Annotated in this window: 56 protein-coding genes and 1 tRNA gene (1 of these 57 cut by a window edge); 17 read left to right on the top strand and 40 right to left on the bottom strand. The window is 37.1% G+C overall.

Going from position 1 to position 57,671, the window contains the following annotated elements; all coding sequences use genetic code 11:
• Positions 1-40: 40 nt before the first annotated feature.
• The 7 genes from BM207_RS09385 to BM207_RS09355 all read right to left on the bottom strand — a co-directional run bounded on the left by BM207_RS09385 (position 41) and on the right by BM207_RS09355 (position 4,343).
• Positions 41-529, bottom strand: coding sequence for a cyclophilin-like fold protein (locus BM207_RS09385; RefSeq protein ID WP_090993353.1), 489 nt, complete (start codon positions 527-529; stop codon positions 41-43).
• 10 nt (positions 530-539) lie between these two features.
• Positions 540-800, bottom strand: coding sequence for a hypothetical protein (locus BM207_RS09380; RefSeq protein ID WP_143095942.1), 261 nt, complete (start codon positions 798-800; stop codon positions 540-542).
• 11 nt (positions 801-811) lie between these two features.
• A complete protein-coding gene (locus BM207_RS09375; RefSeq protein ID WP_090993302.1) occupies positions 812-1,372 on the bottom strand; it encodes a sugar O-acetyltransferase in 561 nt (186 codons plus the stop codon).
• 106 nt (positions 1,373-1,478) lie between these two features.
• On the bottom strand, positions 1,479-1,991 hold the full coding sequence (locus tag BM207_RS09370; protein WP_245768067.1) for a GNAT family N-acetyltransferase: 513 nt from the start codon (positions 1,989-1,991) through the stop codon (positions 1,479-1,481).
• Between the two features lie 10 nt (positions 1,992-2,001).
• Positions 2,002-2,832 carry a helix-turn-helix domain-containing protein gene (locus BM207_RS09365; RefSeq protein WP_090993300.1) on the bottom strand — a complete coding sequence of 277 codons (831 nt, stop codon included), beginning with the start codon at positions 2,830-2,832 and terminating at the stop codon, positions 2,002-2,004.
• A gap of 117 nt (positions 2,833-2,949) precedes the next feature.
• On the bottom strand, positions 2,950-3,432 hold the full coding sequence (locus BM207_RS09360; protein ID WP_177217091.1) for a flavodoxin: 483 nt from the start codon (positions 3,430-3,432) through the stop codon (positions 2,950-2,952).
• A 62-nt stretch (positions 3,433-3,494) separates the two neighbouring features.
• Entirely contained in the window at positions 3,495-4,343 is an 849-nt protein-coding gene (locus BM207_RS09355; RefSeq protein ID WP_090993298.1) for an AraC family transcriptional regulator, read from the bottom strand.
• 193 nt (positions 4,344-4,536) lie between these two features.
• Here BM207_RS09355 and BM207_RS09350 point away from each other — a divergent pair, with 193 nt between their 5' ends.
• The 4 genes from BM207_RS09350 to BM207_RS19105 all read left to right on the top strand — a co-directional run bounded on the left by BM207_RS09350 (position 4,537) and on the right by BM207_RS19105 (position 6,609).
• Positions 4,537-5,055, top strand: a complete 519-nt coding sequence (locus BM207_RS09350) for a HEAT repeat domain-containing protein (RefSeq protein ID WP_090993297.1) — start codon at positions 4,537-4,539, stop codon at positions 5,053-5,055.
• A 69-nt stretch (positions 5,056-5,124) separates the two neighbouring features.
• On the top strand, positions 5,125-5,604 hold the full coding sequence (locus BM207_RS09345) for an META domain-containing protein (protein WP_090993296.1): 480 nt from the start codon (positions 5,125-5,127) through the stop codon (positions 5,602-5,604).
• Positions 5,605-5,620: 16 nt separating this feature from the next.
• Positions 5,621-6,052, top strand: coding sequence for a GNAT family N-acetyltransferase (locus BM207_RS09340; protein ID WP_090993295.1), 432 nt, complete (start codon positions 5,621-5,623; stop codon positions 6,050-6,052).
• 380 nt (positions 6,053-6,432) lie between these two features.
• Entirely contained in the window at positions 6,433-6,609 is a 177-nt protein-coding gene (locus BM207_RS19105) for a hypothetical protein (protein ID WP_177217090.1), read from the top strand.
• 181 nt (positions 6,610-6,790) lie between these two features.
• On the opposite strand, the gene BM207_RS09330 is transcribed toward BM207_RS19105, so the two are convergent.
• Together BM207_RS09330 and BM207_RS09325 are read right to left on the bottom strand one after the other, a co-directional pair.
• Entirely contained in the window at positions 6,791-7,408 is a 618-nt protein-coding gene (locus BM207_RS09330; RefSeq protein ID WP_090993294.1) for a response regulator, read from the bottom strand.
• The gene (locus BM207_RS09325) at positions 7,405-9,255 is read right to left on the bottom strand and encodes an ATP-binding protein (protein WP_090993293.1); all 1,851 of its coding nucleotides are present in this window, start codon (positions 9,253-9,255) and stop codon (positions 7,405-7,407) included. The genes BM207_RS09330 and BM207_RS09325 overlap by 4 nt, the downstream gene beginning before the upstream one ends.
• A 184-nt stretch (positions 9,256-9,439) precedes the next feature.
• Here BM207_RS09325 and BM207_RS09320 point away from each other — a divergent pair, with 184 nt between their 5' ends.
• From BM207_RS09320 to BM207_RS09300, 5 genes are all read left to right on the top strand, one after another.
• Positions 9,440-10,411 (top strand): hypothetical protein, encoded by a 972-nt coding sequence (locus BM207_RS09320; protein WP_143095941.1) that lies wholly within the window; start codon positions 9,440-9,442, stop codon positions 10,409-10,411.
• A 13-nt stretch (positions 10,412-10,424) separates the two neighbouring features.
• Positions 10,425-11,495, top strand: coding sequence for a toxin-antitoxin system YwqK family antitoxin (locus BM207_RS09315; protein ID WP_090993291.1), 1,071 nt, complete (start codon positions 10,425-10,427; stop codon positions 11,493-11,495).
• Between the two features lie 96 nt (positions 11,496-11,591).
• On the top strand, positions 11,592-11,906 hold the full coding sequence (locus BM207_RS09310; RefSeq protein WP_090993290.1) for a hypothetical protein: 315 nt from the start codon (positions 11,592-11,594) through the stop codon (positions 11,904-11,906).
• A gap of 64 nt (positions 11,907-11,970) precedes the next feature.
• A complete protein-coding gene (locus BM207_RS09305; RefSeq protein ID WP_090993289.1) occupies positions 11,971-12,567 on the top strand; it encodes a hypothetical protein in 597 nt (198 codons plus the stop codon).
• Positions 12,568-12,657: 90 nt separating this feature from the next.
• The gene (locus BM207_RS09300) at positions 12,658-13,854 is read left to right on the top strand and encodes an ATP-binding protein (protein WP_090993288.1); all 1,197 of its coding nucleotides are present in this window, start codon (positions 12,658-12,660) and stop codon (positions 13,852-13,854) included.
• A gap of 50 nt (positions 13,855-13,904) precedes the next feature.
• Here BM207_RS09300 and BM207_RS09295 read toward each other — a convergent pair whose 3' ends face one another.
• From BM207_RS09295 to BM207_RS09280, 4 genes are all read right to left on the bottom strand, one after another.
• Positions 13,905-14,120 carry a helix-turn-helix domain-containing protein gene (locus BM207_RS09295; protein ID WP_090993287.1) on the bottom strand — a complete coding sequence of 72 codons (216 nt, stop codon included), beginning with the start codon at positions 14,118-14,120 and terminating at the stop codon, positions 13,905-13,907.
• 3 nt (positions 14,121-14,123) lie between these two features.
• Positions 14,124-14,660: a DUF2975 domain-containing protein gene (locus tag BM207_RS09290; protein WP_090993286.1), complete on the bottom strand. Its 537-nt coding sequence runs from the start codon at positions 14,658-14,660 to the stop codon at positions 14,124-14,126.
• Between the two features lie 137 nt (positions 14,661-14,797).
• On the bottom strand, positions 14,798-15,607 hold the full coding sequence (locus BM207_RS09285) for a DUF3108 domain-containing protein (RefSeq protein ID WP_143095940.1): 810 nt from the start codon (positions 15,605-15,607) through the stop codon (positions 14,798-14,800).
• 95 nt (positions 15,608-15,702) lie between these two features.
• Positions 15,703-16,071, bottom strand: a complete 369-nt coding sequence (locus BM207_RS09280; protein ID WP_090993352.1) for a VOC family protein — start codon at positions 16,069-16,071, stop codon at positions 15,703-15,705.
• Between the two features lie 216 nt (positions 16,072-16,287).
• On the opposite strand from BM207_RS09280, the gene BM207_RS09275 reads away from it, so the two are divergent.
• Positions 16,288-16,839 (top strand): Crp/Fnr family transcriptional regulator, encoded by a 552-nt coding sequence (locus tag BM207_RS09275; protein ID WP_090993284.1) that lies wholly within the window; start codon positions 16,288-16,290, stop codon positions 16,837-16,839.
• Positions 16,840-16,906: 67 nt separating this feature from the next.
• Positions 16,907-17,569, top strand: a complete 663-nt coding sequence (locus BM207_RS09270) for a hypothetical protein (protein ID WP_090993283.1) — start codon at positions 16,907-16,909, stop codon at positions 17,567-17,569.
• Between the two features lie 32 nt (positions 17,570-17,601).
• Here the strand turns inward: BM207_RS09270 and BM207_RS09265 are convergent, their stop codons facing one another.
• From BM207_RS09265 to BM207_RS09255, 3 genes are all read right to left on the bottom strand, one after another.
• A complete protein-coding gene (locus BM207_RS09265) occupies positions 17,602-17,973 on the bottom strand; it encodes a DUF6567 family protein (protein WP_090993282.1) in 372 nt (123 codons plus the stop codon).
• 149 nt (positions 17,974-18,122) lie between these two features.
• Positions 18,123-18,797 carry a hypothetical protein gene (locus BM207_RS09260; RefSeq protein WP_090993281.1) on the bottom strand — a complete coding sequence of 225 codons (675 nt, stop codon included), beginning with the start codon at positions 18,795-18,797 and terminating at the stop codon, positions 18,123-18,125.
• A 5-nt stretch (positions 18,798-18,802) separates the two neighbouring features.
• Positions 18,803-19,801: an alpha/beta fold hydrolase gene (locus tag BM207_RS09255; RefSeq protein ID WP_090993280.1), complete on the bottom strand. Its 999-nt coding sequence runs from the start codon at positions 19,799-19,801 to the stop codon at positions 18,803-18,805.
• 170 nt (positions 19,802-19,971) lie between these two features.
• Here BM207_RS09255 and BM207_RS09250 point away from each other — a divergent pair, with 170 nt between their 5' ends.
• The 3 genes from BM207_RS09250 to BM207_RS09240 all read left to right on the top strand — a co-directional run bounded on the left by BM207_RS09250 (position 19,972) and on the right by BM207_RS09240 (position 24,379).
• The gene (locus BM207_RS09250; RefSeq protein ID WP_090993279.1) at positions 19,972-20,967 is read left to right on the top strand and encodes an alpha/beta fold hydrolase; all 996 of its coding nucleotides are present in this window, start codon (positions 19,972-19,974) and stop codon (positions 20,965-20,967) included.
• Positions 20,968-21,021: 54 nt separating this feature from the next.
• Complete coding sequence (locus BM207_RS09245) at positions 21,022-21,834, top strand: DUF3108 domain-containing protein (RefSeq protein ID WP_090993278.1); 813 nt, start codon at positions 21,022-21,024, stop codon at positions 21,832-21,834.
• Positions 21,835-22,003: 169 nt separating this feature from the next.
• Positions 22,004-24,379: an FtsX-like permease family protein gene (locus BM207_RS09240; RefSeq protein WP_090993277.1), complete on the top strand. Its 2,376-nt coding sequence runs from the start codon at positions 22,004-22,006 to the stop codon at positions 24,377-24,379.
• Here BM207_RS09240 and BM207_RS09235 read toward each other — a convergent pair.
• The 10 genes from BM207_RS09235 to BM207_RS09190 form a co-directional block, all read right to left on the bottom strand.
• Positions 24,376-25,002 (bottom strand): Crp/Fnr family transcriptional regulator, encoded by a 627-nt coding sequence (locus BM207_RS09235; RefSeq protein WP_090993276.1) that lies wholly within the window; start codon positions 25,000-25,002, stop codon positions 24,376-24,378. The genes BM207_RS09240 and BM207_RS09235 overlap by 4 nt on opposite strands.
• A 48-nt stretch (positions 25,003-25,050) precedes the next feature.
• Positions 25,051-26,016 carry an NAD(P)-dependent alcohol dehydrogenase gene (locus tag BM207_RS09230; protein WP_218155038.1) on the bottom strand — a complete coding sequence of 322 codons (966 nt, stop codon included), beginning with the start codon at positions 26,014-26,016 and terminating at the stop codon, positions 25,051-25,053.
• A 13-nt stretch (positions 26,017-26,029) separates the two neighbouring features.
• Complete coding sequence (locus BM207_RS09225; RefSeq protein WP_090993275.1) at positions 26,030-28,435, bottom strand: TonB-dependent receptor; 2,406 nt, start codon at positions 28,433-28,435, stop codon at positions 26,030-26,032.
• Positions 28,436-28,525: 90 nt separating this feature from the next.
• The gene (locus BM207_RS09220) at positions 28,526-29,824 is read right to left on the bottom strand and encodes a serine/threonine protein kinase (RefSeq protein WP_090993274.1); all 1,299 of its coding nucleotides are present in this window, start codon (positions 29,822-29,824) and stop codon (positions 28,526-28,528) included.
• Entirely contained in the window at positions 29,817-30,605 is a 789-nt protein-coding gene (locus BM207_RS09215) for an FHA domain-containing protein (protein WP_245768066.1), read from the bottom strand. The genes BM207_RS09220 and BM207_RS09215 overlap by 8 nt, the downstream gene beginning before the upstream one ends.
• Positions 30,606-30,613: 8 nt before the next feature.
• Positions 30,614-34,711 (bottom strand): FtsW/RodA/SpoVE family cell cycle protein, encoded by a 4,098-nt coding sequence (locus tag BM207_RS09210; RefSeq protein WP_090993273.1) that lies wholly within the window; start codon positions 34,709-34,711, stop codon positions 30,614-30,616.
• Complete coding sequence (locus BM207_RS09205) at positions 34,711-36,120, bottom strand: PP2C family protein-serine/threonine phosphatase (protein ID WP_090993272.1); 1,410 nt, start codon at positions 36,118-36,120, stop codon at positions 34,711-34,713. Before BM207_RS09205 ends, BM207_RS09210 begins: the two co-directional genes overlap by 1 nt.
• A gap of 94 nt (positions 36,121-36,214) precedes the next feature.
• Positions 36,215-37,165 (bottom strand): hypothetical protein, encoded by a 951-nt coding sequence (locus BM207_RS09200; RefSeq protein WP_090993271.1) that lies wholly within the window; start codon positions 37,163-37,165, stop codon positions 36,215-36,217.
• A 48-nt stretch (positions 37,166-37,213) separates the two neighbouring features.
• The gene (locus BM207_RS09195) at positions 37,214-38,485 is read right to left on the bottom strand and encodes a serine/threonine protein kinase (protein ID WP_090993270.1); all 1,272 of its coding nucleotides are present in this window, start codon (positions 38,483-38,485) and stop codon (positions 37,214-37,216) included.
• A 105-nt stretch (positions 38,486-38,590) separates the two neighbouring features.
• Positions 38,591-39,115 carry an OmpA family protein gene (locus tag BM207_RS09190; RefSeq protein ID WP_090993269.1) on the bottom strand — a complete coding sequence of 175 codons (525 nt, stop codon included), beginning with the start codon at positions 39,113-39,115 and terminating at the stop codon, positions 38,591-38,593.
• 152 nt (positions 39,116-39,267) lie between these two features.
• Here BM207_RS09190 and BM207_RS09185 point away from each other — a divergent pair, with 152 nt between their 5' ends.
• A complete protein-coding gene (locus tag BM207_RS09185; protein ID WP_245768065.1) occupies positions 39,268-40,275 on the top strand; it encodes a Gfo/Idh/MocA family protein in 1,008 nt (335 codons plus the stop codon).
• Here BM207_RS09185 and BM207_RS09180 read toward each other — a convergent pair.
• The 4 genes from BM207_RS09180 to BM207_RS09170 all read right to left on the bottom strand — a co-directional run bounded on the left by BM207_RS09180 (position 40,258) and on the right by BM207_RS09170 (position 47,518).
• A complete protein-coding gene (locus tag BM207_RS09180; protein WP_090993267.1) occupies positions 40,258-43,083 on the bottom strand; it encodes an FAD-binding and (Fe-S)-binding domain-containing protein in 2,826 nt (941 codons plus the stop codon). The genes BM207_RS09185 and BM207_RS09180 overlap by 18 nt on opposite strands.
• A gap of 55 nt (positions 43,084-43,138) precedes the next feature.
• The gene (locus BM207_RS09175) at positions 43,139-44,005 is read right to left on the bottom strand and encodes an OmpA family protein (RefSeq protein ID WP_090993266.1); all 867 of its coding nucleotides are present in this window, start codon (positions 44,003-44,005) and stop codon (positions 43,139-43,141) included.
• A 106-nt stretch (positions 44,006-44,111) separates the two neighbouring features.
• Positions 44,112-44,288 carry a hypothetical protein gene (locus BM207_RS19100; protein ID WP_177217089.1) on the bottom strand — a complete coding sequence of 59 codons (177 nt, stop codon included), beginning with the start codon at positions 44,286-44,288 and terminating at the stop codon, positions 44,112-44,114.
• 68 nt (positions 44,289-44,356) lie between these two features.
• Positions 44,357-47,518, bottom strand: coding sequence for a beta-galactosidase, LacZ type (locus tag BM207_RS09170; protein ID WP_218155037.1), 3,162 nt, complete (start codon positions 47,516-47,518; stop codon positions 44,357-44,359).
• A gap of 209 nt (positions 47,519-47,727) precedes the next feature.
• Here BM207_RS09170 and BM207_RS09165 point away from each other — a divergent pair.
• Both BM207_RS09165 and BM207_RS09160 read left to right on the top strand, forming a co-directional pair.
• Positions 47,728-47,800: transfer RNA gene (locus tag BM207_RS09165), tRNA-Lys, on the top strand.
• Between the two features lie 228 nt (positions 47,801-48,028).
• Entirely contained in the window at positions 48,029-49,318 is a 1,290-nt protein-coding gene (locus BM207_RS09160) for a site-specific integrase (RefSeq protein ID WP_090993265.1), read from the top strand.
• A 208-nt stretch (positions 49,319-49,526) separates the two neighbouring features.
• Here BM207_RS09160 and BM207_RS09155 read toward each other — a convergent pair whose 3' ends face one another.
• From BM207_RS09155 to traK, 10 genes are all read right to left on the bottom strand, one after another.
• Positions 49,527-50,117 (bottom strand): P63C domain-containing protein, encoded by a 591-nt coding sequence (locus tag BM207_RS09155; RefSeq protein ID WP_090993264.1) that lies wholly within the window; start codon positions 50,115-50,117, stop codon positions 49,527-49,529.
• A gap of 2 nt (positions 50,118-50,119) precedes the next feature.
• Complete coding sequence (locus tag BM207_RS09150; RefSeq protein ID WP_090993263.1) at positions 50,120-51,334, bottom strand: ImmA/IrrE family metallo-endopeptidase; 1,215 nt, start codon at positions 51,332-51,334, stop codon at positions 50,120-50,122.
• Positions 51,335-51,934: 600 nt separating this feature from the next.
• Positions 51,935-52,990: a DUF932 domain-containing protein gene (locus BM207_RS09145; protein WP_090993262.1), complete on the bottom strand. Its 1,056-nt coding sequence runs from the start codon at positions 52,988-52,990 to the stop codon at positions 51,935-51,937.
• Entirely contained in the window at positions 52,968-53,174 is a 207-nt protein-coding gene (locus BM207_RS09140; protein ID WP_143095939.1) for a hypothetical protein, read from the bottom strand. The genes BM207_RS09145 and BM207_RS09140 overlap by 23 nt, the downstream gene beginning before the upstream one ends.
• A 113-nt stretch (positions 53,175-53,287) precedes the next feature.
• A complete protein-coding gene (locus BM207_RS09135; protein ID WP_143095938.1) occupies positions 53,288-53,965 on the bottom strand; it encodes a hypothetical protein in 678 nt (225 codons plus the stop codon).
• Positions 53,966-54,434: 469 nt separating this feature from the next.
• Positions 54,435-54,611 carry a histone H1 gene (locus tag BM207_RS09130; protein ID WP_090993259.1) on the bottom strand — a complete coding sequence of 59 codons (177 nt, stop codon included), beginning with the start codon at positions 54,609-54,611 and terminating at the stop codon, positions 54,435-54,437.
• Positions 54,612-54,703: 92 nt separating this feature from the next.
• Positions 54,704-56,353 carry a hypothetical protein gene (locus BM207_RS09125; protein ID WP_090993258.1) on the bottom strand — a complete coding sequence of 550 codons (1,650 nt, stop codon included), beginning with the start codon at positions 56,351-56,353 and terminating at the stop codon, positions 54,704-54,706.
• 4 nt (positions 56,354-56,357) lie between these two features.
• Positions 56,358-57,410 (bottom strand): conjugative transposon protein TraM, encoded by a 1,053-nt coding sequence (traM, locus tag BM207_RS09120; RefSeq protein ID WP_245768064.1) that lies wholly within the window; start codon positions 57,408-57,410, stop codon positions 56,358-56,360.
• Between the two features lie 38 nt (positions 57,411-57,448).
• On the bottom strand, positions 57,449-57,664 hold the full coding sequence (locus BM207_RS09115) for a hypothetical protein (protein ID WP_090993257.1): 216 nt from the start codon (positions 57,662-57,664) through the stop codon (positions 57,449-57,451).
• 4 nt (positions 57,665-57,668) lie between these two features.
• On the bottom strand, positions 57,669-57,671 hold the 3' portion of the coding sequence (gene traK / locus BM207_RS09110; protein ID WP_090993256.1) for a conjugative transposon protein TraK. It continues 612 nt past the right edge of the window; the window shows 3 of its 615 coding nt (coding positions 613-615); its start codon lies beyond the right edge, outside the window — the gene reads right to left on this strand; its stop codon occupies positions 57,669-57,671.

The raw sequence follows: 57,671 nt of genomic DNA, 5'->3' as shown, positions 1-57,671 counted from the left end.
AGGTTGCTGATGTATATAACACAAGTGATTTACTAATATTTTAAATCCTGTCACTTATTTTTTCAAAAGCAACAGTTACATTCCCCGTACCTAATGCCGATGCCAATCCCGTTACATCGTCAATCGAACCTAATTTTGTATAGCTATAAGAAGTAGAAAAGGTTTTGTAGAAGAGCACCAATGTTTTTGAACCATACAACATTAAATCTCCGTTTTTTATTGTTCCGGGATTGGACGAATTGGTCGGAAGGCTGTTCGGTAAATCATAATATTTTTCGTTGCCGTTCAGTTCTGTCATATCAATTTTCATAGGCAACATTTCCTTAAATGTCTTTGACGAGTTATTATCCAAAAGTGTAGCTGTAAAGGTCTGTGAACCCACTTTTATCTTGATTTTACCGTTAGTCATAGGGATAGTATTTTCAGGAGTATTATTTATGCTACTATCATCATCATTCTTATCGCAGGACGAAGCACTGCAAACAATCATTATCATAAAAGCCACAACCATTAAAAAGGAATGTTTCATAACTGCCATTTTACTTTAAATTGTCTTTAAAGAATGTTGCCAACTTATTGAAAGGAATAACATCAATTTTGTCATACAAATCAACGTGAACGGCATAGCGATTTTTAAAGGTCACTTTTTTGCGGGTTACTTTATCGCTCAACTCAAATGTATAGTGTTCTATTTTTGCTGTATCGCTCATTTTCTCTGAATTTTTATTGTTTGTGTTTTGCGTGCAGGATTGTCCTAAAAATAGCAGGCTTAATACTGCTAAAACTGATAATATTTTCATATCTCTCTATTTTAAATTGACTTAATGATTTTTGCAGGAATACCGCCTACAATCGTGTTATCGGGAATGTCTTTTGAAACGACCGCACCTGCCGCGACTATGGCATTTTCGCCTATAGTTACTCCTGGAAGAATGGTTGCATTAGCTCCAATCCAAGCGTTCTTTTTAATGTGGATGTGACCGACCATTAAGGCTTGCCTGTTTTCGGGATCTAAAGGGTGTCCCTCTGATAACAAGCTAACTTTTGGTGCTATAAGCACACCATCTTCTATAGTAATTCCTCCCAAATCTAAGAAAGTGCAATCGAAATTGATAAATACGTTTTTACCGATTTTAGTATGCTTTCCGTAGTTGATGTACAAAGGCGTGAAAATAGCAAGGCTTTCGTCTATTTCTGCACCTGTGATTTGGCTCAATAATTTCCTTATATCGGCAGGGTCTGTTGCGTTGTTCATCTGTACCAATAATTCTTTCGTCTTATAAGACGCCTCGCGCATTTTATAGGCTTCGGGGTCGGTTGGTAAAATGGTTTCGCCTCTTCTCAACCGTTCAAAAATATCTATTGTTTGCATTATACTACTTTTTACAATACAAAGTTAAAGACAAAGCCTTACAATAGTTTTGTTGTAAGGCTCAATTTACTTTTCTGAAAAGCTCAATTTTAAATTACTATATCTTTTATTTCAATTTTAATTTCATCATTATATCCGTTTGTTCATCATCGCCTAATTTGAAAATATGCTTATCAAATTCAACAAACCCATTTTTTTTGTAAAAGCTGATTGCCCTTAGATTTTCTTCCCAAACGCCTAACCAAACATAGTTGCAGCTTTTCTGTTTGGCTATTTCTATAGCTTTTTCATAAAGTATTTGTCCGACTTTTTTGCCGTGAAATTCTTTTAAAACATAAATTCGTTCAATTTCAAGTGCTCTGTCGTCTTGCAGTTCTGTTTGCGATTTTCCGAAATTGACTTTCAGATAACCAACCGTATCGTTTTCCGATAAGGCAAAATAAAACGCTGAATCTTCATTATTTAGTTCACCAGATAATTTTTCAGTAGAAAATCCCTCTTCTAAATATGTCCTCATATTCTCTTCGGTATTGCTCGAAGAAAATGTTTCTGAGAATGACTGCCTGCCTATTTGTTGCAGTTGTAAAATGTCATTTAATGTTACTTTTCTGATGTTCATAATATCCATTTTAAAATACTTCCGTCGGTGGTATACCGTATTGCTTTTTAAATGCAGTAGAAAAGTGAGAAAGGTTTTTAAATCCAACTTCCGTACAAACATCCTGAACTTTTTTGTTTTCCTCTTTTAATTTTATGTAAGCCATTTCCAAACGCTTATTGATTAACCACTTTTGCGGCGTAAGGCTGCTTATCTTTTTAAAATCCCTTTTGAATGTTGCCAAACTCCGTCCTGTAAATGATGCGATTTGCTCCATTGAAAGGTCGTCCATATAATTATCATTAAGGAAATCCAAAAGGTCGATTTTCCACGGTTCGGCAAAGTCGAACAGTATCGGGTAAAGCATTTCGTTATTGTTCAGCAAGGCATAAATCCCCTCTAATAATTTCAGATGAATAACGCCCTCTGTTGGTTTTAAGTTGCTGTCAAAATACGGAGTGAGCGACTGAAACAAACTTTCTATATCAGGTGTTTTGTTGAGTCTGAAAACGCTTTTGTCGGAAATTTTTATGTCTTTCGGAATTTCCGATTTGTTCATTTTACTGTAAAAATCACGAAGCACATTACGCTGAAACACCAATGAAATACCTTTGTACAGTTCCTTGCCCTTGCTGTTCTTGTACATTGTCAATCTGTGGTCACGTCTGATAAAGGCACATTCGCCTGCTTTTATGGTTATCCGTTTATTTCTGTCCTCGATTACCTGTTCGCCCGAATACAGATATAACAAAACGTGTTCTGGTTTTGAGTGGACACAATGCGTACCACTTTCGGAAAAACACGAAAGGAATATATCTGAATAGCTTAACGTTTCGAAATTGTCTGCTTCCTGTACATTCATAATCTGATGGTATATTAACGTACAAATTTAGAAAATTTGCGCCTGTTTCACTTTGCTGAAAGGCTCATTTATTTTATTGGAAGGTTCATCGATTTATAGATCTCGTGATAGACAAAATTATTCAAACATTTGATTTATCCATCTCTCCACTTCTTTCTTCGCATCTTTGACATTGCTGTCCTTGATCGAAAAAGCATCTGCTACCTTTGCTTTGGGAGCGAACTCCTTAATTTCGCTAACACTTTTCCCTGTACCGTAACCTGCGTGGCTATTGAACGGCAGTATCGTCTTTCCACTGAAATCATTGTCCCGTAAGAATGTCCTTACCACTGGCGGAAGCCGCATGTCCCAAACAGGATAACCAAAGAATATCGTATCGTAATCCTGAATGTTCACATCTACTTTTTTAAATGATGGTAATATTTTCCCTTTGTTCTGTCTTGACATTTCGTCAATGGTTTGCTGATAACCTGATGGATAAGGTATTTCCGGTTCGATAAGGACGATACCTGTATTGATTTTCCCCTGTACCCACTCCGCTATCTGTTTGGTATTGCCAGAATGGGAAAAGTAAATGATAAGCGTTTTATTGTTGTTCATGGTCTGGGCGTTGGTACTGAATAGTTGAAATATAAAAAGGCAAACTAAACTAAGGGACTTCATCATTGGTTCCTGAAGTCTTTGGGCGATATTCCTGTTTGCTGACGGAAAAACCTTGCAAAATAGGTAGGATAACCAAAACCCAGACTGTAGCCAATCTCACTTACGGATAGCGAGGTTTGTCGCAGCTTATTTTTTGCCAGCTGTATAATTCCCAGATGTATATGGTCTATGGGAGGAGTACCTGTAAAATGTTTGATCAGATCACCGAAATAATTGGTAGAGAGGTTTGCCTTTTCAGCAAAAAAGGTTACCGACGGAAGCTCTGACAATCCTTCCGGATTATTGAGATAGGTGTCCAACTGTTGATAAAATTTGGCAACGACTTTATTGTAAACCTTACTGCGGGCTTCAAATTGGCGTTCGTAGTAGATCTGTGTATAAGAAAGAATAAGCGAAGCATAGGAAAGTAGCACTTCTTTTGAAAAGTTTTCTTTCTGATACTCCTTGTAGGATTTTGAAAAAAGATCATATAGGGTATCTTTTTCTTCCGGTGTTAAAAATAAAGCTTCGTGTCGATCATAATTGGCAAAGGAAATATCTTTGACCGCTTTGTCCAATAACTTTTTATTGATAAATATCGCATAACCGGAAAAAGGATTTTTCAAATCCCACTCGATTACGTTTCCCGGTTTATCAAGGTATAGGTAACTGTCCGACATACTATCAATGGGTGACTGTACTTCAATTTTATCTTTTAGTGCCAATAAATAAAAGTCAATTTCTATAGGGAGTGACTTCAATAAAATATCAGGATGTTCATCGTAATAAACAACCTGTATCATATCACTGTTATTGCCCTTTACGTTGATATATTTCAGAAGAGACGGTATGTTGTATATTTTACTCATTTAATAAATGCTATCTATCTTTTACAAGATACAAAATTAGAATATACCTGATTTAACTCCCGAAACATTTAACGGTAATACTGAAACATTTTACTGATTGGGGCTAATGCAAAATGGGGACTATAGCAGTTTTTAAAATCCATATTAGGGTGCTTAAAATCTTTTTGTAATTTTATCCATAATAATTTGTAGTATGACATTAGACGCAATATTTCAGGATAAAACAATAAAAGCAAAAGGCAAAGTTGCTGCTATTGGAGAATGCCTATTAAATAGCGAACTCCCTGTCGACGAGTTACTGGCTTATACCGAAAAACAAAAAGCAACTGACAAAGCTACCTGCATAGAAGCCGTAGAATATGCAACCAAAAAAAATCCAACACTTGCGGATGACAATTTGCTTAACTATGTAACGAAAGCACTAAAAGATGAAGAGCCAAGAGTGAAATGGGAAAGTGCTAAAGTAATAGGAAATGTTGCCAAACTTTTTCCCACACAATTAGAAAAGGCTATTGATAATCTTTTGCCGAACGCAGAAAATACAGGGACGGTTGTTCGCTGGGCAACAGCTTACGCATTGGCAGAAATACTAAAACTAAAGACCGATAGCAATGAAAAATTGCTACCTAAAATAGAAAGCCTTTGCGAAAAGGAAGAGGATAACGGCGTGAAGAAAAAGTATCTTGACGCTTTAAAAAAGGTAAAAAAATAAAGAGCAACCAAAAAGGCATAAGGTTTTCAAATATCAATGTTCTAAAAATAACTTTTAAATAGATACCAAATGAGAAAAATCCTTTTTATCGTTACGTTGGCTGTATTTACAGCAGCTTGTAATACCAACAAAAGCAAAACTTCTTCTGACGCATCGGCAACAGATACGGTTGAACAAAAAACAGAGACTACACCGGAAGTAGCAGATCTTTACGGAAAAGAGTGGAAATTGATCGAACTCAACGGAAAACCAGTAGTACTGGACAGCACTTTTTCCAAAAAACCACTCCTTATTTTTGACAAGGAAAACCGTGTTTCCGGAAATATGGGATGTAACAGTTTTGGTGGCAATGTGGAGCTAAAGGGTACCGATGGCATAACGTTTTCGCATATTACAGCTACGCAGATGGCTTGCCCTAACCTGAAGGTGGAACAAGGTTTTCTTGATGTGATGAACAACGCAAAAAGTTTTACCACAGAAAGTAATACACTCTCGCTTAAAAATGAAAAGGGAGAAATCACGGCAAAGCTTACAACTGCCGAAAAATAGTAACATTATAACTTATATGAATATACGAGAAGCTAAAAGCAGCGATATACCACAGATACAGGTAGTAAGAAATGCGGTGAGAGAAAATATGCTATCTGATCCAAACTTGGTTACAGATGCCGATTGTGAAGAGTTTATTAATCAGCGTGGTAAAGGATGGGTTTATGAAATAGATAATAAGATTGTCGGTTTTTCGATAGTTGATCTAAAAGAAAACAACATCTGGGCTCTTTTTGTAGACCCAAACTATGACAAACGAGGTATAGGACGACAGTTGCATGATGTAATGTTGAACTGGTATTTTGAACAGACCAATCAAACCGTTTGGTTGGGTACTGCCCCAGGAACAAGAGCAGAAGAGTTTTACAGAAAAACTGGTTGGACTGAAGTTGGAACACATGGTAAAGAAGTTAAATTTGAAATGTCTCCTTTAAACTGGAAGGGATAGATAGCTATTCTTAAGAAACTTATTAAATTAAAAATCAGCTTCCCTCCTATGAAGCAGATTTTTTAGTATAATTTGCTACAGGCAACCATTATCAAATCGCTTTTAAAGTTATAAAGTCCAAACCATGAATGTGTCACATGAGTTAACAGACGAAAAAGTAATAATCTGCTCGTTACAAAGAAAGTGAAGTATCTGTTAACCAAACAGGAATGACAGGAGGTTATCACAATCTGTGATAACCCCAACAAACAGCCGAATATAGCCCAGCAACCCCATTTGCATTTACGGAGCAGGGTGTAGCAATGTTATCGAGTGTATTAAATAGCGAAAGAGCTATTCATGTGAACAATCAGATCATACGCATCTTTACCAAATTAAGAATGATGCTTACAGACCATACTGAAATCCGTCTAGAGATTGAAAAGATAAAGAAAAAGAGCGATAATCAGAATAAGAACATGGAGATTGTATTTAAGTATCTTGACGAACTACTGGAAAAACAAGAACGTCCCAATCCTCCAAGAAAACGAATAGGATATAAACCCGATGATCTTTAAAAAGAACAGATCAAATCTTAAGGTGCCGATCTAGCGCCTTAAGATCTGTTTATTTAAGCAGGAACAAATTATATTTTAATTGGCTCAAAAGACAAAATGAATTGCACAATTAAAAAAAGTATACACACTAAACAAGTAATGGCTAACCCAACAACTGTATGAGGTTTAGCCAAAATAGCAGCTATAGATTATTACTAACTGAAAATGCAATCAGATCCTTAATAGAGTTTAGCTCTAGTTTTTTCAATATGTTTTTTCTGTGTGTGTCAACCGTAAATACACTTATATTCAAAAGGCAGGAAATCTCTTTGGCACTTTTACCTTGTTTTATTAAGGCTATAATTTCTCTTTCCCGAGGGGTTATCAGTTTTTCAAGGGGAGTTTCCTTTACATTTTTGCTACCTAGATCCAAAAAAACATTTTCTCCGGCCAGTATCTTACAAATTGTAGCCTTTACTACCTGAGCATTGGTACTTTTAGGGATATAACCATTAGCATTACATTTTTTAATTTCAACAGCAAGGCTATCAGGGTCGAACATGGAAATCAGAATAATCTTAACGTCAGGATAAAGTTCTTTTACAAGAAAGCAAATATCAATCCCATTTTCGTCTCTTAATTTTATGTCCAATAGGATCAAATCGATGTGATATTGTGAAAACATCCCGGCAACACCGTTATAGGAATTAACGATCTTCAGCAAGTGCAGATGTGGGATGTCATGCAGTATAAGGCTAAGTCCTTCTGCAAAAAGCAAATGGTCGTCGACTATAATGGTATTTATAACGGCATTATTCATTTTTTTAATGGAATATCAATAATATAAGTTGTGTTACCCTTGTTTGATGAAATGTGCAGTTTTCCCTTCATTAGGGCCACTCTTTCTTTGACGTTCTTTATCCCCATTCCTTTTACATCTTGCACTTTTTCAGCAGAAAAACCAGTTCCGTTGTCTTCTGCAATCAATTGGGCAGTAGTAGGGTCTATCAAAAATTGTATGGTCGCATCTGTTGCCTGAGCATGTTTGAGGGTATTGTTACAAATTTCACTTACTATTTTGTAAATATTCTCCTTGTGAATATCTGACAATAAGGCTTCGTCTCCTGAGAAAATACAACTAAATTTCACTCTTTTATAACTGTTGTGAAGCATTACGAGTTTTTCAATACTTGCCCTAAGCGAAGCATCGGTAGTTTTATGGGAAAGCTTGTTGTAAAAAACCCGAATATCATTGCTGGCAATGGTTACGGTTTCAATTAGCCGCTTATCTTCAGGGTAGGAATTGGTAGCCAATAATTTTATGGTATTGATGGTAGCTCCGAGGTCATCGTGCAAATCCCTTGCTATCTGTTTTCTTTCATCACTCAGAATAGAGAGTTCCATCTGATTAAATTTAATTTCGAGTTTATGCCTGTACTCAAGGTCTTTTTTATATCTCCAACCAATTAAAAACACTATAAATATAAATTCGCCACTTACAAACCAGAAGAAGTAATTAGGGTATGTAATTTCATAGAAGGAAAAAATTCCCGAATAGTTCAGGTTGTATGTCGCAGGATTAACAATGATGATGAGCAGTAAAAAAGGGATACCAAAATAAAGTTTCTTATACTCAATTGAAAGAATGATTATTTTTAATGCCGTTACAACGATACTGATAAAAATACATGCCAATATGCCATACCATCCAAAAAGGAATAAGGTCTGACCCGAATGCAGACTATTGGTGAAAAGCATATATCCTACAAGGGCTATACTTCCTAGAGCTAGGCACGTTGTATTGAGTATGTTTAAAGTATGAAGTGGTTTAGTATTTTTCACTTTTCCAAAGATAAAATCTACCATATAAAAATTGAGGCACGTAGCAATTAAAGAAAGTGGTAAAGGGTGTGTGTGATTAAGTAGGGAGAAAAGAGATTTATTCTTTATGATGGGGATCATCAGTTCATTATAAAGTGTAAGTGCCGAAACCGTGAGCATATAAACAAAAAACAGCATAAATGTTCGTTCCCTTGTTACCAAACCCATAATGAGGCTTACTGCCCCGGTTAATAGAAATATACCGATAAAACTCCCGATAGTCCAATAAAATCCATTCTCCCATAACAGATGGTATGTGGGTGTGGTAAGACTAATGAATGAATTCTGGGTGTGGCGTGAGTTGATTATCTTTATCAGATAATTTCGTTCCTCGCCCGTCCCTAAGGAAAGTGGATGTGTCAATGCCCTGTGTTTTGCCTTACGTTCCTTTAGCACCTTATTACGCAGCAAGGTATCGATTGCTCTCCACTTAGATCGTTGTTGTTCATAGACAATTATCGAATCAGCATGAGAGTAAAAAGTCCACCAATAAAAGTGATGATTATCCGAAATATTCTTTACACTGATATTAAACCAAATAGGTTCAGGAAAAAGCCCCAGATTTCTTCCTATTTTTGGATCAAAAGTTTTAAAGCTCCCCTGTTCTAGCTGATAAACTGCTTCATTTAAGCTTTTTTTACTTACTGAAACTTCTTTCCAATAGCGCATGTAAGGATAGAGGTCATCATCATTCTCTCCCTTTAGTTCATAGGTTTTACTTTGGGCGAAGCCAAAAAACATTCCCATAAAATGCATAGTGATACATAACCCTATCCGAACAAACATACCGACGTTTATTTTACAAATTAAAGGTATTTTATCAAAATATAAAATACAAAGTACTTGGTATTGTGGAAGTAAAAGGGGCAATTTAATTTTATCCCATCCCGCTTTTGATCAATTAAATATGAATAAGCAACCAAGAAAAAGAGCATTTAAATTACCGATTTTCACTACCATTTCAAGATATGTGAAGAAAAACCAACTACCTTTTATGGGGAAAAGTATTGCCTGTGTTTTGCTGTTGTTTTTTGGGAAAGCTAATACTGTTTTGGGTGGCAATCTGCTATACGCACAAGAAGTTTACGAAAAAACATTCTTAGGTGAAATCAATCGACTATTAGGGCAAATCAATACAATAGATTCAATTCGTTGTACAGAACATGGCATTGAAAGCAAAAATGTACTATTGCCTTGGTACGAATTTAAAAGACCTTTTATCACTATTGATAAGCAGGTAATCCAACTCGAAGGGTGGAACAAAGAAATCCATATTCCTTTTGCTAAAAAAAGATTAAAGCCAGCAAAACAATTAGTCGAAAGACTTCAAAAATACAGCTTTAAACCATTAGCAGAATTCCGAAAAGATAATTTTTATTTTACATTGGGGAAAAGCGACACCGTTTATCTTGCAGTAGCCAGCTATTACTCTATAAGACCGATCAGTATTGAAGATTATAAAGATTTTTGTGAAGTAAATGACAAATTACTGCCTTATTTCCCTAAAGTGGCTGAACTGAGTTTTACTATGAATAATTTAAGCTCAGCAGCATTAGAAGAATATTGTGGCTATTTGTCAAAATCGTGGGATGTACCCATAAGTTTCTTTGAAATTGGCACGCATGGTTTTTACAGGATTGTGATTGTAGAAAAAGACTGGAACCGCAAAGAATTTTTGGACAAGATAAATGGCTATATGAAAAATGCTTACAGAGAAAGACCGCCTATTCGTTTTGCTTATGACCAAATACTGTCAGACAGATACAAATCACTATCGTGGGTTGATGTAGATAATATGATAGTGGATAGAAACAAGAAAGAAGTAACCATAAAAACACATTCAGGCAGAGAGCTTATGTTTACTTATAAAGAAGACCAGTATAGCGATATAGCAAGTTTACACGTTAATTTTCTGGCGTTTTTTAAAGAAATGTTGAATTAAAAATGAAAGACAAATGAAAAAATTAATACTTCTTGGCATTTTTACAGGAATAACAGTAAGTTCTGTATTAGCCCAACAAAAGGAATATAAAGAGCATTACCCCAACGGTATTTTAAAAGTAGACGCTTTTGTAGACAATAATGGTAAGCCCTCAGGAAAATTTAAATCTTTCAACAAACAAGGGGGCATATCAGTCGAAGCATATTATGTAAACGGAAAATTAAATGGGGAAATGAAGCAGTATGATGCATTAGGAGGCATAATTTTGACTGGAAATTATAGTGTTGGTACAGAAAATGGGAAGTGGACAAGTTACGGCTCCATTGTTGGATACCCAAAAGGCACAAAATTTATAGAACTAGATGTTGCAATGGCTAAGATTACTAGTTTTAAAAAATATCATGCGAACGGAAAAATATGGATAAGAGGAAACTTCTCACCCACAAACATAAACACAGACATTATAAAGGCATTAAGAACCCCGGATATTGAAAATACACAAAAGAAACAAGGTAAATATGAAGAATTTAATCAAAATGGACAATTAAAATATACCGTTAATTTTAGTGACGGAAAGATAAGCGGTGAAAGCAAGTCTTTTTATGAAACAGGAGAAGTATATGAAGTATGTAAATACGATAATAATGGATATCGTATAGCAACAACTAGCTATCACATTGATGGAAAGCTGAAAAGTAAAATGTACTACCAAAATGGAAAACCACAGGGAGATTTTATCGCTTACTTTCCTTACGGAGAAATAAGCGATAAGGGAAAATATATAAATGGAGATAAAGATGGTTATTGGTTGGAAGAATATGGAGTAGGAAATTACCAAATGGGAAAGAAAACTGGCTTTTGGAAAAAATATGCACAACGAAGAGATGAAAAAGAAAAATTGAAGGTTTCGGAAGGTAACTATATGAATGGATTAAAAAATGGGCAGTGGAAAGAATTTAACTACGCAGCATACCAATTAGGGAAGTGGGCTATTGAAACAGGAGTATATAATAACGGAAAAAGAACAGGGCTATGGAAATACACGCACCCAGACGGCACCCCTGTAGAAACAAAACAATATTAATAAGAGTAGCGAACAATTAGCATTAAACTAACATGTCTTTTTTTAATCTTTATCGTATTTTTTAATAAACATCTGTTATTGATAAAGAACAAATCAATGCATAGATCATTTTTTTCGCTGTATTTCTGCTTTCTCGAGTATCGTATCAGTGCACTCATCCCGCCAATATCTATCATTATAGAAGCATCGGATTTATCTGATGATTTTAAGAAAGCTTACGAGCTTTTTTATGAAATTGGAGAAAAAAATGAAGAACACTGGATATTAGAAGGCAAATCAGGTACTATAACTGTAAAATTTGAAAAGTATGAATCGTATTTGCATTTAAATATTTTTACAGATTCAGAAAGTAAAAGGCAAGAAGTGACCAACACTGTAAATACATATTTACACAGCTTAGAAAAACAGTAATATTTATGTGTATATGTATTGAAAATGAACTGTATAAATAAAATGTTATAGCAAAAAAACAAGAATGATAGTAAAAACAAACTATAGGTTACCTGTTGTAGCATTGTTTATAATGTTTATATTTTCCTATAAAATTTATGCTCAAAACAATAAGCAACATGCTTTTACGGCCATTAAAACCCTTTTACTAAAAAATTTCCCTCATGATATTAAATTTGTTCATCACGAGAATTCAGAAAAAATCGCTGTGGTTGATAATTTGTATTATAAATTTCATTATCCTGAAATTAAAATAAAAGAAGACACGCTGATTGTTTCTTATATAACAGAGAAAAAAGAATGGGGAGAAAAAGTTCCTGCTTTTGAAAAATTAGTATGGAAAACAGCTCTTAATCGCTTAGATGAATTTTACGGATTCGAATTTACCTTCGGAAACAGCGATAGGTTTAAACCGCATTTATTTTATTGGAACATCGTTAATGAAAAAGCTAAATTAATGCGATACACAATATCTGCAGACCAGTTTTACAAAGGTACTTCCTTTACAAATTTAGAACTCGCCTCTATTACTGAACGAGCTGTTTGGTTTCCGAGCAAAATTAAATCTAGTAGAAAATTACAGAGTTTATTTAAAAAGAACATTAGAAAATACTCCAAATAAAAGTATAGCTGGAAGTTATTCGATAAATCACTTATTTAATGTATCATATGCGATACGTTTTTGTATTAATTTCGTACCTTTGACGAAACAATGGAGGCATTAATAAACAAATTTAGACGCTTAATCGGCACTAATCGTACTGAGTTTAGGAGAGGACTTAGTTACAAGATTAACTGGAATGCAAGGGGTATTTGCATAGAAGGTGCCCGTGGAACGGGTAAATCCACTATAATGCTCCAATACATTCAGACTCATTTACCATTAGATCAGACGTTATATACCTCGTTAGATGACTTATACTTTAGGAAAAATAATCTAGTAGAAGTTGCAGAGCGTTTTTATGGACTTGGTGGGAGGCATCTCTTTTTGGACGAAGTTCATAAATACGACGATTGGCAGACAGCAGTAAAAAATATATATGATTTTTTGCCAGACATGAAATTGGTTATTTCTGGATCTTCTATCCTGGCTTTACAGCAATCAAGGGTGGATCTAAGCAGGCGTTTGCTAAATTACCATTTGCCAGAATTGTCGCTTAGGGAATATATTTCTCTAAAGCATTCAGTGGAGCTTCCGATCTATAATTTTGATGACATATTGAGTAGCCATGGTGAAATTGCATTGGATCTGCAGAAAATCATCATCTCACCATTAAAGTCACTTAACGATTATTTCAATTATGGCGCATATCCTTTTTTTATAGAGGGTGAATCAGACTATTTTATGCGCATCAACCAGTTGATCAACGTAATTATCGATTACGATTTGCCTGAAGCGAAGGCTATCGAGGTTGCTACGCTAGCTAAACTCAAAAAGCTTTTGTATGTCATTTCTACTTCCGTTCCTTTTACACCAAATATCACCAAATTAGCAGAACAGGTAGACACCTCCAGGATCCGTTTGCTGGAAATGTTGCATATACTAGAACAAGCACAGCTGATAAATAATTTGCGTTCGGCCTCGCATGGAACAAGCCTAATGAACAAGCCTGAAAAGATCTATTTGCACAATACTAGTCTGATTGCTGCTTTGGCAGAAGGAAAACCAGACACTGGCAATGTAAGGGAAACATTTTTCCTCTCACAAGTCCAAAATTCTGGAGCGATAATAACCTATCCAAAGGTCGGGGATTTTATGGTGAACGGAAAATATCTGATGGAGATAGGTGGCAAAAATAAGTCGGGCAAGCAAATACAGGGACATGATCACGCCTATATAGTTGCAGACGACCTTGAACACGGTTTTGGCAATAAAATCCCATTGTGGCTGTTTGGATTTCTATATTAAAGGGATCGATATACAACCTTCTTTCCTTGTTATCTAATTCATCAGCTAAATTATTGATACGTTTCCTCCACGTACGCTAGAATATCAGCTGGTTGGCAATCAAGTGCCTTACAAATAGCTTCTAATGTAGTGAAACGTATCGCTTTCGCTTTTCCTGTTTTTAAATTTGAAAGATTAGCAAGCGTTATTTCTACCTTTTCCGACAGCTCATTAAGCGACATTTTACGCTTTGCCATCATTACATCTAAGTTTACAATAATTGGCATAGTTTAAACAGTTAAATCGTTTTCGTTTTGAATCTCTACTCCTTTTTGGAAAATCACTGCAATAATATAAATTACAGCCCCCATCAAAATAAATGCCTGACTATCTGCCCAAAACGTATTTAAGCTGTCGGTAACAAAACCATAATGCACTAAACTCCGTGCTAACTGCCTACCAATATAACTTAACAATCCAATTGAAAGAGTGTAATAACTAATTTGTGAAATTTGCCTCGCAACAAAAGGGCTGAACGGTTTTGATAAATCCATTTTGTGCATTAATCTGATAACTATGTAAAATAGACAAGCTTTCAAAATTGCAATGATTAGAATAAAACTATAGATACCGAAGAAAGCTAACCTACTGTCGTTATACATTTTGGTTAAGTCCAACTTTTGATAAAGGTTTTGGACAAATTCAGGATTATACAGACTGAAAAAGAAATTTACTATCAGGCCTCCTGCTTCAATGGACAAACCGACAAAAATAAGCCATGCCACAATGTATAAGCCCCAAAATACGAAGTTGTTTGTTTTTGACATAATTTAAAATGTTAATGTTTAATAACACAAACATAGTAAATATATATTGATAAACAATAAATTTATATTTTTATTCAATATAAATTTATCGAAAGTATGAAATTGTCAATAAGTAGATTTCGCAATATGGTAGTTCTTTAAGGGAGAAAACCTAACTTAATTTTGTAACGATAAAATTGCCCACTTACTTCCTGCTCAAGTTTGAGAACTTCTCGTGTCTTTTTGCTAATCCAGAATACTTCCTTATTTCCTTTTGATTGATGCTCCAACAGCCAACAGTCTATATTTTGATCATTATAACCTTTCAAGAATGCAGAACCAGTTACCTGGTATACGACCTTTTCATAACCATAGGTGGTACCCGGATCGTAAAATGGGATTGTGAAAAATAAGCCCTGCTTGAACGGCAGTACGGGAAATATCTCAAGGTCGGTATGCCAATTCAAAAAATATTTGCCAAGTGCAGACTGATATCCGCGGTAAATTGCTTTTGACTGTGGTTCCGCTTCTGAAGCAGTCAGCAATTTTCCATTATGTTCAACGGTATTTTTTACAAAATCCACGGTGGTAACACTTACTTTCTTTAATGGACCTGTCCTGCCATTTATCTTCCACCACGTGCTATGATATAAAGGCTGAAGCGTCTTTGCATCAGAAACAGACTTTACAATATGTAGGATACTGTCTTTATCTTCCCACTCCTGGTTGATCTCCAGAACTGGCTTTCCATTATAATTTGATCTTTTGATCGTTCTTGTCCAGAACTGGGTCTCAGTCCTAACAGAATCCTTTTTCATTTTGAAATAGACCAAGTAACGATGTGATCCTTCACGTAAGGCGTTCGCATTTACATTGGAAGAGTTGATTTCAAGAGTATCGAACTTCTGTGCCTTTAAAGACATCGAAAATGCGAGTAAAATTAATAGTAGAGATTTTTTAATATTCATTATTATTTGGGGATTTAAGTACTTAATTAAGCTTCTAGTAACCATTTGGTTCTTATCAATATCGTGTTGGAGGGAAATGGATGGAGAATATGCTGCTATTGCTTGTTAAAAACTCCAAAATGCCATAGAATACCCGAAGGATCATGCAAAAAAAACGCTCTTCCCCAAGGCTGTGTTCGTATTGGAATTAACCTCACCTTTTTGTATTTTTTCTGCAGGTCCAACAATGAATAGTCCTCAAAAAGTTGATCCAGATTTTCAACTTCCATAAAAACCATTGTATTTTCTATCCAATCTTTTACATAGGCATGCTGGAGATAGAAACCAAACTCTCCGACTTTAAACAAGGACAAGTGCGCTCCCAGAAGTACCTCTTGAAAACCTATGTACCGATAAAAATTACGAGAAAGTTCAAAATCTTCTGCTCCAAGGAATGGACGGATTGAAAGCGGATGATATTTCATAATAAAATTTGTTTTGTTAGTATTGTCTTCCAAAGATATCGAACACATGACACTGCATCACTTGATCTAAATCATGAAATTCAAATCATTGACATTACTTAGCTGAAATTAAGCGTAGGAAAGCTGGCGAAATTGCGTCATAATCAAATTCGCATTATATTTGGCTTGAAGTATTTTCACATTTATTAAAATCATAACTTCTGGCTAGGACCTAGTATGACGAACACACGAGAGATTTTAGAGAAAGTTGGGACCTTCACCTCATGGGAAGTGGAGGAATTTGAGCGACATGTAAAATATCGGGTTTTGCAAAAAAATGAAACTCTTTTGCAGGAAGGTGAGGTTTGCAAAGCTTTCTTTTATCTACTTAAGGGCTCTATTTATCAGTTTAAGCAGGAGGAAATCTCAGAAGTAGTAATTGATCTGCATCTCCATAATGAATGGGTTTTTAATCAGCAAAGTTTAATTGACCAGTCACCATCAAGTACAACAATCAAGGCATACTGCAAGGCAGAGGTCTTAGAGCTGACTTTAGAGAAATTTCACGAGTTATGCGGACTGCAGCAGTCTTTTTTGCAGTTCGCCAAAATCTTGAACCCTGCATTCCAAAGAACGCACATCTTTGATAACTCGCTAAATCCTGTGGAAAGATATGATTTTATTAAAAAATCCAAACCAAATTTGGTTACGTCATTTCCTGTTAAAATGATCGCCTCCTATCTAAAAATTGCTCCAGAAACCTTAAGCAGAGTCAGAGCCAAGCCCTAATTTACTGATCTTAATCATGTTCAATATTGAAAACTAGTATCCATCTTGCAAACTAATTAATTTGCAAATGGATACTAGGCAACAAAATGCTTTAAAGAAAGCTAAAAACTTTATAAAGTTATTATCATGTTTCTCACTGCTGGCAGCTCCCTTACTATCAGCTGTAGGCTGGGGAATTTCTCATGATAGTTTATCTTCCTTATTCGATCTAAATCTTTTTCATCAAGCTAAAAACAGGGCGTTTTATCTAAGTCCAACTTCGGATCCCGCTCTGATATTCAGGTATTTCCTGCTTCCTCATTATTTCCTCTATGCCTCAATGCCATTGTATATTGCCAGTACAATAACAATCACCAATTTTACCTACAAGATAGCTCCATGGACTTCTTTCATTGGAGCGATTTTATCAATTATCGGAAGCGTATATTTTATAGGCGTACTTGGGGCATATCTCTCTGCTCCTTTAGGAAGTGTATCTATGACCGGTATCATTCAGTTATCATTTGTCTTGTGCCTGCTATTATTTGTAGGTAATATTCTTTTGGGAATATCTCTTTATAGAAACAGGGTGAATTCAAAATGGACATCAGCACTTTTTATACTAGGCAATAGTTTAATCCTAACGTTTCCAGGAATAGAGAACTGGATGACTTTAGGATCACTATGCATGCTTTTTCCTATGTATCAATTGTCAAGACGCCTATATGAGGAGATTGATTTCAATAGGTAAGGACCGGATTCGAAATTAACCTCTCTTTACCCCTACCTCGTAAATTCAATTACTTGGGCACTCACAGTTATCGTTCTTTTGACAAAGAATGGTGCAAAACCACCAACATGTTCTTCAGTCATCACGTTGATTATGGCTTTAGAGCCATTCAGCAAGTTCGCTTTTTTCATCATTACTGAATAAGCATTTTCGTATAATTGCCTTTGTTTGGTACCTCCAATACCCAATACATAAGAGGTTTCTGAACTTCCACTTACCTGATCAACTACTTTGAAGTTGTTGGCACTTAAGTGTACTTCTGTTGCGTTCTGATTGTGGTTTGAAACAATGGCGGTGCCAATGCCACATGAACTAAAAAAAGTTGCGAGCGATAATAAAATAGCGTAAATACCGATTTTTTTCATTTTTCAAATAATTAATAGTTGTTATAAAGTTGGAAAAACATTAATCCAAAAGTAGGTTGATTTGTACCTTATATTGCTTGACTTGGGTTAAGAAATGAAAAACGATATTTCTATAACGTATATTCAATTTACCTCATAAAATACTTGTTTTAATTCTTGTTTCTAAGCTTTATAGCGTATCCAAGTTGAGCATAAAAAGGTAGGTTTGGGACAGTTTTAAAGTCCTGCGTAATTACCCAGCCGATCCTTAAAGTGATATCACTTTTATCAACTGAAAACCCTGCTTGTAACCCATAATTAAAATTACCACCGCTTGAGGGCTCGTACCATCCATCCTTAACCAATGGGAAATTTTCTCTATAGATTTCAGCATGTTTAAAATGTGTTATGATAGCTTTATCAAATCCAGCTTCTGCTGCGATATACCAATTCTTTTTGTAATATCCACTAGTAACAGAGATCTCGGTCCCAAAATTGGACATGCGTACATACTCGCTTTCGTATCTTCTGAAAAGCCCCTGCAGTTTCGCCGAAAAGGAAAAATCTCCAAATTCTGCAAATCTTAGCATAACTCCTATTTTTGACTTATAATCATCAATTAAAACTTCACCAAAAGGCGTTGAATACTCGGCAGTAAGAACTACCGGAGTTTCTGTCTTTAATTTATATCCATAGGCCAATCCACCAGTTAGCCCATAATCTAGCCCAGCATTTATGCTTAGCATATGTCTATCTGTTCTCTCTAGCCTATTCCAGTTGATGGTTTGTCCATAACCGGTTATGTTGAGGATTAACAACCCCCCTAATATTATTTTTTTTAACATGAAATTTATTTTAAAGAATTTAAATAGTTTAGCGTTGGTGGGTAAAAATTATTCCATCCTGTTGGAAAAGAGATCATATTATGTCCAGCTCCATTTATTTTTAAAAGTTGTACCTTAGGAAAAGCTGAAGAAACCTTTTGGGCATGTGACAATCCATAGGCTTTGTTGTTTTCACTATAAACAAATAACACTTTAGTTTTGTATTGATTCAGATTTTTAGTCCAGTCCGGCCTTTCCTTTTCTCCAATATCAATTAAAGCCTTATTTACAATCGCTCCAGGTCTCCAACTAGCTAATGAAGCTCCATCCCCTGTCGGACTCTGTTTATTACCTTCCACAATTTGCAATAAGGAATACCTATAATCTAAAATAGCATGTTCCGTATCTTTGCCCGTGAGGAATTGATCGGCATATAATAAATCATTTGATAACTCACTGGAAAATTTAATTGTTCTTGAACGTTTGATATAATCTTCGATATCTTGCCAAATAATTCCCCCCGGCTCCGCGAGCACTATACCACTGATTGTTGTTGGATATTGATTGATGTAAATAGATGCAAGGATTGCGCCCCAAGAGTGCCCAAGCAAAAAAACCTTTTGATTAAGAGACGTCCGATAATGAGCAATCACAGCTGATAAATCATCACTCATTAACTGCACTGAATAGGAATTTCTAGGATGTCTTTTAGAGAGACCGGAACCACGTTGGTCGTAAAAAATAACTCTAAAGCCTTGATTTGCAAATGATTTACAGTTAAGTAAATAGCGGTAATCACTACCGGGTCCTCCATGCAGTATGATTAATAGCGCACTATCAGGAGGTCCAAATGCCTCGGCATGCATTTGTGTGCCGTTTATTGAAATAGCAGGAAGTGACATATCCTGATCTACTGTTTTTGGAACAAGATTACCTGGTTCATTAATAGATTGCTCCTTCGTACATGCTGCCAACAGAAAGACGAGGGTAAATACAAGCGAATAGTTTCTTAATTTTTTGATCATTTTTTTATCGTTTTAGAGTGAGACAACCAAATCACAATCCACCCCTACGCTAAGTACTTATTATGCTTTTTATGCTATATAAAAAGTGATTTTCGCATATTACAGGAATGTCTGAGCGGCTAGCTTTGATGCAAATGACATAGGGTTATCAGATCCTCACCATAAAAAATATGAAAACTTTCCTTAAATGGCTCAAGAGATTTGGTTTTGGCCTAATAGCCTTAGTAGCACTCTTACTTATTGTCGGATTCTTCTTTGAAAGAAGAGCAAGAAATGCTGCTGAAAAAATTAAACCAAACGGAGATTTTGTAAAGGTTGGAAACCATCGTCTTCATTATTATAAAAAAGGAAATGGTGGACCCACAGTAATATTCGAAACTGCATTTGATCCGTCCGGCCATCTTCAGTGGTATAATATCCAACAAAAATTACCTACAACTTACACTAGCATTTCGTATGATAGAGCAGGGATTTTATGGAGCGACAGAGGTGAAAAGGTAAAATCAGGTGAGGAAATTGCTAAAGATTTATATCTTTTGTTAGAAAATGTTAATGCTCCAAAACCGTACATTATTGTAGCCCATTCATTTGGAGGAACACTTACCCGTTTTTTTGTTAACAAATATCCAAAAGATATAGCAGGTGTAATATTTGTAGATAGTCAATGTCCTGATGATGAAAAATATTTATCTCCTGAATTGCACACCATGACAAATCAAGGATTGCCGAGTGGTCTTTTAAAATTCGCTAATAATTTTGGAATTGCTAGATTGATGTTCAAAAATATGTTTCCTAATAATAAGGATTTTGAATATCATAATACCATCATACCAGCCTTACTTTTTAAAAGTGTTAATGCAATATTTGAAGAGCAAGATCAGATGATTTCTATCAAAAAAGAAGCTTCAAAAATTAAATCTTTTGGCACCATTCCACTTCATGTACTAACTGCTACAGATGAAAAACGGTATGATAGTTTTATAAAAGATAAGAACTTAAAAAAGGAAATGTTAGCTGCATGGAAAAAGATGCAAAAGGACTTTTTATTACTTTCTACAAATAGTAGGCAAATTTTGGTAGCCAATAGTGGTCATTACATTAACCAAGACCAACCTAAAGTTATTGTGAACACAATTAATAATTTAGTGCTGGAGACATTATGGTAACAAATTTTATTTAAAATAGTCAAATGGATTTAAACCTAAATAAACCATAGAACCATGATAAAAAAAACACTTCTATTTATTGGCCTTAGTTTGGCTGTCGTTTCGCTCAAAGCACAAAAAAGAGATACACTGCAAATAAGCACAGAGAACATCAACCCGAATGCACTTCGTGAAGGTACACATAGATACCTCGTATATTTTAAAATGAAAAAAGATTCGGTTAGGACACAAACACAATTTTGGACAAGAAAAGTTACGAAGGGTAACTTTAACGGGAAACCGACGATTGAAATATATCAGGAATGGGAAGATAAGGACAGCATTATGCATATTGTTAAAACGATTTCTGATATCAAAACCATGCAAACGTTTTTTCACCAAACGTGGTGGAAAATTCCGGTATCTAGAACAAGTACAGCCAAAACGGTTAACCTTACTACTGTTGATTTTACTAATAAAACAGTAGAATATAATGGAAAATTCTTAAGCGACACAACTTCTGGGCGACAAGCAAAGTCCATTTGGGAAGGATATCAATCCTCAAAAGACAAATTCTTTCTAAATTGGCATTCGGACTTAGAAATATTCCCAATGCTCCCTTATAAAGACGGGCTAACATTCGTAATTCCATTTTACGACCCAGGCACAGCATCAAACTACCAAAAAGTTGCTTATACTGTAACAGGTTCTTCGGTATTAACGGGTTATAATGACCAAAAAATTGATTGTTGGTTATTAGTTCACGAGGAAAAGGGAAATAAGGAAGTATTTTGGATTAGCAAGAAAACAAATGAAGTTTTAAAACTGGAACAAGAAGTAAACGGCCGAATATATAGGTATAAGATTAAACTTGGTTTTAGCGTCTAAAATATACCTGTAAAACCAGGTAGGAAAAATTCACATCCGCTTGTGCAGTAGCGAACATGTATTGTTCAAAAATGAACAGTATGATATTACAAAACAGCTATTTCTGGTTATAATTGAGTTTTTTTTCCATGGCATACGATTTGAATAATTCCTAAAAAACAGCTGGATTATGTTCAAACATCACTTACTGCTTATTTACCGCAATTTCAAAAAAAACAAAGGCGGATTTCTTATCAATTTAATCGGTCTTAGCGCTGGTTTGACCTGTACTTTATTAATTTACCTATGGGTAAACGATGAAATGGGGATTGATCGCTTTCATGACGATAGCATTTATCAGATTGCACAAAATGAGCATCTCACGGATGGAATACAAACGGTTGAGGGTACACCTGGGATTTTAGCTGAAACTATGGCAAAAGAAATCCCGGAAGTTGAAATCGCAGTTGCAACTTCACCAAGTTTTTGGTTGGGCCAAAGTAAGGTTTCTGCAAACCATAAGCCGGCAATTAAAGCTGCGGGAAAGTTTGCGAGCGCCGATTTTTTCAAGGTATTCTCCTTTCCTCTCTTGGTAGGGAACAAAAATGATGTGCTGAGAGGCACAAAGACTGTTGTTATTTCAGAAACTATCGCAAAAAAACTATTCAATAGCATCGATATTGTTGGTAAAGAAATGGTGTGGAGTAATACCGAAATGCAGGCCGAAAATCATGCAACAATATCTGGTGTTTTTAGGGATATGGGTACAAACACCTCGGAGAAAGTAGACTTTTTAGTTTCTTATGACGTGCTGCTGGGACCTGATGGAAATTCTGGTTATCGAAAGTGGACAAACTACGGACCAAATACGTATGTGGTTTTAAAAAAAGACGTACAGCTTTCCGTATTCAACTCTAAAATAGAAAATTATTTAAGCGAAAAGGGTGTAATGAATTATACCTTATTTGCCAGACCATTCGCAGAAAGTTATTTGTATAACAAATTTGAAAATGGCAAAGTTAGTGGTGGTAGAATAGTTTATGTAAGACTCTTTTCACTCATTGCGGTATTTATCCTGATTATTGCCTGTATTAACTTTATGAACCTCTCTACGGCAAAAGCATCCAGAAGATCTAAAGAAGTTGGAGTGAAAAAAGTATTGGGGGCACCAAGGGGGTCATTAATCTTACAATACCTTTCCGAATCAATGCTTCTCACCCTGATGGCTGTATTTATTTCGCTTTTGTTGGTAGAATTGTTGCTTCCACAATTTAATCAGATAACAGGAAAGCATTTGAATTTGGAATTCAATGGCATATTTTTTATCAGCTTAGCAAGTATGACTATTTTTACCGGTCTGCTTTCTGGTAGTTACCCTGCCTTATACCTTTCAGGTCTTAAACCTGTTGCTGCATTAAAGGGAAGACTTCAGCTTACGGCAATGGCGATGTTTACCAGACAAGGATTAGTGGTATTTCAATTTGCCTTCTCAGCAATCCTAATCATATCTGTATTAATCGTTTACAAACAAATTGAATTCGTTCAGCAATCGAATCCAGGATATAACAGGGAAAATGTGGTGTATTTTGAAACAAATGGTGCCTTAAAAAATAAGATCAACTTTGTGATCGATGAGGTAAAAAAAATAGATGGTGTTGCAAACGTATCTAGCATTGATCGAGAATTACTGGGCGATTTGAGCTTTACGCTTGGGGAGTTTGATTGGGAAGGAAGAAATCATAAAGAAGTGATCAAATTTCAAAGGGCAGATGTAAATGTTGACTTAATAGAAACTATGGGTATGGAAATGTCGGCTGGGCGAAGTTTTTCAAGTCAATTTATTTCCGATACCTCCAAAATAATCATTAATGAAGCAGGTATTAAAGCAATGGGTCTAAAAAATCCTATTGGAAAAATATTTAAGTTATGGGGCAACGAAATGCAAATAATTGGTGTGGTAAAAGATTTCCATTTCGAGTCGTTTCATCGCAAAGTCGGGCCATTGTTTATGAGATACAAACCAAAGCATACCAACAGAGTAATGGTAAAAATAAAAGCCGGAAATATAAAGTCAGTTTTGGAAGCTCTTGAAGATTTCCACACCAGACATAATCCAGCTTATACTTTCGATTATAAATTTCTTAAACATGATTACCAGGCTCAATATATCGCAGAAAGTAGAGTTGCGGTATTATCAAGATATTTTGCACTACTGGCTATTTTAATTTCTGGGTTAGGTTTGTTTGGGATGGCCAGTTTCACTGCTGAAAGAAGATTCAAAGAAATTGGGATCAGGAAAATTTTAGGAGCTTCTGACAATAATGTAATTTACATGTTGTTGAAGGATTTTACGAAGCCTGTACTAATTGCCTTGATAGTTGCCTTGCCACTTGGATATTTGTTGAGTAAAAACTGGTTAAATTCCTTTGCTTATAGAACTGATTTAAAGCTTTGGTTCTTTTTAGTGTCTGGATTTTTAGCTTTTTTCATAGCGCTAGTAACGGTATACTTTCAGGCATTTAGAGCGGCGAAAATGAATCTTGTTGAAACAATTAAAGCTGACTAACTGTGCTTGTTAGTTGAAGAAGTACGTAAGCGGTTCCGTATTCTACTTAAAGATTCAGGCTTTACCCCAACGTAGCTAGCAATATGATAGAGTGGAACGAATTGAAAAATCTCAGGTTTTGTCTTCATCAAATTCTCGTAACGCTCGTTTGGACTTGACGAAAGGTAGTTGTTCACCTCTGTTTTGTAATTATAGTATTGCCTTTCCGTTTCTATCCTGCACATTGACTCCAATCTCGGGAACCTTCTATAAACCTCCATTTCAACTTCGTAGGGGTAAATGGAAATAATACATTCACTCACACACTCCCAGCTTACAGCACTCGGAACCTGATTGACTTTATTTACATCATAAGAAAGGCTATCACCGGCAGTATAAAAACTTACCGTTTTTTCCTCGCCGTCTTTGAGATAATACTCCCTGATGCATCCTTTGAACAAATGGTAAGAGTTTCTGATAAACTGCCCTTCCTTTAGAAGCAATTCGCCTTTTTTTACCTTTTTAACAATAATTTTATCTGCAAAAAAGTCTTTTTCTTCTTGCGTGTTATAGTCTGAGCTTATTAGAGACTTCTTGATCTCTAAAACCTCTTGGTCAAGATCTTTTGTATTATCAAAATTCATCTCTTAAATTTAAGATAATTTTGATATAAATACATTATTTTAAATAAGTTAATTGACCGTAATTACTACGTTTCCTTTTTTTTGCCCGCTTAGTACATAATAGTAAGCTTTTTCGATATCCTCTAGTCTATATTTTCGATCTATCAAAGGGATAAACTCACCATATAAAAGAAGTTCATTAATATGCTTCATGCTGTGTTTGGCGGAGTATGGCAATGGAAATTTCACCTTTTTATCCCCCATAAAAGGTGATAATAAAGCCAGGAAAGGGTTTTGCCAATTCTTTCCTAGCTCAGACGAGAGGTAAATTCCTTTTGATTTTAGCAATGGTTTGCATGCTTTAAAACTGCTTTTCCCAACTGCATCAAAAACATAATCGAACTCTTCCTTAATTGTAGTAAAATCTTCTTTCTGATAATCTATCACTCTTTCTGCCCCTTGTGATTTCAGCAGCTCAACAAAAGCAGTTTCACAGGTTACAGTTACACGAACATTAAGATGTTTTAAAAATTGTAGAGCTGCGTTACCAATTGCCCCGGTTCCCCCATTTACAAGAACTCGATCCCCAGCATTCAACTTTAAATTTTTTAAGAAATAAAAAGCATAATGTCCACCTTCCAGACTGGCAGCTGCTTGTTCGAAGGTCACATTTTCGGGCTTTTTAAGTACTGCTTTCTTTGTCGACACGGCTACATATTCAGCATGCGAACTTAAGCCCTCATCAAAAAAGCCATAAACGTGGTCGCAAATTTCAAATTGAGTTACGTGTTTACCTTTGGCTACTACTATTCCCGAAAAATCGGTTCCAGTTACCGGACGCATAGGCTTAAACAAGCCAATAAACAACCGTATTGCCCAGGGTTTTCCCGTGAGAACACCACAGTCTGTACGGTTTACGGTAGTGGCCTTTACTTTCACTAAGATTTCATCGTCGCCCGGCCATGGCAAAGAGACCCTGACAATTCTTAGCATATCGGGAGTACAATAATTATCCCTTATTGCGGCGTTCATCATATCCATAAATTACTTAAAAATAAACCCTATACATCAAATTCGGGAAAACACCTCCCTGTTTCATATAACCAACAGAACCAGGTTCTCCAGGATCGTAAAACTCTGAAAGCCTGGCCCTATTATTTGTAATATTCTCTATATTTAGAAAAATTTCGTGAGTTGCCTTTGGTTTATTGATCTTATAACTAAGCGACATCGTAAGTTGATATATATCTTGAATATCATTTTTATACGCCTTACCATAATCATAAAATCTTTTACTAGCAGGATCAACAGCCAAATTTCCATCTGCCCCTCTTAACAGGGGAATTGTCTTTTTACCTCCTCCAAAAAACGCTCTGCTGTTGAAGCTAATCGTCTTATTTTGAGCTTTACCAAGTTTTGGGAAATCTTTACCGAATAAAACATTTACCAGGTAGTTTCCATTGAACCTAGTATTACGCTCAATGCCATCTAAGGCCTTGTAAGTCGAATTATATACTGAAGCATTCACAAGGTAATAGAAGTTTTTGTTAAAGAAGCGCTCAACCGTTAATTCTACTCCATAATTTTTGCCGCTTCCTTTGTTTACCAAGTCTAGGTATTGAAAATCCAATCCTTCATTAATAGTCGCGAATATATTTCCTTCATCATTTGCTACGGGCAAGTTATAAAGATCCTGATAATACGTTTCTAGTTTAATCATCATGTACTTACTGAAACGCTTCTCGTATCCCAGCACGAAATGGTGCGCCTTCAATAAATCAAGGTCTTTATTGGGTTCTATACTGCTTCCGTCTGATAATTTAATTTGGCTATAGTAATGATGAATGCTCTCCATCGTACTGTGCTTGCCGTACCCTGCACTTAATACACTAGTTTTACTTAACTCCCAATTTAATGAAAGCCGGGGTTCGATTGTATGCTTATTGTTCAGCAAAACGTTCATGTTTTGTACACCAAATACCGTAGTCAGTTTCTCATTAAATCTATATCTAAAATTAATGAAATTTCTAATTGTACTTATGTTTTCGTTAAAATTAACTAAAGTAGCTCTTACGTTTGTACTGTCCGTTAACATACTTTGATTAAATTTATAATCTAGTAAAGCATATTTACTTCCGACCTGTAATTTAAGCTTCGAACTAAGTTTGTTGTTATAAGTAATTTCGCCCCTATATGTGGATCTAAGCAATCTACCGTTAAAATTTAGTTGATTGCGTGTCACCGTGTCGACTTTAAAATTCTCAAAAACATCATCATCAACGCCTTCCAGGGAGAAGGAAAGCCCAGTATGAATATGGCTGTTTTTATTAATCGTTAAAATATGATTCATACCCAAATTAGCCAGCTGAGAACCTTTTTGATAGTTTTCACCAATTTTGTTAGGCAGGAACCTTCTTCCAGGCGTTTGCCACAGGGCTGGGGAAACATCTTCAAATAGAAAATTACTAAAGCCTGCTATACCAAAAAAAGAAAACTGTCCAGCCTTCTTAGTTGGCAATACAACTTTAAAAGCAGCATCTTGAAAATTTAATGTCCCATCTATGCCCCCCGCGAGACCGAGGTTGCTGAGTAATGAAACTGTAGAATAGCGATAATTTACTAAAAAGGAACCTTTATAACCTTTCTTAAATGGCCCTTCGAGGGTGAGTTCTGTACCTAATACACCTAGACCAAATATTGATTCGAATTTTTCGTTATTTCCTTGTCTTAGTTTAACGTCATACACACCAGACAATACATCTCCATATTCTGCTGAGAAGGCACCAGTGTAAAAGTCTGAAGTTGCTAGCAAGTTGTTATTTAAGACACTAATAGAACCCCCTACTGCGCTTTGATCAGAGAAATGATTGGGATTAGTAATTTGCATTCCCTCTAACCGCCATTGAATATATTTAGGGGAGTTGCCTCGCACAATAATATCATTGCTGCCGTCCTGGGAACTGGTAACCCCGGCAAAATTGGACAAGATCCTCGAAGGATCATTGAAGCCCCCCGCATATCTATTCGTTTGTTCTGGAGAAATGGAGCGACCACTTACCAAGGTCATATCATTTAGGGGCTGACCTTTGTTTTTATCGAAAGTTAATACGATTCCGTCCAATTGAGCAACAGCTTCTTGCATATTGATATTCAATACAGTTTCCTTGCCCGAATTAACAACAATATTAGGAAGTATCAGTTTTTCGTATCCCACGTTAGACACGTGTATGGTTATTCTTCCGATGGGCATATTGTCGAATCTAAAACTTCCGTCTTTGCGGGTTAGTATAACCTTTAGCGGATTGCTATCAGCTATGACTACTGTGGCGCCCTCTATTGGCTGCTTACTGTCTTGATCTGTTATTACTCCCCTTACGGTTTGATTAAGGTTTTGGGAGAAGGCAGCGGTAAATGAGAAAAATAAAAAGAAAATGATCGTACCTATTTGTTTCATGAATTATGTGTTTTAAAAGTCTGATTGCAAAGCAACTATAACTTTTAAACATATTTCTTGACTTGGGTTAATAAATGACTCGCCTGTTTCCTAAAATATACCTAAGAATTTTTTTCTTTTCTTTTTCTTCTGAACTTCTTCTGTTTTGGATTTTTCAGCCGCGGCAGCGGCACGCTGCGCATTTAGCACCTTTTGTTGCTGTGTCCAAATGCGTATTTCCTCAGCTCTTTTGAGTTGTTTAAGGTATTCATCACTTGGGGTTACATAGGGAGCTGCAAAAGGCTTAACGTCTGGCGTGGTTGCATAATAAACAACGCGTTCATTTTTATCCAGCGCAGCATAAGTAAGCAGAGCTACCAACAGGCAGATAATGGCTACCCATGCCGTTAGTGTGCCTCGTGTAATTTGTACAGTCCCAGTTTTATTAGCTATAGGGAGCGGCGCTGGAATATTGCCCGGTAATGGGTTCTCGTGGCTAGTAATCAACATTCCTGAAGTAATTGCTTCTAAAAGTTCCATTCCGTTGGCATACCGCTCGCTTGGATCCTTTTTTAGACACTTATCTAATACAGCTAACAACCAGCTTGGGACTTGCATTTCTCTCCATACATCTTCTTTACCAGACAGCGAACTAACCAAGTTTTGTTTTCGCAACTGCATTGGGTCTGGAATTTTGCCCTCTAAATGGTTAACCATTACCCTATTTCTACTGGTATCACCATTGTCTGTTAATGGAAAGGGCACCTGGCCAGCTAATAGTTCATATAAAATAATACCAAAACTGTAAATATCACTCTGCAACAGCATTTTGCCTTCATGTTGCTCCGGTGCCATAAATTCTATAGCTCCCGCATGACGAATACTGGTTCTACGCTGTTCCTCGCTCATAATGGCTAAGCCAAAATCGAGCAATACAAAGTTTCCGGTATGAATGTTATATTTTACGTTATTACTCTTAATATCGCCGTGTTTTACGCCTACTCGGTGACAATGAGCAATTGCACCAGCTAACTGATCTGCCACTCTCACTAATTCTTTCACACTAAACGCTTTTGGGTGTGGCGGCTCGAGTAGCCCGCTTAGCTCTGGCCCTTCAATAAATTCCATTTCTATATAGGGAAATGAACCGCTGTCAGTAATCCCCCAGCTCAGGATTTTTACAACGTTGGGGCTTGGATTTTCATTTACTTTTTGCAGTTTGGTAACTTCATTAATGAAGTTCACGTAATTTTTATCACTATTGTCTTCGGTATGAATTGGAGTAGGTATCAATTTAATAGCCGAATAGATGGTGCCTATGCGTTTTCCTTTATACACCGAACCCTGGCCACCCGTTCTGAGTGCCCCTAAATTCTCTAATCCTTCCGCAATAGTAAATACTTTACTCATATGGTTTGTAACTAAATTCTAAAACAACTGATTCGCCTAAAATGATTTGATCTCCTGCTGATAGTTCATGTCCAATGTGCGTAGAATGCAGTTTAATTACTTCCTCTGTCTTGGCCGAAAGTACCTTAACTTTGTTACGGGGAGGAACACCTCCTTCATCAGCGAAGATTAAAAACTGTAACGTATCGGGATTGTATTCCAGGTGGGCATGCTGACGACTGATATATTTATTGCTCTCATTGCTACTTGATGATGGGAAAGCAATGTGATTGGTACGGAAATAGCCTTCGTCTGACTGCGCTTTCTCATCACGGCCAATATTGTACTTGCCACATTCAGAGTCTAACTCATAAAAAGGCTGGTGTGTTTCGCCGCTTAGGGCTTTTATATAAGCTTTTATCTGCTGCTTAATATAATGTTTACTAGTCTTAACAAACAAAGCTGCATTAAGCTCCTCGAAAGCGATAGACTCTTCCGGAAAAGGTTCTTCAAAACTGATGCTCAATGTCCAATTTGGCGGTAAGTCTAAAGCATAGTCATCGCTGATTTTTTGAATTTCCTGTTGCAGCTTTTCCTGATCATCCAAATATACTGCAGCTTCATACACGTGTCTTTGTGCCGGGTCGCAATTCAAATAAATACTTAAACCTTTAATATGAGCGCCTTCTCCGCCTTCTGCCTTTTGGAGTTCTTGCTTAATAAACTGGAGTAGGCCATGCCTAATGCCTTTAACATCGGTAGGTTTTTCTTCATTTCCACTTTTAAATAGGTTAAATATCATATGCTATACTATTGTATTTGGTTTTGTTCCACTAAACTGTCTATGGGCTTTGGCGCAATTACACGTGCTGGAGGCGTTATACTTTTAATATAACCTCCTTTAAGTAAGAAAGGTATAACATGTCTTCCTGCGAGACGAACTGCATCAGAAGAGCCCTTTGTGACCTCGATACGTATACAAACAACCACATTTCCATTTCCGTTTGGTTTTGGAGCAAAAAAGACATACCAACCATCGTTTATCTGTTCTTTCTTCCATATCCTTTCTGGCGTACCCGTTTTTCCAGCTACAGCAATTCCTAATATTCCGGTTTTTAATTCACTTTGCTTAATCATATACTTTCTCATTAATTCAGCGTATTGAGGGTCGTTTGTTAATTTAGTGCCAGATTTAACGGCTTGAACATGATCTCCGGCCTTTAGCATAAAACGATTGGTGATTATCTCACCATGATTAGCAATTCCCATCACCATTCTGGCTACCGCTGCAGGACTTGCAATTAATTCTCCTTGTCCCCAAGACATTCCAGAAATACCTTTTGCCCGGGTTTTTCTGATATTGTTGGGGTTGTATTTAGGCTTTGTGTTAAATTCGGTTCTGCGCCAAAGTTCCTTCCATTTTTCTACCTGTTTATGATCTTCGCTGGGTTTCGTATAATAATAACCGCCAACACCGTGTAAAAACATTCCGGTTTTAAGATATACATCGCCCATTTGTTCTTGTAACTGTTCTTCGTTAGCCAGCTTAATAAAGTATACGTTGTTTGATTTGGAAACGGCTCTTTCCAAATTAATCACCCCGGTTTCGTCTGGCTCGATACCTTTGGTTCTGATCCTTTCCCAGGAAGCCACATTAAATTTCCTATCAGCAGCAGCTAAACCTAACTTATTGAAGGAGGCAATCGCAGTAGCCAACTTCGCTGTTGATCCCGGCTGAGTGAAATGGGTAAATCCCAAGTCGGAAGTCGTCATCCATGATGATAACTGGTTTTGTTCAGTATAGGTCATGGTTAACTTCTCCCAATCTCGAATAGGTGGCAGCGGATAAACCGCAGATGCTAATACATCTCCAGAACTTGATTCCATCACTACTACAGAAACGCGATTATCATTTAAAGAAGTATCCAAGGCCATCGATTTTTGAATTTTTGTTTGAAGGCCAGCGTCCATGGTCAACTGTACATCTCTATTTTTCAATTTAAAATCTTCGACCTTATTGCTTGTTATTCCCGCTAATAACAAAGGTGCCAAAGCGCTATAATCACGTTTTACAACTGTCATTTCTTTCACTCCCCGTGCTAAAAACTTATTTTCTCGATAGCTGCTTGCTTTAACATGATAAGTTTTAGTTGGGAGTTCAAACCCCCTTAGTTCGGCGGCATGTTCATATTCCGCGAAATACCCGTTTACACTTCCGTTAAATACCCCTGAGTTTGCATCGCCCACCCAAAAAAACATTTGTTCTTCAAACGGATAAAATCGATCTAATCTTTGATGCACTGCTGAGTCCAGATTAAAAGAGTCGATGCCTGCTCCTATTAACTTAAATCTTTGTGCTTTTACACTATCGGCATTGCTGGTGGCTAACAGTACTCCATTCCTGTCGTGCATAGAACCTGCACCGAGTCTGTTCATCAATATCGCAATCCGCGGATTATAACTGAACATCCTAGCTCCTCCGCGATCGGCAACTAAGGATGGGTTAACTACCCATTTTTGATTATTGACAACATAGCTGCCAACATTTATGCCTAATAATACCACACCTAAACAGGCTGCAGTTAATGCTGGAACAAGGTTTTTATCCTGCTGTTTAGCCATATAGTCCATCTGTAAAGCCGTTCCTCGAACTCGAGAAGCAGCCAACATAAATCCGGCAGCTACACAGTTCAATACCAAGGATGAACCTCCGTAACTTTGGAAGGGTAAAGAAACACCGGATAAGGGCAATGCACCTGTAGAGCCACCCGCAATGAGTAAAAATTGCACAAAGGTTGAAATTCCAATTCCAGCGCATAAATAAAATAAAAATGGAGAACCCGTTCTTCGACCGATAATGATAGATCGATGAAGATATAGTAGGAACATTAAGAAAATTGCCAACATTGCCGTTAAACCAAATTCTTCTCCTATAGCGGGCAAAATCATGTCGGTATGCGGTTCCGGAATAGTTTTCGAAAAACCTTCCCCAACACCTTGTCCAGCAACACCGCCTGTAGACATTGCCCATAAACCATTCGCTACTTGGTCGCCGCCAAACACCTCATTGTTCCAGGCATCTTGCCAAATGGCCTTTCGATCGCCCAGACGTTGCACAGGTCCTGGGAACACTTTATCTAAATACGGAATTTGATCTATTGTTAGAAAACCTGCCATTATGACTAGCACCATAATTGCCGATTCACTTAACTGTTTACGCTGAAACAACATTAACAAACTTACTAACAATATTGTGACACCTACGGCAAGCCAAACATTATCTAAAAACCAGGACACCAAAACAAAGAGTATCACGGCAGCTGCCATAAAGCCGAAGTCGCCCCTAGAAAAGGAGAACAGGGTAATAAAGGTAAAACAAACAACCATAGCTGGACCAAGATCACCCAAAATAAGGAACAGCATCAGCGTGAGCAAAATAGCTATTAGTGCGATATAGAAGAATGACCATCTTTTATTCCAGCTGGTATATTCACTAATCAATTTTTCATTGACGGCAAAAAATCCAGCGAGGAAAAAAATCACCAGGTATTTAACTACTTCACTCGGTTGAAAGCCAAAGAGATTTACCTTTACCCCGCTTCCTTCCGGACCAGTCCCAAAAAGCACCGTTAGCGAAAGCAGACCAATCGCTAAAACAATCCACGGCCAGCCGTTTGCTGCCGAACGCAGGTTCTTGAAAAGAATCAGTCGATAAATCCAATGGTCTGTATTAAAACGCCGCATTTGAAGGGTTAAGACAAGCAACATACCTCCCAATCCTATTAAGAGATAGATGATTGAGTCTTTTGCTAAGAAGCGATCGCGCAAGGGGTCTTGCAAGCTTAACAATGTAAGGAATGAAATACCAGTAAGCAACATGATTACAGGTAGGATCATTTGATCTACCTCTTTAAACTTCCAGGACAAGATGAGGTGGATCAATAAAAAAGACCCGATAAAGCAACCGCATATTACTAAAAACGAATAATTAAATGTTCCTGGGGTACGAACGATCATTGATTTCTCTTTTTTCAGGATATTGAAGTCTCGCGTAGAAAAGAGCCTGATTGTATGGGGATTTTGATAAAACACAAAAGATTGGTCGCTTTCCAAGCTTTGAACACCTTTTGAAGTCCCGAATTGAAAGCCAGGCTTAAGCGGTAATACCTTAAAAACCTTTTTATTTGGAAGCTGTGTAAAACTAAACCTCCCATTGGCATCTGTGCGAGCATAGGCTGTAAGCTGTTCGAGTTTTTTTTTCCCCAAGGTATCTTTGATGAACACTTTTTTAAAGCTTAAAGATTTTTCGGTTAAGCGTACTCTATCTTCGGCGAGCTCTTCCGAATATAAACTGTCTTGAGGTACGATCATCTCCAATCTCACAAGCACCCCTTGTTGCGGATTTTCTTTGACATAAATGATTCCGTTCATTGCATAATCACCCAAACCTAGCTCAACAGTTGCGCTGTACGCAGGCGGCTGGGTTCGTTCTTGCTCAAACTTTAGCGAATCTTCGCCTGTATAGCCGAGCATTGCCTTAGATGCCGCCACTCTTGCTTTAAAGGACTTACCTCCTTTTCTTTCTGCATCCAGTGCAAGCACATAGTAGTTTCTTTTGTTCAGCTCCCCTACATTGTCTAACGCAGCATTGCTTTTTAGCGCTTTCGCAACAGTAGTTTTTATGAGTTCGATATCCCTCGGATCTTCAAAATAATAGCCCTTCTTTAATAGCTTACTAAGCTGCGCAGCAGGATTTTCAGCATTCATGTTTACCATTGTACCGTCTTGCAACCGCCGTTCAACTTCAGCAAACCTGGTCTGGATTACAGTATAAAGTCTGTAAAAGAAAAGGAAGAGGACAATCGAAATCGTCAATAAAAATATCCGTTCAGTGTTCCTACTCATCATTAGTTAAGGTTTTTGGGACGATTAGGAAGGGTTGTTGTAAATGGTATTTGTACCGTAACGGGAACTTGGTTTGCAAAGGAATAGTTATTTTGAACGGGAATTTTACAGTTTATGAAGCTTACTCCTTTCAATAACACCCTTGTATTACTTAAGGAAATCGCCGTTGCAAATCCGTTGAAATTTAAGCTATCAAAACCAATAACTTTATGCTGTCCATTTATCACTATTGCTGCGCCACTATAATTGGTATCTGCCTGAAGTATCATCCCCTTAGCTATAATGAACAACGAGTCCCGGTTAATGTGCAACGTATCAGAAATGAGGATGGGACTTTTGAAGATACTATCAGATAACACCAAGGTGTCGCCTTTAGTATGGTTAAAAGCATCCTGCAACAGCTGCTCCTGACTATTTCGCTGAGGTTTTATAGTGTCAATGTGGGCAACGTCGCCGGAGGAATTCTGTTGATTATTATGATAGAGTAAAATGGTAGAAGCCAGTAAGATCAGACAAAGGATAATAAGGGCAGTAAAACCATACCAATGTTTAGTACGAGAAGGTTTTGGGCTATGCTCAATAGACTCAGCAATAGGCCTTTCTACTGGTAAAGGATCGGGTGTAACAATGGAATCGTATTTAGCAGGGGTAATTTCTTTTGCTTTTTTAGGGTTTTGGACCAGGACGACGGTGATATTGTCCCTGCCCCCATTTTCGTTAGCAAGATTTACCAGGTTCGAAGCCTTAATTTCGAGCGAATCGCCTTGGCTGAGCATACTCACAATTCCGTCTCGATCGACCATATCTGTTAAACCGTCGCTACACAATAAAAGCAGATCGCCCGGTAAAAAAGGCGATTGGCCCGTTTCAATATAACTTTCATCTGTATCAATCTGATCGCTAAAACCAATTGCCTTGTTTATTTCATTGCGTTTGGGATGGGTCATTGCTGCATTTTCATCTAAACGCCCAGAGTCTTCTAAGAAACCTACAAAGGAATGGTCTTTTGAGATCTTCACTAATGAACCGTCACGATACAGGTATAGTCTAGTATCACCTACATGAGCATAATAAAACTGATTATTTTCAATGTCGGCAACTACCAAAGTGGCTACACAAGCCATTTCTGCATGCTCAGGCTCTGAACTTTTGCCGTCTAAGATCGCCTTATTTGCCGCTCGAAACGTCGCTATCATATTGGTGATTATGGCAGACCGTGGCTTTACAGCTTGCTTGGCAAATACATCTTTTGTTATAGCAGCAGCTACTTCTCCGCCATGGTAACCTCCAACACCATCAATAACAGCTGCTAAAACTAATTGATTGTCACCTTTCTCTTCAGCAACAAAACTATCTTCATTATTTCCCCGGCTTTTGCCAGTATCTGTGAGTCCGAAAAAGTGAGTTGTCATTTTTTATTCCCCGAGTTTTTAATATCTCTAAAATGTGTAGCAAGTAGTAGCAACACAATAATTAATAGTCCTATAGATAAAGCCTGCGACATCCTTAAGATTTAAATAGGTTAAGGCCCACGATGCCGTTCAATAACATTCTTGAGTTAATAGGAAGCTCAGTCCAAACTGGTGAGTTAACATTACTTTTTTCTATCTGGATCTCATTTAGGGTGGTAAGCTCGCCAAAGGACGCTACATAAAATTTTCCATCGGCCTTATTGAAGCGGATTTGCAAATGTGGTGAGTTTACCCATTCAGAAGGAATTTTAAAAATATTTGTTTCTTCCCTACTTTCCTCTGCGCCAGATACAATTACCTCCTGATCTTTAATTAAAAATTCAATCTTTTTTCCAGAAAATTGCTTATCTGGCACAATTGTTTCTAGACGGCCTAGCAAAGTATTGTTGGAAGTCTTAATCCCACCTTCCACATACTCCAGTTCCTCTTCGTAAGGAATTTCCATATAGCCATCGCTATAATAGGTGAAGCCTTTTAAGATATCATTGTTCACATCAAAAGTTTGTGCAATGCCTGTTTGTCGAGGAATAAAAGTTACTCTAAGATTTTCTGATTTAGTGTTATTATCTGGCAATAGCTTACCGATAAAACCTTTATCACCTCGTACATAATCTGGATGAGATACCAACCTGAATACCCACTTATTGCCAGAAGGTTCTACCCTTTTTCCCGCCATGCGATAGCCTTTTAAGATTTCGTAAAACTTCTTTACTGTTTCCTGCACAATGAGTCCAAAGATCCCTTGCTTATTTTCTACGAACTCGCGGTAATCTTCCGCATTAAAGCTGATAATAAATTCGTGGTAAAATACTACCCGGTCGGCAAAAGAAAGTTCTTTGATAGAGCTTTTAAATTTTTCAATGATATAGCTATAGACTACTTCCGGCGTAAGCGCAGGTGTTTTGCCGTTTATGCCTCTGGTTTCATCTGTTAAAAACCAATCCTGAATGCCCAGGCGCTGCCAAAAACTAGTCTTTGCTTCCATAATTGAGAGATCTTGTGGTTTTATATTGGTTTTTCATTGCGTATAGATTTAGATCGACTCTGGACTTAAAGAAGTGTCAGGGGTTAAGTTTTCTGCCGTATCTACCGTGTCTTTCTTGATTTTTTCCTGTGTTTTGATTGGTGTGTCAATCGCGACCGGTTTCGGGATGGCTACCTGTTGCTCCTGCTCAATAGAATCTTGTCTAACCGTTTCAAGGCTATCGAGGAGTTGCTGCCTCGCATGCTGCTCGATGTTTGTGATGTCTGGAGCGGGTTTAAGAAAAGTTAAGTAGGCCGCATAGGTAGATAGACCAAGCAAGGCTACCACCATCAACGCAAAAACAAAGGTCGACAAACGTACGCCAGTTGAAGGTGCTTCTGCTACAACATTCTCAATTTGTACGGGAGGAGTTGCCGAAAGCGTTCCCGCGATAAAGGCATTTTGCAACGCAATTCCGTCCTTAAAGCGCGCCTCTGGATTTTTTTGTAAACAAGTATTGATAAAATCTAACAACCAAAGCGGTAACATCATTTCTTGCTCTTGTTGTTCTTTAGACCAGCTGTCGGGTAAATTGGCTCTACGTAGCATGAGCATGTCGGGCAGCTCATTTTCCATATGGCTCACCATTACGGTGTTCCTGGCTGTATCGCTGTTTCCTTTTAAGGGGAATGGTACTTGCCCGGCCAGTAATTCATATAATATAATTCCGTAACTATACACATCCGTTTGTGTGAGCATTTCGCCTGAATTTTGTTCAGGGGCCATGAATTCTATCGCTCCCGCGTGTCTTATACTGCTTCTACGTTGCTCCTCGGTCATGATGGCCAAACCAAAGTCGAGCAGTACATAATTACCGGTATGATGGTTATATTTTACATTATTGCTTTTAATATCGCCATGTTTAACCCCTACCTGATGACAATGTGCCAAGGCGGCTGCTAGTTGCCCGGCAACTTTAACCAGTTCTTTAATGGTAAATATGGGTGCATGTGGGGGTTTAAGTAATTCGCACAGATCTGGTCCCTCAATAAACTCCATCTCTATAAATGGAAATGAACCGCTTTCTGTTAAGCCAGAGCTTAAGATCTTAACTACATTGGGACTAGGATTTTCATTTACTTTCTGAAGTTTGGCTACTTCGTTTTTGAAATTCCTATAATTTTTATCGTTTTGGTCTTCCGCAGAAATTGGGGTTGGAATTAATTTAACGGCTGTATAGATTGTGCCGGTTCGTTTTCCTTTGTATACAGAACCTTGTCCGCCTGTTCTCAGAGCGCCTAAATTCTCAAGTCCTTCTGTAATTGTAAAAACTTTACTCATGTAAGCTATAAACAAACAATCGATTAATTTGTTGTAGCAAATGAGAAATAATAATCGTTAAAAGAAAGTTATGGTCGTAGCGTTAACCTACGACCATAATGCGTATTAGTTCGCTACTTGAACTTCAGTTCTTCTATTCAAAATCCTACCTGCTTCGGTACTGTTACTGGCGATAGGCATTTTATCACCATGGCCAACGATTTTAAAGTTAGCAGCATTCAGTCCGGCATTTACAAAATAAGATTTAACTGCATTTGCACGGTCTACAGAAAGCGATAAATTATGCGATTCCGATCCCTCTGCCGATGAATGACCATTTAAGATAAACTTTGTATCAGGAAATTTTTTCATTTCCGTTACTGCCATATCTAAGATGGGTAATGAGGCAGTTTTCAAAACAAATGAATTAAACTCAAATTGAACTTTCGCTAAATTGGAATTTAATTTTTCTACTGGCATTGGTTTTTCTTCTTCTTTCTTTTCAGGCTCTGGAGCTTTTTTCTCTTCAACTGCTGCTGGTTTAGAAACCGGAGCCGGAGTTTTGACGATTGGTTTTTTTGCTTTGCAAGAATATAGTACCGTTGAGAGGCCAATTAGACTTACAAATAAGATTTTTCTTGTTAAATTCATTCTTAGTTTGTTTTTGTGTATTTATTAAACCCCTAATATATAACTATTAAAAATTTTTATAAAATCAATTTTAAAAAAGAGGCCTATTGGCTAGCTAATTTTAAAAAAACCATTACATTTAAAGACAGGAGATAAAGGTTTTTAAAACGAAAATGAGATACGAGCATATGGAAGAAATTAGATGGGGCATAATTGGTTGTGGCGATGTAACTGAAGTTAAAAGCGGTCCTGCTTTTAATATAGTGCCTCATTCAAGATTAGTTGCAGTAATGCGGAGAGATGGTGCGAAAGCTGCAGATTATGCAAAGCGTCATGACGTTCGGAAATGGTACAATGATGCAAGCAAATTAATTAATGATCCAGAGGTGAATGCGATCTATATTGCTACACCTCCCCTGCAGCATGAGGAATACACAATAACAGCATTAACGGCCGGAAAGCCAGTGTATGTTGAGAAACCTATGACTTTAAATGCGTCTTCAGCTCAACGTATGATCAATGCTGCTACAAAATATCAGACCAAGTTAGTTGTTGCTCATTATAGAAGAGCACAACCTCTTTTTATCAAGATAAAAGAACTTTTGGCCCAAAAGGCCATTGGCGATATTCGCTTTATCCAGTTAAAGATGCTTCAACCTATAAACCCTGTGCTCGTTGCCCAGACTGAAAGTAATTGGAGAATGGACCCCAGCATATCGGGCGGAGGATTATTTCACGATTTAGCACCGCACCAATTAGATTTGATGACCTATTTTTTCGGAGCTGTTAACAATGCAAAGGGTATGGCAACCCGGCAACAAAAAGATTCGGCTGTCGACGATTTGGTAACGGGGCAAATCCTATTTGAAAATGGTATCATTTTTAATGGAACCTGGTGTTTTTCGGTAGCCTCCCAAGATCAAATGGATATTTGTGAGATCTATGGCAGTAATGGCAAAATCAGCTTCCCTATGTTCGGACATAAAATAACGGTTTCGGTTAACGGTGACCAGCAGGATTACGTATTTAATGCTTTAGAACATGTGCAACAACCAATGATCGAGCAGGTAGTCAATTACTTTTTGGGTAAAGCATCAAACCCCTGTAGTGGTGAGGAAGCATTGATCTCTATGAAGTTGTTAGACGAGTTCACTTTTAAGGAATCAACTACACTCATCTAATAAGTACACAATTGACTCGTAATTTTTACCTACGGCTTCTGATAGGGCGATTTCGCATGTTTTACCGCTCGAATAATAACCATCATATTCCTCGTCCTTCACCTCGTCGGCCTCTGGTTTGGTAGCCGATGCCGTTAATTCTGGAAACATAAAACCTCTGTCTCCAGCCATACCACAGCATCCTGCGTGAACCGGCATTTTCACTTCGTATGCTAATTGTTGCGCTATGTTCAAAAATTTAGCTTCCAAGCCCATTTTTTGTAAAGAACATACAGGATGCAATACAATTTTATCCTTCTTTTTTAATATGTTTAGCTTAGGCAATAAATAATCCTTTACATAATCAACACTGTCAATTATTTTAATTGCATCGAATTTTTGTTTGTTTTCTGGTGTTAAAGCATGCGCGCAATCCTGCAAAGTTAGGGTACAGGAAGTAATGTCCATCACAACAGGTAAAGCACCTTGGCTACTCCACTCCCATAATTTACTGATGGTATCGTTTACAGTATGCTGATAAGCAAGAGTGAAACCCTTTGAAGAAAAAATTTGTCCACAACAGGTACTTTGGATTTCCGATGGAATTAAAAATCCCATCCCAGCTTTATTAGAAATACTGATAAAAGTATCTATAATATTTTTCCTATCTGTTGCTGCGCCACCCATTACGCGTGATATACAAGTAGGATAATAGACAACTGAGGGAATATTAGTAGAAAAACCACTATTTAAATAACTGGAAAGGTTTTTAGTAGGAATAATTTGGTTTGACCATAAAGGAACTGCCGGAATTATCCTTTTTGCCACTTTGGTAAGATTTACCATTGCATTTTGACCGAATATTTTATTGATGGTTGTAGCGGCATATACACCAACTTTTACCACTTTAGTTACGGGTTTAAAGTTTTTGGCAATACGTAAAGCTACTCCATTGGCAAAAGCACTATGGTTTTCTCTCCGTAAGCGTTTCACTAGGGAACCGGTATTAATGTCAACCGGACAGGCTGTTGCACAAAGTCCATCCACAGCACAAGTATCCAGGCCATCATACTGGTACTGCTTTAACAATTCTTTATAGGGAGCGGTATCTCCTTTTCTACTTAGCTTTAATAATTCTCTACGAACTACGATTCTACGGCGCGGGGTAAGTGTGATATTCCGACTTGGACATTTATATTCACAAAAGCCACATTCCATACATTTGTCTACCTCCTCCTCCACTTTAGGTAAATCTTTTAAGGCTTGAAGGTGCGCATTTTTATCGTTATTGATAATTACTCCGGGATTCAAAAGGTTTTGGGGATCTATCACCTGTTTCAAAGCCTTCATGATCTGGTAAACCTCGGTACCCCACTCTGTTTCTACAAAGGGTGCCATATTACGCCCGGTTCCGTGTTCGGCTTTTAAAGCACCCTGGTACTTGTCGACCACCAAGGAAACCACCTCCTTCAAAAACACATCATACCTTGCTATCTCTGCAGCTGTATCGAAAGCCTGGGTTACTACAAAATGGATATTTCCATCTTTGGCATGTCCAAAAATAATCGCATTGGTATAGTGATGTTTAATAAAAAGTTCATGCAGATCCAGAATTGCATCTCCTAAACGGGATACGGGTACTGCTATATCTTCCAAAATAACCGTGGTACCGCTAGCTCTTACCGAACCAACCGATGGGAACATTCCTTTTCTTACTTTCCATAAGAAGGCCTGTTCATAGGGATCTTCCGTAAAAACAGGAGTATCGATTAAAGAAAGCTGTGGAGCTACTGCTAAGAAATTGTCGGCTTTCAATTTAAGCTCGCCTACCGTATTTCCCTGGTATTCAACAAGCAAAGCCGCTGCAGTATCGGGAAGCGTCTTGATAATAGCAGGAACTCCTTTCATGAGTTCGATAGAGCTTAAGGACGCGCGATCCATGAGTTCCACTGCTTCGGCACCAGATTCGGTTAAGGGAACGATGGCCTGACAGGCTGCATAGATACTGGGAAAATACAATAAAGCTGTACTTTTCACAGGATAATCGGGAACGGTATTTAATACTGCTTCCGCAATAAATCCTAAAGTACCTTCAGCCCCCACTAAAACATGGGCAAGAATATCAAGTGGATCTTCATAATCTATAAATGCGTTAACAGCATATCCTACGGTGTTTTTAGTTTTGTATTTATGCCTAATGAGTTCATAAATCTCGTTGTTGCCTAATATTTTAGCCCTGATTGATGATATTTCGTCATATATGGTTGGGCACTCTGTTTTAAATCTTAAATAATCCTCCTTGTTTTCCGTAAAGTACATTTTACCATTTGGCAAGACGAATTTTACGTGTTTAATGGTATGGTAAGAATTTTTACTTACACCACAACACATCCCACTGGCATTGTTAGAGATAATTCCACCCATCATAGCAGAATTTATACTTGCGGGATCAGGGCCTATCTTGCGTCCATATTTTCTTAGCTCCGAATTTACCACCGCACCAATTACGCCGGGATGAACACGAACTGTGTCCCCTTTATCTTCTACCCGCACAAAATTCCAATGCTGACTTAAATCGACCAATATCCCATCTGAAATAGACTGGCCTGATAAACTGGTACCGGCTGCACGAAAAGTTACCGGGATTTTATATTGATGTGAAAATTGAAAAAGAGATTTTACTTCGTCTTCTGAGACGGGTTGAACAACTGCTGTGGGACGAAGATAATAGAAACCAGCATCTGAGGCGTAAGAAACTAAATCAATTAACCTTGCTTTAATACGATCTGCAGGGATAATTGATTCTAATAATTTAGCAAAATTAGGCATGCTTCAAATATAGTAATTAGTAGTTAGTTAAATGCTAACTACTAATTACAAAAAGCTACTTATTTGTACCTGCCTCTGGCGCTTTTCCGATCAGGTCCATGAATTGGTCCAACTTAGGCGTGATAATAATCTGGGTACGTCTGTTTTTTGACTTTCCAGCTGGCGAATCGTTACTTGCAACGGGATTATATTCACCTCTACCACCTGCTGTTAAACGTTTAGGGTTAACACCATAATTATTCTGTAGTGCTTGCACAACCGACGAGGCTCTTAACGCACTCAAATCCCAATTGTTACGAATGTTAGGCATACTGATGGGCACATTGTCGGTATTACCTTCAATTAATACATCGTAGCCGCTATAATCTTTAATGATTTTAGCAATCTTACCCAAGGTAGCTCCTGCTTTATCGGAAATTTCATAACTACCTGATTTGTACAACATATTATCCGATAACGAAATATAAACAACGCCTTTTAATACTTGTACATCTACATCGTTCATTTCTTCACGACTCAATGACCTGGTTAAATTGTTAGTTAAAACTACATTAAGTGAATCGCTTTTGTTTTTACTATTCACTAATTGTTGAATGTATTTGTTCGACGAGTTGATTTCATCTACTAATTTTGAAATGTTAGCACCGCCTTGGTTACTAGAATTTAAACATTTTGTTAAAGCTTCTTGTAAAGAAGCAACATTTGCCCTCTCAGACGCTATTTGTTCTTCTAAACTTTTAACCCGAATTTTCGTACCAGACAAATCACTTTCACTGGCTTGAAGACGGGAATTTAATTCCTGATTGCTTTGCTGCAGCTTCGTGTTATTAGATTGCAATTCTGCATATTTTTTATTGCTTACACAACTTTGCGATAATGTTGCGGCTATAAGTAAGCATGATGCTATTACTGGATATTTCATTTCGTTTTATTTTAATAAATGGATAGAACTGTTATGTTAAGAACAATCCAGATTTGATAAAGTTTGAAATGCAAATAAAGAAGGCACCAGTTTCCCGGTGCCTTTTCTATTTTTGACCTCTCTTGCGGTCATTGTCTCTGTTCGATGTTTGGTCAGATCTTTGTCCACCGCCATTCGATATTCCCCTCATCTTTTTATCATCCTTTACACTATGATTGGTACGGTCTGCAATCGGACTTCCTTGGGTTGTCGGATTGTTTTTAGGCATATTCACATCTTTCATCTTATGTAGGTTTTATTAAAAAAAATTATTAAGTATCAAATAATAAACCCTTCATTTCTGTTTTTGTTTTATTTTACTGGTTTAATCCAATAACTATAGTGATGGTTCTTGTACGGGATTTGATATTCTTTTAAAGGTAATGAGCCCCAGCTATCTATTCCTTGCACTCCTAGTTGCTGTAAGTCAATGTGTACATAAACCTGATCTCTTTGTACTAGTTCGCCAGAGTGATATTGTTTCTTTTCTGCTTCAGGATCAAGATCCTCAATAGCGTAAGGTAATGCAGAAAAATTCAAAAAACTATCTATGTATTCAAATTTCAAACCCTTACCTTTTGCATTAGTAAAGGAGACCCACCGAACATCAGTTTTATTCCCACTTTCTTGTGGCCTCGCATATGGAAAATACTGCTCACTTACTTTCCCCTTATATAAACCGATTAAAGAGGCCGTTTTACGATCCCAGTAATTTTCACCAGGTCCGCGGCCGTAAAAGTGGATTGCATTAAACTCTTTATTCAATTGCAGATCATTCCCTATTCTCATCAGTACCTTGTGGCTTCCTTTAATAGCAATTAACTTATTGTCTACTTTGATCGTTCCGTCGGCTTGTATTGTAAAAAGTTGTTCAGTTTCAGAATCGCCATTTAGCAATGAAGAATGGAAAAATACGGTCAAAGCTTTATCAGCTAATCTTTCTATTTTTTTTGATAGTAATTTACTGCCTTCTTTATACACATTCCTCCACATTCTTGCCGATTTATTTAAGCCTGCGCCAATGTCATTATCTGTTGGAGCGCGGTAAAATGCCGGTTGAGGTCCTTGGGAAATTAGCTCCTGTCCCATTAAAACATAACTCGTTAATAAGCCTTTGTTTAAATCGAAACTTACTGCGAAGTCTTTTCCTTTTACTGTTAATTTTTCCGCACTTTCCTCAACCTTTAAGTCGCCATTGCCAGTTTTGGTTTGATATTGAGGAGCTGAGCCGCTGTATACAAATTGGTCTGTTGCAATTTCATATCCCTTTTCCAAAAACGGTTCTTCTGTTTTAAGCAGGTATCTTAAGGTAATAAGATACTCTTTACCGCTTTTGGAAACAGTTTTTATAGGGAGTGTAAATGTTTGTGTATTTCTTGGGCCAATTTCTAGGTTATTTACGATGCCAGTTTCAATAATGCGTCCATCTTCTAAAATCTCCCATTTCAATTGAATATTACTAATATCCCTAAAGAAGTAACTGTTGTTAATGCTAAGCTGTTTGTTACCTAAATAGTTGCTTTTTATAAACTGATAAACTTTCTTTGCTTCAATAGCCATTGGTGTTAAACCACGATAAGCAGTTACTACTCCTTTAACACAGAAATTATTATCGCTAAAGTTTTCATTAACCGGACCTTCTAACGGAAAATCGCCGCCATAGGCTAAAATTCTTTTTCCATTTTTTACCGTATCTATTGCCTGGTCTATCCACTCCCAAATAAAGCCTCCTTGAAGTTTTGGATTATTTTCAATAGCGTCCCAATATTCTTTAAAATTTCCTAGACTATTACCCATAATATGAGCGTATTCACTCATAATCATAGGTCTTTCGCTTTTTCCTTTCGAATATCTAACCAGCCAATTAGGGTCTGGGTATTGAGGTACAATCATATCCGTATTAAAGTCATTTTCAGCTCTTTCATATTGTACTGGGCGGAAATCTCTTTGTTTTAGCCATTCATAAGCCTCATAAAAGTTCACACCGTTTCCTGCCTCATTCCCTAACGACCAAGTAATTACAGAGGTATAGTTTTTATCTCTCTCATACATTCTAGTTATGCGCTCTAAATGAGGTACCCGCCATTGTTTGTCGTTACCAAAAGTCGTTTCTAAACTATAATAGCGGCCATGAGATTCAATATTTGCTTCATCAATTACATATAAACCATATTCATCACAAAGTTCCATCCAATAAGGATCTGGCGGATAATGTGAGTGGCGAACTGCATTAACGTTTAACTTTTTCATCATTTCCATGTCCTTTCTCATATCTTCATGAGAAAGCGTGTGACCTTGAGTGGCATTATGTTCGTGGCGATTCACGCCTTTTAAGAAGATTCTTTTTCCATTCACTAATAAGTCGCTGCCTTTGATTTCTACCGAGCGGAAACCAATGCGTTGAGGAATTACTTCAATTACTTTGTCGTTTTTGTCTTTAAGCGTCACATAGAGCGTATACAGGTATGGAATTTCTGCCGACCATGTTTTTACATTGCTTATCTGCGTTTTAAAAGAAAGGTTAGCTTTGTAATTGCCCAATACTTTTTGAAGTCCTGTAACATCTTTCCAAACATTATTTCCTTTTGCATCAAACAGATTTAGGGCAACATAAAAGCTATCAGGTCTACTATGGTTGGTTCGTTGATCTATCCTATAATTTTCAACTGTTAGGTCCACATTGAGTAAACCATTGGCATAGGTATTGTCTAAAGTACCTGTGGCTTTAAAGTCTCTGATATCTAATTTTGGAGTTGAGTAGAGATATACATCTCTTTCAATTCCAGAAATGCGCCACATGTCCTGACATTCTAGATAACTACCATCACTCCAACGGTAAACTTGTAATGCGATGGTATTTTCTCCTTGTTTTACGTATTTAGTAATGTCAAATTCGGCAGCAAGCTTGCTATCTTCGCTATAGCCAACCTTTTTGCCATTCACCCAAATGTAGAACGCAGACTTTACCGCACCCAAACTAATAAATATTTGTCTGTTTTTCCATGCTTCTGGGATATTGATCTTTCTCCTGTAAGAGCCAACCGGATTGTTATCTTCTGGAATATCGAAAGGAGGATTCATTCTATTTCCAGTATTTCTTTTTCCGGCAAATTCATAGGGTTGGTTTACATATATTGGAAGGCCATATCCATTAACTTCCCAATTTGCGGGCACTTTAAAGTTGTCCCATTTACTGTCATCAAAATCGCTTTTATAAAAATCTAAGGGTCTATTTCTAGGGTCTTGAACCCAATTAAATTTCCATGTTCCGTTTAAGGATAAAAAGTATTCAGATTTTTCCTTATTTCTTTTGGCTGCCAATTCCTGGTTTTCATAGGCATAGGCCGATGCCCTCATAGGCATTCTGTTAACAGAAACTACCTCGGGCGTTTGTAGCTCAGCAGGTAATTGTTGTGCTTGAACTTTTAAACTAAAAAGCAGCACAGCTAATAAGATCATTGCGTTTTTTTTCATTCGTGTGTCGTCGGTATAAAAAGAATCCAGCATTTTGGTTAATTACAGAACTAAATGTAGAGATGCTGAGTCTTTTATACTAATTAAATACCACGCAAACGTTTGTGTGGAGTTTATGATGTATCATACCCCATTTTTAACTTTTTTTATAAATACTTGGGTAGATAAGTTTTAATTTCTATATTTGCCCCTCCTTAATCAAAAGGATTGATTCCGTAGCTCAGCTGGTAGAGCATTACACTTTTAATGTAGTGGTCCTGGGTTCGAATCCCAGCGGGATCACGAAAGGCGCAAGAGATTGCGCCTTTTCTGTTTAAAAGATATTTTAAACCGCAATTCTGAAAAAATTATAAGTCATTTCAAACCATCTTAAACCATACAAACTGGTGCCCTAACTGGTGCCCAATTGTAATCGGTAAATTTGGGCACCAGTCATACTAGATCAAATTGATTTAAAGTGCTGAAGAACAATCTGAAAACAAATAAAATGTTTTACTAAAAGATTGAGAAATGAAAAGTAACCAAACCCTAAAAATCCTATTCTGGCACCGTAAATCAAAAGCCGATTCAAAGGGCCTTGCTCCTATTATTTGCAGGATTTCTATTGATGGAAATGATGCTGAATTTTCAACATCCCAAAAAGTACATGTTGAGGACTGGAACGTTGAAATGAAAAAAGTAATGAGGTCAACTGATTCTAAGAAAATTAATTCAGCCCTTAACCACATTGAGAGCTCACTCGAAGTTAATTTTAATGTATTAAAAACCCAGTATGATTCTGTTAGCCCATCAATGCTAAAAAACATTTACCAAAACATTCCTATTGAAGGCAAAAAGAATGAGGTAAAAGAACATAAAACACCTTCATTATTGGAAATAACTGAAATCCATATTAAAGATTTCAGCGAGTTGGTAGAGAAGAAAATACGATCAAAAGAGACATTAAAACAATGGAAAGCCACTCAAAAGAAGATTGTTGAGTTTTTAACATTTGAATTTAAGGTTACAGATCTTAGCTTATCAGCTATTGAATACTCCTTCGCACAGAAATTCTACAAATATCTTGCTGTAAAAAGAACTCCAGCGTTGCAAGATGCCGCTACAATGAAACAGATTAAAAATCTAAAACAGCTCTTAAATATAGCAGAAGCGAACCTGTGGATTCCTAAAAATCCAATTGCAAAATTCAAATGTGGGTCAGAAGATCCAGAGATAATACCTCTTGAAATATTCGAGGTAGAAACATTATGGAGAAAGAAGATTGATATTGAACGCTTAGCTAAAGTTAGGGATGCATTCATTTTCCAATGCTTTACAGGATTTGCCTATCAGGATATTTATAATCTAAGTAATGAGCATATAGTATACGTTGGATCAGAACATGAACCGTGGTTGGTAAAGGAACGAGGAAAAACAAAGGTTACAGAGATGGTTCCAGTACTTCCTATTGTTAGTGAACTAATAAAAAAGTATAAAAAACATCCTTATTGTAAAGTACATAATCGTTTAATTCCAGTAAACAGTAACTTTAGGTATAACGTCTATTTAAAAGAACTATCTGATATATGCAAGATTGGAAGACCGCTAAATAGTCATCTTGCACGGCATACATTCGCAGATATTATGTTAAATGTTCTGAATTTTCCATTAGAGGATGTAAGCAAAATGTTAGGTCACAAAAATATTCGCACTACTCACAGATATGCCAGAGTGAAGAAAAGCAGAATTGGCAAAAAGATGAATGAAGCTAAGGGTATATTATTTAATGAAAATGGAGAATTAAAGAATGCTTGTAAATAGGAAAATAAGAGTTATTCGGATCAAATATTCTCAATCCCAAGCTCAGGGAGCTAATTATAGCCAACGTTTACACTTAAAGTCCAATCATACAAAAACTCAATGATGGTTCAGTTTTGCTGAGCATAATTGTCAAACGTATTTACATTTACGGCGTAAAATTTGAGTAAAATATCATTTGATAACCTTACATTCACTTATCAAACGATATTTAGTTAGATGCCACAATTTTAAGTTGAACCGATAATTTATACTTTGCAGTATATTTTAATTCGAAATCATACCAATCATTAGAGTCCTTCATTACTTCAATTGCTTCCTTAATATAACTTTCAAGCAATAAAAGACCATCATCATTTAAGAACTGGAATAACTTAAATTTCTTTATATATCCGTTTACAAATGGGTTATCTTTTTTTAGAAGTGTTGGGAGAATATCTTTATCAAATCTTGCATAAATATATTTTTTGATATAAATTGCCACAACAGGTGGTTTGATAAATGAATTAGGGTTTAAGTTATCCCATTTCAATAACTGATACATCAATTTAAAAAATGGTATTCTATTCGGGAACATTGGCTCGTAGTCCCTTGCCATATCGCTTATAAGGTCTTTAACTTCCCTGATTGTAAATTCTAGACCATTCTGAAGTTGGTGTTTCTCTAAATCTTGCTTTAATGATGGTCTAGGCAGTAATGCTTCTGTATTGAAGAATAACATTCCCTGTTCATCTTTCTCTCTAAGCTTTTTTAGTTCAATTTTATCAGCATCTTGCTGAACATTTTTCAAATTATCTTCCATTGTTATATAGTATAAATGTCTACGTTTCGTTTACTGGAAATTTCTTTTACAGGAACAAATCTCAAAAATTCATCTGATTTAAATCTTTGTAATAGGTTGTCAAACGGTGGCATGTAACGATGAAATCTCTTATAATTTTCGTCATCGCCACTATCCCATGAATAAAATGTATAAATTATGCTATGGTGAACGTGGTTTTGTTCAGCAAACTGTTTAACATAACGATGTTCGTCAATGCGGTCACGAACAATGTCCATTTTTTCATCAGAAAACAGATATTTACGGGCAAATTCATTGGCTTCTGTCTCGCTAATCCTCATTGATTCGGTTTCGCCGGAAATGTGGTATTTTTCATTTAATATTTCGTCCCAATGGTACAAAACATGAAATAATTCATGAATAAGGGCGAACCACATAGTCGCGTAAAAATTGGTATATTTTGTAAGTACTATACATGGCTTGTCCCGATAGGCCAAAGTCGCACCACGAAGGTGAAGATCTTTAGTAAACTTGGGTACAACTATCAAAGTAACACCAAGTTTGAATAATGCTTGAGCTACTAATAAAAGTCCTTTTTCAACATTGATCGAATGCCAGCGGATCTGTGGAAAAAATTCTATTAATCCTTCTCTATCATATTGATAAGGGTTTGGAGTACGATCAAGACTTTGTTTTGCTGCTGCATACCAAAAACTTAGATTTTCTTTGTTAGTGGTACGCTTCCCGCTACTAAATGCAGCAGTAACTTTATGCTTGCTATGATCAAATATACTATCATACCCAAAAAATGAATTAATACGCTTTTCGATCTCATCAAATTCATTAATACTGTTGATGAAACCGATTTTTTTTAAGCTAGGTAAATTGAAGTTGTTAACGATGAAACTTCTACGCTTTGCCGCAGAGATTGCTTCATTGTGTGTATCGCTTACCAATTGAAAGTATTTATTAATAATTTCCTCGTGCGATACCTCAAGAAAGTCCGCTAATTTAGCGATAGTAAGAAAATCAACTTTTTTCGCTTCGCCCGTAAGTATCGCTGAAAGAGTTTTATGGTCAATCTCCATAATTCTCAATGCTTGATGTGTGGTTATATCCAAATAAGCCAGACGTTGCTCAAACAACTCGTTCAAAGGATAATAATTTAACTTAGAATCCTCCCTAAAGATCCTATTTAATAAATCGTCAATTTCTCTATGTTTTCCTTTATCGCTCATGTATTGTTAGGCGTTTTTCCCTGAAGTTACTTTCAGAGCACCTTATTTAGCTGTAAATATAAATAAAAGTCTGGCGTTTTTACCTAACTTTTATCAACATTTGCATAAACAGATAAATTATACTATTATCATTCGTGCTATTACCTTTTAAATATGGTAAACTAAAGTTAATTTTATAAAAAAACACCTGTATGAAACAAATGTTAATGATCCGTGCCTGTGCTGTGGCAAAATAGCCTATATCGTAAGTCCACGCCAAAGTTTGGTTTCTACAGATATGCTAATAAGCTTCAATATCCTACACTACAATATAGTTCAGCGCAATATTGATCCTATTGTTGCTTGTGATAAGGTTAAATCTGCGACCGATATACGATTTGTATGTTTCGATAGAATGGAAACAGAAGGTGAGTTGGCTTTTTTCGATCATACAAATAATAAAAGAAGTAATACTTTGAACAAAAACTTACCTGAATTACCAGGTAACTTATTCTCATTTAGCACAATCACTTTAAAAAACATTCAAAGCACTTAAGGCGCCGACAAAAAAATGCCCTCTACATTTAATTAATGAAGTGGGCATTTATTTACAACAAAAACCTAATTTAAAGCTTCTACGCCATTTTTAGCAAACATACTACATAAATCAAATGCGGTTTGACTTCTTTGCAAACCAGTTCCGTACATGATGGATTTGAATTTACTTTCATCATTCTTGTAATTTCTAACATTTTGAAAATAACCCGTAACGGCATTATAAGCACCAAAAACAGTTCCTTTTGTACTCACTTCCTGCTGGGTCGGACTTGCTAATGCATATTCCAAAACATTATTTACTATATTGTTATATGCACTTGAAAATTCATCATGTTTATTGGCTTTAAGATTGTTTAATGTTTCTTTATTTGGCACCATTGCCAACTGAACCAATCTTTTAACCTGTCTATCTGTAATTTTTACTTTCGACCAATGGTTAAAAACCTCTTCCAATTCGTTAGCCAATTGGTTAGTAATTCCCAAAAGTTGATGTGCCTGCTTCAAGCGCTCCTGTGCGCTAGCCGTGTGACGTATCTTAATCGAATTGGTATGGTTTTTTAGTGCGGCATTAAGCGTATTTTGGCAACAAATTCTAATAGGGGTAAAAGATGCAGTAATACTACCAAATCCATCATGGGAGGAAGTAAGGAACAAATATTTTTCAATGCAGTCCACCCTACCTACACGGATATAGTCGGGCAGTTTTGCAGTAATAAAAATTCGTTCCCCTTTGCCTAAAGCACCTGCAGTTTCATATAGTATTCCATCTTTACCACCTACAATGCTATCAAAGAAGGCAAATGCGTCTACGTTTTGTACAATATTGTAATCCTTGCCGACGACGCCTAAAACTTTGTTAGTATCGGTTCTTACGTTTGCATAAAAATTATCTACCTCGATATCAGGAATACTATTTAGCATTCCCTGTTGGTCGATGTATTCAGAAAAAGTAATCAAACTTCTTTTTGCTACTAGATAATCTAGTCCTGCATGTTTTATCGCTTCCGCACTTGTCGGGTAATCAGTAATGATCTGCCCCAAGCTATGCCATGCTTTTTCTTTGACACTAAAGAAACTATGTTTCTGTGTCTTTTCGTTATAATTTATGTTGTGTGCCATGATTGATATTTTTAATGTTCCTCACTCGTGAAACCAAAATTTCAGTTTCTAAAATATTGATGTTAGCGGTATCGCTTAATGTTAGTTTAGATTGGGTTTCTATTTCGTGTACGATATCCCCCAAATTGATATGGTCGGCATGAACTGCCACCCGAGCCATAATAAATATTGTCTCGTATTTCATCTTTATACAGTTATATTTTTAAGTGTAAGATGGAGCCTTAAAGGGTTCATTTTTTTTTGGATTTTGATAAATGAATAAACGCCCCCTGCAACCTGCAAAGGGCGTTACTTTAATTAAGCAGGAATAAAAATCTCTCCCTCGATTTCGGCTAATTTATCAACACATAAAGCATTTACCCTGCTTGCTACTTCACGGATGATGAAAGGGTTTTTAGTGGTAAATTCTCTGCCCTTATCATCTTCAAGAGTAAGGGTACAGCCTTGGAAAAAGTTCGTATCTGTTTCGTCTGCATCATCTTTTTGCGCTACCTCAAAGGCTTCTAAGGTGTTTATTGTTTCCAATAATTTACCTCTCTGATTGATACGACGGTTTAAGTCTAACGCCAACTTGATGGTTTTTTCTAAATTAAGGGCAGGTTTTTCTTCTTTCAACTGTTCCTTGATTTCAATCTTGGTAGGTTCAACTTTTGGTTGCTCCACTGCTGGCGTTCCTGTTTCGGGTTTTACGTGTTCCACATTTTTTAAATCGATTGATTGGGCGATGTCCTTAACCTCTTCGGCTTTTGTCTCTACCTTATTTGCTGTACCATTGTTTACAGGTTGACTAATTTTAACTTCTGATTTTCCATTTACGGCTGAACCGTTTAATTGTGCAGTTTTCATAACTTTTGATTTTAAATTTTTATTGATAATGATTTGAATAATTTCCCCTATTGGGGCAGTTCTGTTTAGGCGGTCGCTGTTTGCTGTACCGCTTTGGGTGGGTGGGCTTCTGTCCTTTGTTGCTATCATGTGGCTATCTTTTTTATAAATCCAGTCGGCAGGGCCTCCTGGCTTTTTGTTAAACCACCGCTCCTGACACAAGCCCTTTGTAAGGCAAGGCTTTGCGAAAAAAAATACGCTCCGAGCGCAGCGAGTGAGGAAGATTTTTTTTCAGCAAACCCGTAGGGCTTGGCCTTGACGTCAAAGGGCTTGTTCAGAAATTTTGCAACAAAAAGCCTAGGTGGAATTTTTACCCTGATCTTTCCGAAAGTTTATGGAAGATGATGCTGATATGATGTATTAGAAAGCGCAACGTTGGCGAGGCACGAAGCCATTGTTGCATAAATGCGGAAATCGGCTGAAGCGAGGTACGAGCAAAGCGGTTTTACCGCTGACTTATCTTTTAGCTAAAATTAAAAAAGAAATAAACCTGTAAAAAAAAAGCAAAAAAAATGCCTGACCGTTTCCAGTCAGGCATTTACCAAAACAGCTAAGCTGTTTATTTTTCGTTCTTTTTGGCAGTAACTTCGTTACGGATATCCTGCGCCAAAGTTTTTGTCTGCTGTAACGCATTTCTTAACCTTGTCCCCGCTGCCTTGTTGTTCTTTTCAAAAAATGCAGTGGCATCTGCTTCAGCTGATGCGATCAGCGCCTTTAATTCTGTGAATTTTTCCATACTATTTAAATTAAATTTTAGTGATCTATATTGCTTTTAGGCAATTTCCTTATTTTTTTTGTTGTACAGGTAGAAAAAACTAAGATATTAAATTATCTCCTAACACCTTGGCTCTCGCTGATTTCCTTTTCCTGACCCTTGGTGTTTTCCTGTGTACTTGAAAGCGCAGTCTCTTTCAAAAACTGTTCTCGTTTTTCTGGTTTACCATTTTCTGCATACATGTTCAACTGGCTGTATCGAGGTACCGCTTCCAAAAATACCTTCACCTCCTGCCCTTCCTTTTCAACTGTTACCAGCGGTCTGTTGCCATTGCGCAATGATGCTTCCAAAAGCACTTTCTTCGCAGGATCTTCCAGCTCCTTGATGTTAAACTTATCAAGAACTTTGTTGATATCGAAACCATAGGACGGGTCATGGTACTGGTTGATGCTGTAATTCTGAAAACGGTCTTTACCCTTATCAAAATCCAGCTTAATCCAAGCTTTGTAGGTCTCCCCTCCCATATTCATCATGTCATCACGATAAACCGAACGGCCCTGTATCAAATTAGCTGCTTGTTCAGCTGTAAAGCCTTTACCGCGCTCCAGCCAAATGGTCTGGGTTGCAGGGCTTGCATAATAGGTACGGTTGAACTCCTTTGCTACATAATTTACCTTGCCATTTTCCATGCTAGCTACCATTACTTTATTGGCCGCGTCTTTCCCTACCGCAAGTTCACTGTTACCTTTCTGCTCCTTAAAGAAAGCAAGTGCATCGCTCACATTTTCATGTTTCTTAACGATATTTTTTCCTTCTTCATTTTTGGTAATGACCATGTAATGCTGACCTTCTTCTAATGGTTTACCTTGGTTATGGCTAACTGTAAATTTGTTAAAGTAATAGAAATCAGATTGATTAGACTGCTTAAAATGAAGCGCTAGATCAACTTGCCCCTTTGTCGCTGGGATACTATCGTGAAGAATAAACTCGGGAACATCTTTTCTCATGTTATCTTCCATTTTCTCAATGAGCTTATCCTTGAAGCCCAGATTTTTCATCTCTTCTTTGAGATTTTCCAAATTGTTCAAATTCATAATAAATTGATTTTTTGGGTTGTTCTGAAAAGCCATTTGACTAAGTTTTTCAAGTTCTTCCCTGTTATTAATCCTGTTTCCTGGCAGATTGATATGGATATGGATTGGAAAAAGAACCGAACGCTCGTACCGTTCATTCCAATTCAACCACTTGGGGCCCATGCTGCCTTCCATTGGGGTCCCTGTAAAATATTTTAACATAAGAGAGGTGCTTGTATTCTGCATCTCCGATGCCTTGCGATAATCTTTTGCCAATAAGTTTTCACCAGCACTGTAGAGCATCCCTAATTGAGAGATAATGTAATCAAGTGGATCATCTCCCGTCATCCTGTTATCGAAGATGCGACTGTTATCACCTACCCATTGCAACTGCTTCAATTGCTGTTCGAGCATTACCGTATTTATCCCATCATGTTCCAAATGATGGTAAGCTTTATAATTATCGGGCAACCAAATAGCATAGCTTGAAAGCGTAGGGTGACCATAGGAGAAATTTAGATATGGTTCTATGGTTACCTCTTTTCCATCAAATACCCGGGTTACTTCAATTGGCTCTCCAGTTCTGTAGGCTATGGCATCCAAAATCTTCTGTTCCACCCCCTTGTCATATAGTCCACTTGCCTTTAACAGATCTATAATGGGTGCTATGCTATTTTCGTCCTGGCTCATTGTCTTATTTCTTATTGATGCGGATAAGTATGGGGTAATCAGCTTTGAGCTTGACTCTTACCTTTTTTAGCTTTTTGCTGAACAGGGATTTTGCGGCGTCTATTCCAGCTCCGGCGGCCTGTACTCCTAACGACTGATCCATGGAAAGGAACTGCATGCTTCTGATCGCATCATCAGCCCCACCGTTAACTGCGCCTGTCAATTCAGCTTCCGGTGCAGGAATACCAGGCATTCCGTCTAAACTATACACCGTCAGATCAACGGGGATAATAGAAGTTCCGAGTCTGATATTTTTAATCTGTAGCAACAAGCGTTGATTGGTAATGTTGCAGGTTCCAAACAAAAAATGTCCTTTTGGAATTAACTGACCATTCAGCCGAACGCTGTCACTCAATCGAAACTTAACCGTTGCTCCCTGAACCACCTTTTGATTTTCTACAATCGTGGCTGGCACAGCCCTGAACTGGCTGTCCCTAAACGAGTTCAGTTGTTCTTTTGAACGAGCGATTTCCGGGTTCTGAATGGCAATAATCTTATCCATCATCCCACTCAATTGTGCCATTTCCACGTCTTCTCCTTTTTCAGATTGCATAGTTTTCATCAAGGCTTCCAACCTGTCAACATCGTTTTTGATGGATGCTTCCTGCCTACCCTTTGATTGAGTGTAAGGATTTGAACGTGGCTGTTCTGTACGATTGATCTCTTTGTTCAAAGCTTCCAGCTTCTGATTAATGGCATCAGTCCTTATATCCTGCTCGTTTATATTTCTGGCCAAACGGGCATTAATACTATTCAGGCTACTATCCCCTACACTTTCCTTAATGTAAGAGCTGTCCGTATCAGACTGCTTATAAAAACCCATTTTATCAGTTGGCTCTTCCTTTTTGAAAGCTGCATCTGGTAGGTCGGCATTGATTTCTCGATGACCTTTTTGAAGATCTGCATCTCTACCTTTACCCCCGCCCATCGCATAAAATCCCAGTGCCAAAAATGGGACAATGAGTAATGGAATGATGAGTAACTGTTTCCGCTTGTCCTTTTTGTTGATTGTTTCCATAATCTTATTTTTAAATGATTTTTCTGTATTTGATTAAATCAGCCTAGCGCCCTAATGAGCAGAAATGTACAATAGCACCCAAAAGCCGCACAAAAAATTATCAGAATAGCCATCCATAACTTGCCAGAAATGTTCCTTGTTTTTCTGTTGAGATAATTGGCTAATGTTCTTTGCCTATCGATAATCTTTTTGGCAATTTTCTCGGCAATCGCATCGCCACCAATTGATGTACTGTTTTTCCTAAAGAGTTTCATACGTTTA

Source organism: Pedobacter insulae (assembly GCF_900113525.1).
Lineage (GTDB): Bacteria > Bacteroidota > Bacteroidia > Sphingobacteriales > Sphingobacteriaceae > Pedobacter > Pedobacter insulae.
The sequence above is the reverse complement of the archived record's forward strand: the minus strand, read 5'-3'. Positions and strand labels throughout refer to the sequence as shown.

What these genes read in the sequence shown, in the direction of transcription:
- BM207_RS09385 (WP_090993353.1), bottom strand. Translation starts at nt 529, where the DNA reads ATGAAACATTCCTTTTTAATGGTTGTGGCTTTTATGATAATGATTGTT.
- BM207_RS09380 (WP_143095942.1), bottom strand. Translation starts at nt 800, where the DNA reads ATGAAAATATTATCAGTTTTAGCAGTATTAAGCCTGCTATTTTTAGGA.
- BM207_RS09375 (WP_090993302.1), bottom strand. Translation starts at nt 1,372, where the DNA reads ATGCAAACAATAGATATTTTTGAACGGTTGAGAAGAGGCGAAACCATT.
- BM207_RS09370 (WP_245768067.1), bottom strand. Translation starts at nt 1,991, where the DNA reads ATGAACATCAGAAAAGTAACATTAAATGACATTTTACAACTGCAACAA.
- BM207_RS09365 (WP_090993300.1), bottom strand. Translation starts at nt 2,832, where the DNA reads ATGAATGTACAGGAAGCAGACAATTTCGAAACGTTAAGCTATTCAGAT.
- BM207_RS09360 (WP_177217091.1), bottom strand. Translation starts at nt 3,432, where the DNA reads ATGAACAACAATAAAACGCTTATCATTTACTTTTCCCATTCTGGCAAT.
- BM207_RS09355 (WP_090993298.1), bottom strand. Translation starts at nt 4,343, where the DNA reads ATGAGTAAAATATACAACATACCGTCTCTTCTGAAATATATCAACGTA.
- BM207_RS09350 (WP_090993297.1), top strand. Translation starts at nt 4,537, where the DNA reads ATGACATTAGACGCAATATTTCAGGATAAAACAATAAAAGCAAAAGGC.
- BM207_RS09345 (WP_090993296.1), top strand. Translation starts at nt 5,125, where the DNA reads ATGAGAAAAATCCTTTTTATCGTTACGTTGGCTGTATTTACAGCAGCT.
- BM207_RS09340 (WP_090993295.1), top strand. Translation starts at nt 5,621, where the DNA reads ATGAATATACGAGAAGCTAAAAGCAGCGATATACCACAGATACAGGTA.
- BM207_RS19105 (WP_177217090.1), top strand. Translation starts at nt 6,433, where the DNA reads ATGATGCTTACAGACCATACTGAAATCCGTCTAGAGATTGAAAAGATA.
- BM207_RS09330 (WP_090993294.1), bottom strand. Translation starts at nt 7,408, where the DNA reads ATGAATAATGCCGTTATAAATACCATTATAGTCGACGACCATTTGCTT.
- BM207_RS09325 (WP_090993293.1), bottom strand. Translation starts at nt 9,255, where the DNA reads ATGTTTGTTCGGATAGGGTTATGTATCACTATGCATTTTATGGGAATG.
- BM207_RS09315 (WP_090993291.1), top strand. Translation starts at nt 10,425, where the DNA reads ATGAAAAAATTAATACTTCTTGGCATTTTTACAGGAATAACAGTAAGT.
- BM207_RS09310 (WP_090993290.1), top strand. Translation starts at nt 11,592, where the DNA reads ATGCATAGATCATTTTTTTCGCTGTATTTCTGCTTTCTCGAGTATCGT.
- BM207_RS09305 (WP_090993289.1), top strand. Translation starts at nt 11,971, where the DNA reads ATGATAGTAAAAACAAACTATAGGTTACCTGTTGTAGCATTGTTTATA.
- BM207_RS09300 (WP_090993288.1), top strand. Translation starts at nt 12,658, where the DNA reads ATGGAGGCATTAATAAACAAATTTAGACGCTTAATCGGCACTAATCGT.
- BM207_RS09295 (WP_090993287.1), bottom strand. Translation starts at nt 14,120, where the DNA reads ATGCCAATTATTGTAAACTTAGATGTAATGATGGCAAAGCGTAAAATG.
- BM207_RS09290 (WP_090993286.1), bottom strand. Translation starts at nt 14,660, where the DNA reads ATGTCAAAAACAAACAACTTCGTATTTTGGGGCTTATACATTGTGGCA.
- BM207_RS09285 (WP_143095940.1), bottom strand. Translation starts at nt 15,607, where the DNA reads ATGAATATTAAAAAATCTCTACTATTAATTTTACTCGCATTTTCGATG.
- BM207_RS09280 (WP_090993352.1), bottom strand. Translation starts at nt 16,071, where the DNA reads ATGAAATATCATCCGCTTTCAATCCGTCCATTCCTTGGAGCAGAAGAT.
- BM207_RS09275 (WP_090993284.1), top strand. Translation starts at nt 16,288, where the DNA reads ATGACGAACACACGAGAGATTTTAGAGAAAGTTGGGACCTTCACCTCA.
- BM207_RS09270 (WP_090993283.1), top strand. Translation starts at nt 16,907, where the DNA reads ATGGATACTAGGCAACAAAATGCTTTAAAGAAAGCTAAAAACTTTATA.
- BM207_RS09265 (WP_090993282.1), bottom strand. Translation starts at nt 17,973, where the DNA reads ATGAAAAAAATCGGTATTTACGCTATTTTATTATCGCTCGCAACTTTT.
- BM207_RS09260 (WP_090993281.1), bottom strand. Translation starts at nt 18,797, where the DNA reads ATGTTAAAAAAAATAATATTAGGGGGGTTGTTAATCCTCAACATAACC.
- BM207_RS09255 (WP_090993280.1), bottom strand. Translation starts at nt 19,801, where the DNA reads ATGATCAAAAAATTAAGAAACTATTCGCTTGTATTTACCCTCGTCTTT.
- BM207_RS09250 (WP_090993279.1), top strand. Translation starts at nt 19,972, where the DNA reads ATGAAAACTTTCCTTAAATGGCTCAAGAGATTTGGTTTTGGCCTAATA.
- BM207_RS09245 (WP_090993278.1), top strand. Translation starts at nt 21,022, where the DNA reads ATGATAAAAAAAACACTTCTATTTATTGGCCTTAGTTTGGCTGTCGTT.
- BM207_RS09240 (WP_090993277.1), top strand. Translation starts at nt 22,004, where the DNA reads ATGTTCAAACATCACTTACTGCTTATTTACCGCAATTTCAAAAAAAAC.
- BM207_RS09235 (WP_090993276.1), bottom strand. Translation starts at nt 25,002, where the DNA reads ATGAATTTTGATAATACAAAAGATCTTGACCAAGAGGTTTTAGAGATC.
- BM207_RS09230 (WP_218155038.1), bottom strand. Translation starts at nt 26,016, where the DNA reads ATGATGAACGCCGCAATAAGGGATAATTATTGTACTCCCGATATGCTA.
- BM207_RS09225 (WP_090993275.1), bottom strand. Translation starts at nt 28,435, where the DNA reads ATGAAACAAATAGGTACGATCATTTTCTTTTTATTTTTCTCATTTACC.
- BM207_RS09220 (WP_090993274.1), bottom strand. Translation starts at nt 29,824, where the DNA reads ATGAGTAAAGTATTTACTATTGCGGAAGGATTAGAGAATTTAGGGGCA.
- BM207_RS09215 (WP_245768066.1), bottom strand. Translation starts at nt 30,605, where the DNA reads ATGATATTTAACCTATTTAAAAGTGGAAATGAAGAAAAACCTACCGAT.
- BM207_RS09210 (WP_090993273.1), bottom strand. Translation starts at nt 34,711, where the DNA reads ATGATGAGTAGGAACACTGAACGGATATTTTTATTGACGATTTCGATT.
- BM207_RS09205 (WP_090993272.1), bottom strand. Translation starts at nt 36,120, where the DNA reads ATGACAACTCACTTTTTCGGACTCACAGATACTGGCAAAAGCCGGGGA.
- BM207_RS09200 (WP_090993271.1), bottom strand. Translation starts at nt 37,165, where the DNA reads ATGGAAGCAAAGACTAGTTTTTGGCAGCGCCTGGGCATTCAGGATTGG.
- BM207_RS09195 (WP_090993270.1), bottom strand. Translation starts at nt 38,485, where the DNA reads ATGAGTAAAGTTTTTACAATTACAGAAGGACTTGAGAATTTAGGCGCT.
- BM207_RS09190 (WP_090993269.1), bottom strand. Translation starts at nt 39,115, where the DNA reads ATGAATTTAACAAGAAAAATCTTATTTGTAAGTCTAATTGGCCTCTCA.
- BM207_RS09185 (WP_245768065.1), top strand. Translation starts at nt 39,268, where the DNA reads ATGAGATACGAGCATATGGAAGAAATTAGATGGGGCATAATTGGTTGT.
- BM207_RS09180 (WP_090993267.1), bottom strand. Translation starts at nt 43,083, where the DNA reads ATGCCTAATTTTGCTAAATTATTAGAATCAATTATCCCTGCAGATCGT.
- BM207_RS09175 (WP_090993266.1), bottom strand. Translation starts at nt 44,005, where the DNA reads ATGAAATATCCAGTAATAGCATCATGCTTACTTATAGCCGCAACATTA.
- BM207_RS19100 (WP_177217089.1), bottom strand. Translation starts at nt 44,288, where the DNA reads ATGAAAGATGTGAATATGCCTAAAAACAATCCGACAACCCAAGGAAGT.
- BM207_RS09170 (WP_218155037.1), bottom strand. Translation starts at nt 47,518, where the DNA reads ATGAAAAAAAACGCAATGATCTTATTAGCTGTGCTGCTTTTTAGTTTA.
- BM207_RS09160 (WP_090993265.1), top strand. Translation starts at nt 48,029, where the DNA reads ATGAAAAGTAACCAAACCCTAAAAATCCTATTCTGGCACCGTAAATCA.
- BM207_RS09155 (WP_090993264.1), bottom strand. Translation starts at nt 50,117, where the DNA reads ATGGAAGATAATTTGAAAAATGTTCAGCAAGATGCTGATAAAATTGAA.
- BM207_RS09150 (WP_090993263.1), bottom strand. Translation starts at nt 51,334, where the DNA reads ATGAGCGATAAAGGAAAACATAGAGAAATTGACGATTTATTAAATAGG.
- BM207_RS09145 (WP_090993262.1), bottom strand. Translation starts at nt 52,990, where the DNA reads ATGGCACACAACATAAATTATAACGAAAAGACACAGAAACATAGTTTC.
- BM207_RS09140 (WP_143095939.1), bottom strand. Translation starts at nt 53,174, where the DNA reads ATGAAATACGAGACAATATTTATTATGGCTCGGGTGGCAGTTCATGCC.
- BM207_RS09135 (WP_143095938.1), bottom strand. Translation starts at nt 53,965, where the DNA reads ATGATAGCAACAAAGGACAGAAGCCCACCCACCCAAAGCGGTACAGCA.
- BM207_RS09130 (WP_090993259.1), bottom strand. Translation starts at nt 54,611, where the DNA reads ATGGAAAAATTCACAGAATTAAAGGCGCTGATCGCATCAGCTGAAGCA.
- BM207_RS09125 (WP_090993258.1), bottom strand. Translation starts at nt 56,353, where the DNA reads ATGAGCCAGGACGAAAATAGCATAGCACCCATTATAGATCTGTTAAAG.
- traM (WP_245768064.1), bottom strand. Translation starts at nt 57,410, where the DNA reads ATGGAAACAATCAACAAAAAGGACAAGCGGAAACAGTTACTCATCATT.
- BM207_RS09115 (WP_090993257.1), bottom strand. Translation starts at nt 57,664, where the DNA reads ATGAAACTCTTTAGGAAAAACAGTACATCAATTGGTGGCGATGCGATT.